The organism is Amycolatopsis sp. NPDC051102 (assembly GCF_040682815.1).
GTDB lineage: Bacteria > Actinomycetota > Actinomycetes > Mycobacteriales > Pseudonocardiaceae > Amycolatopsis.
This window is the reverse complement of record NZ_JBFBBT010000004.1, coordinates 365694-422166: the sequence shown is the minus strand read 5'-3', so window position 1 is coordinate 422166 and position 56473 is coordinate 365694. Positions and strand designations below refer to the sequence as shown.

General features: G+C 71.6%; 54 protein-coding genes and 1 tRNA gene (1 of these 55 running past the window's edge). 17 read left to right on the top strand and 38 right to left on the bottom strand.

From position 1 onward, the window contains the following. The 3 genes in view from kdpB to kdpF are tightly spaced (at most 37 nt apart) and all read right to left on the bottom strand, a layout consistent with a single transcriptional unit that may run on beyond the window. Nucleotides 1-1718: the 5' portion of a potassium-transporting ATPase subunit KdpB gene (gene kdpB, locus AB0M93_RS16365; RefSeq protein WP_364273917.1), read on the bottom strand. It extends 328 nt beyond the left edge of the window; only the first 1718 of its 2046 coding nucleotides appear in the window; it begins with the start codon at nucleotides 1716-1718; its stop codon lies off the left edge, out of view. Further along, nucleotides 1715-3376, bottom strand: a complete 1662-nt coding sequence (gene kdpA, locus AB0M93_RS16360; protein ID WP_364273914.1) for a potassium-transporting ATPase subunit KdpA — start codon at nucleotides 3374-3376, stop codon at nucleotides 1715-1717. Before kdpA ends, kdpB begins: the two co-directional genes overlap by 4 nt. A gap of 37 nt (nucleotides 3377-3413) precedes the next feature. After that, nucleotides 3414-3515 (bottom strand): K(+)-transporting ATPase subunit F, encoded by a 102-nt coding sequence (gene kdpF / locus AB0M93_RS16355; protein ID WP_014466724.1) that lies wholly within the window; start codon nucleotides 3513-3515, stop codon nucleotides 3414-3416. A 404-nt stretch (nucleotides 3516-3919) separates the two neighbouring features. On the opposite strand from kdpF, the gene asnB reads away from it, so the two are divergent. After that, entirely contained in the window at nucleotides 3920-5761 is a 1842-nt protein-coding gene (gene asnB / locus AB0M93_RS16350; protein ID WP_364273911.1) for an asparagine synthase (glutamine-hydrolyzing), read from the top strand. A gap of 72 nt (nucleotides 5762-5833) precedes the next feature. Here the strand turns inward: asnB and AB0M93_RS16345 are convergent, their stop codons facing one another. Together AB0M93_RS16345 and AB0M93_RS16340 are read right to left on the bottom strand one after the other, a co-directional pair. Then, a complete protein-coding gene (locus AB0M93_RS16345) occupies nucleotides 5834-6832 on the bottom strand; it encodes a Gfo/Idh/MocA family oxidoreductase (protein ID WP_364273908.1) in 999 nt (332 codons plus the stop codon). A gap of 2 nt (nucleotides 6833-6834) precedes the next feature. After that, on the bottom strand, nucleotides 6835-7842 hold the full coding sequence (locus tag AB0M93_RS16340; protein ID WP_364273905.1) for a LacI family DNA-binding transcriptional regulator: 1008 nt from the start codon (nucleotides 7840-7842) through the stop codon (nucleotides 6835-6837). A 113-nt stretch (nucleotides 7843-7955) separates the two neighbouring features. Between AB0M93_RS16340 and AB0M93_RS16335 the strand changes: the two genes are divergently transcribed. From AB0M93_RS16335 to iolD, 8 genes are read left to right on the top strand one after another with little or no spacing between them, the layout of a single operon-like run. After that, on the top strand, nucleotides 7956-8834 hold the full coding sequence (locus AB0M93_RS16335; RefSeq protein WP_364273902.1) for a TIM barrel protein: 879 nt from the start codon (nucleotides 7956-7958) through the stop codon (nucleotides 8832-8834). Between the two features lie 23 nt (nucleotides 8835-8857). After that, nucleotides 8858-9856 carry a sugar ABC transporter substrate-binding protein gene (locus AB0M93_RS16330; protein ID WP_364273899.1) on the top strand — a complete coding sequence of 333 codons (999 nt, stop codon included), beginning with the start codon at nucleotides 8858-8860 and terminating at the stop codon, nucleotides 9854-9856. Beyond that, the gene (locus AB0M93_RS16325; protein WP_364273896.1) at nucleotides 9853-10896 is read left to right on the top strand and encodes an ABC transporter permease; all 1044 of its coding nucleotides are present in this window, start codon (nucleotides 9853-9855) and stop codon (nucleotides 10894-10896) included. The genes AB0M93_RS16330 and AB0M93_RS16325 overlap by 4 nt, the downstream gene beginning before the upstream one ends. After that, nucleotides 10893-11672: an ATP-binding cassette domain-containing protein gene (locus tag AB0M93_RS16320; RefSeq protein ID WP_364273893.1), complete on the top strand. Its 780-nt coding sequence runs from the start codon at nucleotides 10893-10895 to the stop codon at nucleotides 11670-11672. Before AB0M93_RS16325 ends, AB0M93_RS16320 begins: the two co-directional genes overlap by 4 nt. Continuing rightward, on the top strand, nucleotides 11669-12598 hold the full coding sequence (iolC, locus tag AB0M93_RS16315; protein ID WP_364273890.1) for a 5-dehydro-2-deoxygluconokinase: 930 nt from the start codon (nucleotides 11669-11671) through the stop codon (nucleotides 12596-12598). Before AB0M93_RS16320 ends, iolC begins: the two co-directional genes overlap by 4 nt. After that, entirely contained in the window at nucleotides 12595-13485 is an 891-nt protein-coding gene (locus tag AB0M93_RS16310) for an aldolase (protein WP_364273887.1), read from the top strand. Before iolC ends, AB0M93_RS16310 begins: the two co-directional genes overlap by 4 nt. Next, nucleotides 13482-14372 carry a 5-deoxy-glucuronate isomerase gene (gene iolB, locus AB0M93_RS16305; RefSeq protein WP_364273884.1) on the top strand — a complete coding sequence of 297 codons (891 nt, stop codon included), beginning with the start codon at nucleotides 13482-13484 and terminating at the stop codon, nucleotides 14370-14372. The genes AB0M93_RS16310 and iolB overlap by 4 nt, the downstream gene beginning before the upstream one ends. Further along, the gene (gene iolD / locus AB0M93_RS16300; protein ID WP_364273881.1) at nucleotides 14369-16204 is read left to right on the top strand and encodes a 3D-(3,5/4)-trihydroxycyclohexane-1,2-dione acylhydrolase (decyclizing); all 1836 of its coding nucleotides are present in this window, start codon (nucleotides 14369-14371) and stop codon (nucleotides 16202-16204) included. The genes iolB and iolD overlap by 4 nt, the downstream gene beginning before the upstream one ends. Here iolD and AB0M93_RS16295 read toward each other — a convergent pair. The 28 genes from AB0M93_RS16295 to AB0M93_RS16160 all read right to left on the bottom strand — a co-directional run bounded on the left by AB0M93_RS16295 (nucleotide 16189) and on the right by AB0M93_RS16160 (nucleotide 45407). Further along, the gene (locus tag AB0M93_RS16295) at nucleotides 16189-17142 is read right to left on the bottom strand and encodes a hypothetical protein (RefSeq protein ID WP_364273878.1); all 954 of its coding nucleotides are present in this window, start codon (nucleotides 17140-17142) and stop codon (nucleotides 16189-16191) included. The genes iolD and AB0M93_RS16295 overlap by 16 nt on opposite strands. Further along, a complete protein-coding gene (locus tag AB0M93_RS16290) occupies nucleotides 17139-18371 on the bottom strand; it encodes an MFS transporter (protein ID WP_364273875.1) in 1233 nt (410 codons plus the stop codon). The genes AB0M93_RS16295 and AB0M93_RS16290 overlap by 4 nt, the downstream gene beginning before the upstream one ends. An 11-nt stretch (nucleotides 18372-18382) precedes the next feature. Continuing rightward, the gene (locus tag AB0M93_RS16285) at nucleotides 18383-19936 is read right to left on the bottom strand and encodes a discoidin domain-containing protein (protein WP_364274364.1); all 1554 of its coding nucleotides are present in this window, start codon (nucleotides 19934-19936) and stop codon (nucleotides 18383-18385) included. 580 nt (nucleotides 19937-20516) lie between these two features. Further along, entirely contained in the window at nucleotides 20517-21584 is a 1068-nt protein-coding gene (locus tag AB0M93_RS16280; RefSeq protein ID WP_364273873.1) for an NAD(P)-binding domain-containing protein, read from the bottom strand. A 67-nt stretch (nucleotides 21585-21651) separates the two neighbouring features. Beyond that, nucleotides 21652-22944, bottom strand: a complete 1293-nt coding sequence (locus AB0M93_RS16275; protein WP_364273870.1) for a GGDEF domain-containing protein — start codon at nucleotides 22942-22944, stop codon at nucleotides 21652-21654. Between the two features lie 432 nt (nucleotides 22945-23376). Then, the gene (locus AB0M93_RS16270) at nucleotides 23377-24369 is read right to left on the bottom strand and encodes an SRPBCC domain-containing protein (RefSeq protein ID WP_364273867.1); all 993 of its coding nucleotides are present in this window, start codon (nucleotides 24367-24369) and stop codon (nucleotides 23377-23379) included. A 100-nt stretch (nucleotides 24370-24469) separates the two neighbouring features. Continuing rightward, nucleotides 24470-25324 (bottom strand): xanthine dehydrogenase family protein subunit M, encoded by an 855-nt coding sequence (locus AB0M93_RS16265; RefSeq protein WP_364273864.1) that lies wholly within the window; start codon nucleotides 25322-25324, stop codon nucleotides 24470-24472. Continuing rightward, nucleotides 25321-27762 (bottom strand): molybdopterin cofactor-binding domain-containing protein, encoded by a 2442-nt coding sequence (locus AB0M93_RS16260; RefSeq protein WP_364273861.1) that lies wholly within the window; start codon nucleotides 27760-27762, stop codon nucleotides 25321-25323. Before AB0M93_RS16260 ends, AB0M93_RS16265 begins: the two co-directional genes overlap by 4 nt. Then, nucleotides 27762-28286 (bottom strand): (2Fe-2S)-binding protein, encoded by a 525-nt coding sequence (locus tag AB0M93_RS16255; protein WP_364273858.1) that lies wholly within the window; start codon nucleotides 28284-28286, stop codon nucleotides 27762-27764. The genes AB0M93_RS16260 and AB0M93_RS16255 overlap by 1 nt, the downstream gene beginning before the upstream one ends. Before the next feature lie 221 nt (nucleotides 28287-28507). Continuing rightward, a complete protein-coding gene (locus AB0M93_RS16250; RefSeq protein WP_364273856.1) occupies nucleotides 28508-29620 on the bottom strand; it encodes an XdhC/CoxI family protein in 1113 nt (370 codons plus the stop codon). Beyond that, nucleotides 29613-30725 carry a VWA domain-containing protein gene (locus tag AB0M93_RS16245; RefSeq protein WP_364273853.1) on the bottom strand — a complete coding sequence of 371 codons (1113 nt, stop codon included), beginning with the start codon at nucleotides 30723-30725 and terminating at the stop codon, nucleotides 29613-29615. Before AB0M93_RS16245 ends, AB0M93_RS16250 begins: the two co-directional genes overlap by 8 nt. A gap of 20 nt (nucleotides 30726-30745) precedes the next feature. Then, nucleotides 30746-30822: transfer RNA gene (locus tag AB0M93_RS16240), tRNA-Arg, on the bottom strand. A 311-nt stretch (nucleotides 30823-31133) separates the two neighbouring features. Further along, complete coding sequence (locus AB0M93_RS16235; protein ID WP_364273850.1) at nucleotides 31134-32936, bottom strand: hypothetical protein; 1803 nt, start codon at nucleotides 32934-32936, stop codon at nucleotides 31134-31136. Between the two features lie 10 nt (nucleotides 32937-32946). Continuing rightward, nucleotides 32947-33816 (bottom strand): MoxR family ATPase, encoded by an 870-nt coding sequence (locus AB0M93_RS16230; protein WP_364273847.1) that lies wholly within the window; start codon nucleotides 33814-33816, stop codon nucleotides 32947-32949. A gap of 28 nt (nucleotides 33817-33844) precedes the next feature. Next, nucleotides 33845-34447, bottom strand: a complete 603-nt coding sequence (locus AB0M93_RS16225; RefSeq protein ID WP_364273845.1) for a nucleotidyltransferase family protein — start codon at nucleotides 34445-34447, stop codon at nucleotides 33845-33847. Then, a complete protein-coding gene (locus AB0M93_RS16220; RefSeq protein ID WP_364273842.1) occupies nucleotides 34440-35270 on the bottom strand; it encodes an IclR family transcriptional regulator C-terminal domain-containing protein in 831 nt (276 codons plus the stop codon). The genes AB0M93_RS16225 and AB0M93_RS16220 overlap by 8 nt, the downstream gene beginning before the upstream one ends. Nucleotides 35271-35280: 10 nt before the next feature. Continuing rightward, the gene (pcaC, locus tag AB0M93_RS16215) at nucleotides 35281-35682 is read right to left on the bottom strand and encodes a 4-carboxymuconolactone decarboxylase (protein WP_364273839.1); all 402 of its coding nucleotides are present in this window, start codon (nucleotides 35680-35682) and stop codon (nucleotides 35281-35283) included. Further along, nucleotides 35679-36464 (bottom strand): 3-oxoadipate enol-lactonase, encoded by a 786-nt coding sequence (gene pcaD / locus AB0M93_RS16210; RefSeq protein ID WP_364274361.1) that lies wholly within the window; start codon nucleotides 36462-36464, stop codon nucleotides 35679-35681. The genes pcaC and pcaD overlap by 4 nt, the downstream gene beginning before the upstream one ends. A gap of 5 nt (nucleotides 36465-36469) precedes the next feature. Next, nucleotides 36470-37024 (bottom strand): protocatechuate 3,4-dioxygenase subunit alpha, encoded by a 555-nt coding sequence (gene pcaG / locus AB0M93_RS16205; RefSeq protein WP_364273837.1) that lies wholly within the window; start codon nucleotides 37022-37024, stop codon nucleotides 36470-36472. Further along, nucleotides 37021-37758: a protocatechuate 3,4-dioxygenase subunit beta gene (gene pcaH / locus AB0M93_RS16200; protein WP_364273834.1), complete on the bottom strand. Its 738-nt coding sequence runs from the start codon at nucleotides 37756-37758 to the stop codon at nucleotides 37021-37023. Before pcaH ends, pcaG begins: the two co-directional genes overlap by 4 nt. A 13-nt stretch (nucleotides 37759-37771) precedes the next feature. After that, entirely contained in the window at nucleotides 37772-38953 is a 1182-nt protein-coding gene (locus AB0M93_RS16195; protein WP_364273831.1) for a thiolase family protein, read from the bottom strand. After that, on the bottom strand, nucleotides 38950-39708 hold the full coding sequence (locus AB0M93_RS16190; RefSeq protein WP_364273828.1) for a CoA-transferase subunit beta: 759 nt from the start codon (nucleotides 39706-39708) through the stop codon (nucleotides 38950-38952). Before AB0M93_RS16190 ends, AB0M93_RS16195 begins: the two co-directional genes overlap by 4 nt. Continuing rightward, nucleotides 39705-40514, bottom strand: coding sequence for a CoA-transferase (locus tag AB0M93_RS16185; RefSeq protein WP_364273825.1), 810 nt, complete (start codon nucleotides 40512-40514; stop codon nucleotides 39705-39707). Before AB0M93_RS16185 ends, AB0M93_RS16190 begins: the two co-directional genes overlap by 4 nt. Before the next feature lie 165 nt (nucleotides 40515-40679). Then, nucleotides 40680-41135, bottom strand: a complete 456-nt coding sequence (locus AB0M93_RS16180; protein ID WP_364273822.1) for an SRPBCC family protein — start codon at nucleotides 41133-41135, stop codon at nucleotides 40680-40682. 20 nt (nucleotides 41136-41155) lie between these two features. Continuing rightward, nucleotides 41156-41989 (bottom strand): carbohydrate ABC transporter permease, encoded by an 834-nt coding sequence (locus AB0M93_RS16175; protein ID WP_364273820.1) that lies wholly within the window; start codon nucleotides 41987-41989, stop codon nucleotides 41156-41158. Next, a complete protein-coding gene (locus tag AB0M93_RS16170) occupies nucleotides 41989-42939 on the bottom strand; it encodes a sugar ABC transporter permease (protein WP_364273817.1) in 951 nt (316 codons plus the stop codon). Before AB0M93_RS16170 ends, AB0M93_RS16175 begins: the two co-directional genes overlap by 1 nt. Further along, nucleotides 42936-44198: an extracellular solute-binding protein gene (locus tag AB0M93_RS16165; RefSeq protein WP_364274358.1), complete on the bottom strand. Its 1263-nt coding sequence runs from the start codon at nucleotides 44196-44198 to the stop codon at nucleotides 42936-42938. Before AB0M93_RS16165 ends, AB0M93_RS16170 begins: the two co-directional genes overlap by 4 nt. A gap of 18 nt (nucleotides 44199-44216) precedes the next feature. Next, nucleotides 44217-45407, bottom strand: a complete 1191-nt coding sequence (locus tag AB0M93_RS16160; protein WP_364273815.1) for an ROK family protein — start codon at nucleotides 45405-45407, stop codon at nucleotides 44217-44219. 76 nt (nucleotides 45408-45483) lie between these two features. Between AB0M93_RS16160 and AB0M93_RS16155 the strand changes: the two genes are divergently transcribed. The 3 genes from AB0M93_RS16155 (at nucleotide 45484) to AB0M93_RS16145 (ending at nucleotide 49728) form a co-directional block, all read left to right on the top strand. Continuing rightward, nucleotides 45484-47580 carry an alpha-galactosidase gene (locus AB0M93_RS16155; RefSeq protein ID WP_364273812.1) on the top strand — a complete coding sequence of 699 codons (2097 nt, stop codon included), beginning with the start codon at nucleotides 45484-45486 and terminating at the stop codon, nucleotides 47578-47580. Between the two features lie 91 nt (nucleotides 47581-47671). Next, nucleotides 47672-48616, top strand: coding sequence for a D-glycerate dehydrogenase (locus AB0M93_RS16150; protein WP_364273809.1), 945 nt, complete (start codon nucleotides 47672-47674; stop codon nucleotides 48614-48616). Beyond that, a complete protein-coding gene (locus AB0M93_RS16145; protein ID WP_364273806.1) occupies nucleotides 48613-49728 on the top strand; it encodes a glycerate kinase in 1116 nt (371 codons plus the stop codon). The genes AB0M93_RS16150 and AB0M93_RS16145 overlap by 4 nt, the downstream gene beginning before the upstream one ends. A 209-nt stretch (nucleotides 49729-49937) precedes the next feature. Here AB0M93_RS16145 and AB0M93_RS16140 read toward each other — a convergent pair whose 3' ends face one another. After that, a complete protein-coding gene (locus AB0M93_RS16140; protein WP_020644357.1) occupies nucleotides 49938-50231 on the bottom strand; it encodes an iron-sulfur cluster biosynthesis family protein in 294 nt (97 codons plus the stop codon). An 81-nt stretch (nucleotides 50232-50312) separates the two neighbouring features. Beyond that, nucleotides 50313-50723: a hypothetical protein gene (locus AB0M93_RS16135; RefSeq protein WP_364273803.1), complete on the bottom strand. Its 411-nt coding sequence runs from the start codon at nucleotides 50721-50723 to the stop codon at nucleotides 50313-50315. A gap of 146 nt (nucleotides 50724-50869) precedes the next feature. Between AB0M93_RS16135 and AB0M93_RS16130 the strand changes: the two genes are divergently transcribed. The 4 genes from AB0M93_RS16130 (at nucleotide 50870) to shbA (ending at nucleotide 53332) form a co-directional block, all read left to right on the top strand. Next, nucleotides 50870-51349: a GtrA family protein gene (locus tag AB0M93_RS16130; RefSeq protein WP_364273800.1), complete on the top strand. Its 480-nt coding sequence runs from the start codon at nucleotides 50870-50872 to the stop codon at nucleotides 51347-51349. Between the two features lie 249 nt (nucleotides 51350-51598). Further along, nucleotides 51599-51952 (top strand): DUF202 domain-containing protein, encoded by a 354-nt coding sequence (locus AB0M93_RS16125; RefSeq protein WP_364273797.1) that lies wholly within the window; start codon nucleotides 51599-51601, stop codon nucleotides 51950-51952. A 172-nt stretch (nucleotides 51953-52124) separates the two neighbouring features. Beyond that, on the top strand, nucleotides 52125-52421 hold the full coding sequence (locus AB0M93_RS16120; protein WP_364273794.1) for a DUF202 domain-containing protein: 297 nt from the start codon (nucleotides 52125-52127) through the stop codon (nucleotides 52419-52421). A 254-nt stretch (nucleotides 52422-52675) separates the two neighbouring features. After that, on the top strand, nucleotides 52676-53332 hold the full coding sequence (gene shbA, locus AB0M93_RS16115) for an RNA polymerase sigma factor ShbA (protein ID WP_364273791.1): 657 nt from the start codon (nucleotides 52676-52678) through the stop codon (nucleotides 53330-53332). 34 nt (nucleotides 53333-53366) lie between these two features. Here shbA and AB0M93_RS16110 read toward each other — a convergent pair whose 3' ends face one another. Genes AB0M93_RS16110 through AB0M93_RS16100 form a run of 3 tightly spaced genes read right to left on the bottom strand, consistent with a single transcriptional unit; the run spans nucleotide 53367 to nucleotide 55533 of the window. Further along, nucleotides 53367-54224, bottom strand: coding sequence for an amidohydrolase family protein (locus tag AB0M93_RS16110; RefSeq protein ID WP_364273788.1), 858 nt, complete (start codon nucleotides 54222-54224; stop codon nucleotides 53367-53369). Further along, on the bottom strand, nucleotides 54221-55189 hold the full coding sequence (locus tag AB0M93_RS16105; protein ID WP_364273786.1) for an aldo/keto reductase: 969 nt from the start codon (nucleotides 55187-55189) through the stop codon (nucleotides 54221-54223). Before AB0M93_RS16105 ends, AB0M93_RS16110 begins: the two co-directional genes overlap by 4 nt. A gap of 5 nt (nucleotides 55190-55194) precedes the next feature. Then, complete coding sequence (locus AB0M93_RS16100) at nucleotides 55195-55533, bottom strand: L-rhamnose mutarotase (protein WP_364273783.1); 339 nt, start codon at nucleotides 55531-55533, stop codon at nucleotides 55195-55197. A gap of 80 nt (nucleotides 55534-55613) precedes the next feature. Between AB0M93_RS16100 and AB0M93_RS16095 the strand changes: the two genes are divergently transcribed. After that, entirely contained in the window at nucleotides 55614-56345 is a 732-nt protein-coding gene (locus tag AB0M93_RS16095) for a FadR/GntR family transcriptional regulator (protein WP_364273780.1), read from the top strand. Nucleotides 56346-56473: the final 128 nt, after the last annotated feature.

Here is a 56473-nt window from a genome sequence, read left to right as displayed (position 1 = left end):
AGCGCGCCGCGGGTGATCAGCAGCTGCTTGCCGATCTCGACGATCTCGATCAGCTTCGTCGGGTCGCTGTCGAGGTCGACCATGTTCCCGGCCTCCTTGGCGGCCGAGGTGCCGGTGTTCATCGCGACGCCGACGTCGGCCTGCGCGAGCGCGGGGGCGTCGTTGGTGCCGTCGCCGGTCATCGCGACCAGCCGGCCGCCTTCCTGCTCCTGCTTGATGAGCGCCATCTTGTCTTCGGGCTTGGCTTCGGCGAGGAAGTCGTCGACGCCGGCGTCCGCGGCGATGGCCTTGGCGGTGAGCGGGTTGTCGCCGGTGATCATCACCGTCTTGATGCCCATCGAGCGCAGCTCTTCGAAGCGCTCCTTCATGCCCGGCTTGACGACGTCGGACAGCCGGATCACGCCGCGCACGACGGTGTCCTCGGCGACGACCAGCGGCGTCCCACCTTGGGCGCTGATCTCGTCGACCACGCGCTCGGTCTCGGCGGGGAACTCGCCGCCGTTGTCGCGTACCCAGGCTCGGACGGCGCTCGCCGCGCCCTTGCGGATCCGGCGGGTCCCGATGTCGAGGCCGCTCATCCGCGTCTGCGCGGTGAAGGGGACGAACTCGCCGTGCTCGTCCTGCGCCGCGTGGTCCGCCGTCAGCTCGACGACGCTGCGGCCCTCGGGCGTCTCGTCGGCCAGGCTGGCGAGCCGGGCGGCGCGGGCCAGTTCGTCCGATGTGGACGTTCCGACCGGGATCAGCTCGGTGGCCCGGCGGTTGCCGAAGGTGATGGTGCCGGTCTTGTCGAGCAACAGCGTCGAGACGTCCCCCGCGGCTTCGACCGCGCGGCCGCTCGTCGCCAGGACGTTGCGCTGGACCAGGCGGTCCATGCCCGCGATGCCGATCGCGGACAGCAGCGCGCCGATCGTCGTCGGGATGAGGCACACCAGCAGCGCGGTCAGCACGATCACCGACTGCTCGGACCCGGAGTAGCGGGCCATCGGCTGCAGCGCGACGACGGCGAGCAGGAAGATGATCGTCAGCGTCGAGAGCAGGATCGTCAGCGCGATTTCGTTCGGCGTCTTCTGCCGGGAAGCGCCCTCCACCAAGGCGATCATGCGGTCCACAAAGGACTCGCCCGGCTTGGTGGTGATCTTCACGACGATCCGGTCGCTCAGCACGGTCGTGCCGCCGGTGACCGCGCTCCGGTCGCCGCCGGACTCGCGGATGACGGGCGCGGACTCGCCGGTGATGGCCGACTCGTCGACGGTCGCGATGCCCTCGACGACGTCGCCGTCGCCCGGGATCACCTGGCCCGCCTCGACGACGACCAGGTCGCCGACCTTCAGCTCGACGCCGGGCACCTGCTCCTCACCGCCGGAGGTGAGCCGGCGGGCGACGGTCTCCTTCTTCGACCGCCGCAGGCTCTCCGCCTGCGCCTTGCCCCGCCCTTCGGCGACGGCCTCGGCGAGGTTCGCGAACAGCACCGTGAACCACAGCCAGACGGCGATCAGGGTGGTGAACACGCTCGGGTCGAAGACCGCGAAGACGGTGGTGAGCGCGGAGCCCACCCACACCACGAACATCACCGGGTTGCCGAGCTGGTGCTTCGGGTTGAGCTTCCGGAACGCTTCCGGCAGCGACGTCCACAGCTGGCGCGGGCTGAAGACACCCACGCCGACGCGGCTCGGGGGTTCGGCGGGAGTCACCTGCGGTCGTTCTTCGGTGACGGTCATGCGAGTGCCTCCGCGATGGGCCCGAGCGCGAGCGCCGGGATGAACGTGAGGGCCGCGACGAGCACCACCGTGCCGGTGAGCAGGGTGGCGAACAGCGGCCCGGTGGTCGGCAGGGTGCCCGCGGTTTCGGGCACCTTCCGCTGGGCGGCCAGGGAACCGGCCAGGCAGAGCACGGCGAGGATCGGCACGAACCGGCCGAACGCCATGGCGACGCCGAACGACGACTGGAACCAGTCGCTCGTCGCGGTCAGGCCGCCGAAGGCGCTGCCGTTGTTGTTGCCGGTCGACGCGTAGCCGTAGAGGACCTCGGACAGCCCGTGGGCGCCGGAGTTGCCCAGCGCGCCCGCCGTGCCCGGCAGCAGCAGGGCGATCCCCGAGCCGAGGAGCACCACGGTCGGCATCGCGAGCATGGCGATCGCCGCGCAGGTGACCTCGCGCTTGCCGAGCTTCTTGCCCAGGTACTCCGGCGTGCGCCCGACCATCAGCCCGGCCAAGAACATCGCGATGATCGCCAGCACGAGGATGCCGTAGAGGCCGGTGCCGACGCCGCCGGGCGAGATCTCGCCGTAGAGCATGTTCAGCAGCGGGCCGCCGCCGCCGAGCCCGGACAGGCTGTCGTGGGCGCCGTTGACCGCGCCGGTCGACGTGCCGGTGGTCGTGTCGGCGAACAACGCCGTCAGCCCGATGCCGAAGCGCTGCTCCTTGCCTTCCATGCTCGCCCCGGCGGCCAGCGCCGCCGGGTTGTTCGCCTTGGCCTCGGAAAACCAGATGAGCGCCAGCGAAGCGGCCCACAGCAGCCCCATCACGCTCAGCAGGACGTACCCCTGGCGCTGGTTCCCGACGAGCTTGCCGAACGCGCGGGTCAGGCTCACCGGGATGACCAGGATCAGGAACAGCTGGACGAGATTGCTCCAGGCGTTCGGGTTCTCGAACGGGTGCGCGGAATTGGCGTTGAAGATGCCGCCGCCGTTGGTGCCCAGTTCCTTGATCGCCTCCTGGCTCGCGGCCGGGGCGAGCGCGATCGTGCCGTGGCTGCCGTCCGGGTTGGTGACGGCGACGCCGGCCTTCAGGCTCTGCACGACGCCCAGGGCGACCAGCACGAGCGCGAAGACGAACGCCATCGGCAGCAGCACGCGGACCGTGCCGCGGGTGAGGTCCACCCAGAAGTTGCCGAGCCGGTCGGTCTTCGCCCGGACGAACCCGCGCGTCACGGCGATCGCCACGGCCAGGCCGACCGCCGCCGACAGGAAGTTCTGCACGGTCAGCCCGGCCATCTGCACGAAGTGGCCCATCGTCGTCTCGGGGACGTAGGACTGCCAGTTCGTGTTGGTGACGAACGAGACCGCCGTGTTGAAGGCGACGCCGGGGCTCACCGAGCCGCGGCCCAGGCTCCACGGCAGCAGCGGCTGCAGGCGTTGCAGGAGGTAGAGCAGGACGACCGAGACGAACGAGAAGCCGAGCACGCCCGCGGCGTAGGTCGGCCACCGCTGCTCGGAACCGGGGTTGACGCGGAAGAGCCGGTAGAGGCCCTTCTCGAGCTTCAGGTGCTTCTCGGTGGAGAAGACACGCGCCAGGTAGTCGCCGAGCGGTTTGTGGACCGCGGCGAGGGCGGCGAGGAGCAGGCCGAGCTGGATGAGCCCGGCCGTCGTGTCTGTCATTTCGGCCCCTCCGCGGGGAGAAGTACGTCGGGGCGCATCAGAATTTCTCCGGCCGGATCAAAGCGACGAACAGGTACACCAGCAGGCCGAGCGCCAGCAGGCCGCCGACGACGTCGGCCGGGGTTCCGGCGCCGCTCACAGCTTCTCCAAACCGCGCAGAACAAGCGCCAGCACCACGAAGACACCGATCAGCAGAACGGCGTAGAGCAAGTCGGCCACAGGCACCTCTCAGGACAGGTCACCGGGTTCGGTGACCGCGACGACGTCACTGTGCGGTCCGGCGAGGCCGTTCCGAAGGCCGGCTGATGGCGCCTTGATGCGTTCCTGACACGCCTTTACGGCGTCTTGACGGCGAGTGGCGGCAGTCACGCAAACGTTTGCCCGTAGCTCACCGTATGCAGTTGGTTAGTGACTCGCGACACAACCCGTGACCGAACAGGTGCGGAACGTGCAATTCGGGCAGACAAGATCTTCAGGCCGTGTTACACCTGTGTTACCGATAGTTGTATCGGCTAAGCAAATCCTTGGGAGAGGGGATCACCTATGTGCGGTATCGCCGGCTGGGTTTCCTACGACGCCGACCTCACCCGCCGCCGGGACGTGATCGACGCGATGACCGCGACCATGTCCTGCCGCGGCCCGGACGACGAGGGCACCTGGGTGCGCACGCACGTCGCGCTCGGCCACCGCCGCCTGGCCATCATCGACCTGCCCGGCGGCCGTCAGCCGATGACGGTGTCGACGCCGAACGGCGAAATCGCGATGGTCTACAGCGGTGAGGCCTACAACTTCACCGAGCTGAAGGAAGAGCTGACGAAGCTCGGGCACAAGTGGGAGACCGACAGCGACACCGAAGTCGTGCTGCACGGCTACCTGCAGTGGGGCGACGCGGTCGTCGACCACCTCAACGGCATGTACGCCTTCGCGATCTGGGACGAGCGCGACGACCGGCTGGTCATGATCCGCGACCGGATGGGCATCAAGCCGTTCTACTACTACCCGACCCGCGACGGGGTCCTCTTCGGCTCGGAGCCGAAGGCCATCCTGGCCAACCCGCTCGCCAAGAAGGTCGTCGACCTCGACGGGTTCCGCGAGCTGGCCGGCTTCACCAAGCGGCCGGGCTGGTCGCTGTGGAAGGACATGGAGGAGGTGCAGCCGGGCACGATCGTCACCGTGTCCCGCGAGGGCATCAGGACCCGCACCTACTGGAAGCTGGACGCGAAGCAGCACACCGACGACCAGGAGACGACGGTCGCGCGCGTGCGCGAGCTGATGACCGACATCGTCAACCGCCAGCTGGTCGCCGACGTCCCCCGGTGCGTGCTGCTTTCCGGCGGCCTGGACTCCAGCGCCGTCACCGGGCTCGCGGCCGCGCGCCTGGCCGAGCAGGGCGAGCAGCTGCGGACGTTCTCCGTCGACTTCTTCGGCCAGGAGGAGAACTTCAAGCCCGACGAGATGCGCGACACGGCGGACTCGCCGTTCGTCCGCGACGTCGCTTCCTTGGTCAACTCGGCGCACGAAGACGTCATGCTCAACCCGGGCGACCTGACCGACCCCGAGGTCCGGCGCGCGGTGCTGCGGGCCCGCGACATCCCGGCCGGCCTCGGCGACATGGACACGTCGCTGTACCTGCTGTTCAAGGCAATCCGCGGCCAGTCGACGGTGGCCCTGTCGGGCGAGTCGGCCGACGAGGTGTTCGGCGGCTACCGCTGGTTCCACGACGAGAAGGCCGTCAACGCGGACACGTTCCCGTGGCTGGCGTTCCGGACGTCGATGATGGACGAGCGGGCGTCGCTGTACACGCCGGAGCTGGTGAAGAACCTCGACGTCGAGTCCTACATCGCCGACCAGTACGCATCGGCGGTTTCCGCGGTGGAGCACCTCGACGGCGAGTCCGAGCGCGAGGCGCGGATGCGGACGATCTGCAACCTGCACCTGACCCGGTTCGTCCGGATGCTGCTCGACCGCAAGGACCGCGCGTCGATGGCGGTGGGCCTGGAGGTCCGTGTCCCGTTCTGCGACCACCGGTTGGTGGAGTACGTGTACAACACGCCGTGGTCGCTGAAGACGTTCGACGGCCGGGAGAAGAGCCTCCTGCGCCACGCGACCAAGCACGTCCTGCCGGAGTCGGTCGCGCAGCGGGTGAAGAGCCCGTACCCGTCGACGCAGGACCCGGGCTACGCGGCAGCGCTGCAGCAGCAGGTCAAGGAGGTGCTGGCCGAGCCGAAGCACGACGTGTTCGGCCTGGTGGACCGCACCTGGGCACACCGGGCGTCCGAAGTGGACCCGGCAACGATGGACCCGGCCATGCGCATCGGCCTGGACCGGGTGCTCGACCTGTACCACTGGATCGAGATGTACTCCCCGGAGCTGCAGCTCGGCTGAGGCCAGGGAGCGCGTGGCCGCCCCGACGAAGGCGGCCACGCGCGGCGTGTGGGGACGTCGCCGGCCAGGCGGCTAGCGGCGGACCTCCGCCAGCTTCACCGGACGCCGTTCCCGGCGCGAGACTTCGCACGCCTCCGCGATGTAGAACGCTTCAAGCGCATCAGCCGCTCCGCACGGCGAAGGCGCCCGGCCCGCGACGACGTCCAGGAAGGCCCGCAGCTCCGTCGTGTACGCCGGGCGGAAGCGCTCCATGAACCCCGGGTACGCCGGCCCGGGCAGGGGCGGCACGCCCGGCTCCACCGAGCGCAGGGGCGCCCGGTCGTCGAGGCCGACCACCACGCCGGACACCGAGCCGAGCACGTCGAGCCGCACGTCGTAGCCTGCGCCGTTGTAGCGGGTCAGCGAGACCGTGGCCAGCGTTCCGTCGTCCAGGGTCAGCGTCGCCGCCGCCGTGTCGACGTCGCCCGCGTCGCGGAAGAACTGCTCGCCGCGGTTGGCGCCGATCGCGTACACCTCTTCGACCTCGCGGCTGCTCACCCAGCGGATGATGTCGAAGTCGTGGACGCCGCAGTCGCGGAACAGGCCGCCCGAGTGCGCCACGTACTCCGCCGGCGGGGGCGCCGGGTCGAACGTCGTCGCCCGCAGCGTGTGCAGCCAGCCCAGCTCGCCCGATGCGACCGCCGCCCGGGCCGCCGCGTAGCCCGCGTCGAACCGGCGCTGGAAGCCGATCTGGACCGGGACGTCGGCGGCACTGATGCGGTCGATCACCGCCAGCGTGCCCGGGATGTCCGCGGCCACCGGCTTCTCGCAGAACACCGGGAGGCCCGCGTCGACCGCGGCGATGATCAGGCCCGGGTGCGCGTCCGTCGCCGCCGTGACGACCAGGCCGTCCAGTCCGGCGGCGAACAGTTCGTCGAGGGGCGCCGATTCGACGCCGAGCTTCGCGGCGGCGGAAACGGCCCGCGCGGGGTCGACGTCGGCCACGACGACCGACTCGACCTCGTCGAAGCCCTTCAGCGTCTCCGCGTGCGCGGTGCCGATCCGGCCCGTGCCCGCCAGTCCCAACCTCATCGTCAAGCTCCTCCTGTCTCAGAAGTGGTCGCCCGGACCACCAGCGAGGGATGCAGCAGGTGCCGGACCGGCTCCGTGCGCTCCCCGCGGACGCGCTCGATCAGCGCTTCGAAGGCCAGCCGCGCCATGTCCTTGCGGGGCTGGTCCACCGTGGTCAGGGAAAGGTGCCGCAGCGCGGCGAGCGAGGTGTTGTCGTAGCCGACGACCGAGACGTCCTCGGGCACCCGCAGCCCGGCCTCTTCGAGGGCCGAGATCGCGCCGACCGCGTTGAAGTCGTTGCCGGCGACCAAACCCGTCGGCAGCTCCGCCCGCGAGTACGCCGCGAGCAGTTCCCGCACCGCCTTCTCGCCGCCGATGTCGGTGTGCTCGCTGCGCACGACGATCGGGTCCAGCCCGTGCCGCCGCATCGCCGCCTCGAAGCCGCGGCGGCGCTGGGCCGCTCCGGCCGCACCACCGCCGTCGAGGTGCGCGATGCGCCGGTGCCCGAGGCCGACCAGGTGGTCGACGGCCAGCGCGGAACCCGCTTCGCCGTCGTCGTTCACCGTGTCCACTGTGGACGAACGGACCGTCCGCGAAACCAGGACGACCGGGCACTGCCGGGCCGCGACCTGGATCGCCGAAGCCGGCACGACCGGGGAGAGCAGGATGATCCCCGCCGGGCGGAAGGAAAGCAGGTTGTGCAGGGCGTTCCACTCGCGCGTGGGACTGCGGCCGCCGGTGTTGAGGATCAGGTCGAACCCGGCCGCCTGCGCGGCGGTGTCCAGCTCTTCGACGATGTCGGCGAAGAAGGCGTTGCGCAGGTCGTTGACCATCACGCCGAGCACGGTGGACGTGCGGCTCGCCAGCGACCGCGCCATCACGTGCGGCTGGTAGCCGAGTTCTTCCGCCGCGCGCAGCACCGCCGCGCGCCGGGCGTCGGAGACCTTCGGTGAATTGTTCATCACCAGGGAGACCAGCGCGCGGGAAACTCCCGCCCGCGCGGCGACGTCCTCCATGGTCGGACGCACCATCCCGCACCTCCCCTGAGCACCGGAAACTCGGCCTTGACTTTGCTGTGACGGACGCTACAAGATTAGAGCGCTCTAATCAATAGAGCGCTCCAACGGACCAACGGAGGCCCCTTGTGACAGCGACGATCCGCGTGGCCGCCGCCCCGATCTCCTGGGGCGTCTGCGAAGTACCGGGGTGGGGCCGGGTACTGGACGCGGCGACCGTGCTCGGCGAGATGGCGGCCCTCGGCGTCCACGCCACCGAGCTGGGCCCGCCCGGCTACCTGCCCCGCGATCCGGCCGAACTGCGGCAGTTGCTGGGCCAGCACGACCTCACGCTCGTCGGCGGCTTCCTCGCCGTCGTCCTCCACGAGGACCAAGCGAACGCCCTCAAAGAAGCCGAGGAATCGGCCGCGCTCTTCGCCGCCTGCGGGGGTGACGTCCTCGTCCTCGCGGCCGCGACCGGCCTCGACGGCTACGACGACCGCCCGCGGCTCACCGACGCCGAATGGGCGACGCTCGTCGGCACCGCGGGCAAGATCCGCGACATCGCCGCCGCCCACGGCCTGCGCACGGTGCTGCACCCGCACGTCGGGACGCACGTGGAGCAGCAGGCCGAGGTCGAGCGCTTCCTCGCCGACTCCGATCTCGGGTTGTGCCTCGACACCGGGCACCTGATGATCGGCGGGACGGATCCGGTCGAGCTGGCGAAGCGGTATCCCGAACGGGTGGGGCACGTGCATCTCAAGGACGTCCGAGAAGACCTGGCGGCGGAGGTCCGCGCGGGCCGGCTCGGCTACACCGACGCGGTCGGGCGGGGCATCTACACCCCGCTCGGCGCGGGGGACGTGGACGTGGCGTCGATGGTGCGCTCCGTCCAGGCGGCCGGCTACGACGGCTGGTACGTCCTCGAACAGGACACCGCCCTCGGCGACTCGAGCCCCGACGACCTGCCCCGGCGGGACACCGAGCGCAGCCTGGCCCACCTCGCGAAGATCATCGGCTCCCTCTAACCCCTGGTCCCAAAGGAGTGACTATGTTGCGTCTGAAGAAGCTGGCCGGCGTGGCGGCGATCGCCGCCGCCGGACTGGCCCTCGCCGCCTGCAGCGGCCCCGCCGCCGACAACTCGAAGAACGACAACCCCAGCTCGGCGACCGTCGCGGCCCCCAACGCGGGCGGCCCGCTCAAGGTCGCCGTGGTCACCCACGGCAGCGCCGGTGACGCCTTCTGGAACGTCGTGAAGAACGGCGCCGAGCAGGCGGGCAAGGACCTGAACGTCGGCGTCGACTACTTCTCCGACGGCGACCCGGGCAACCAGGCCCGGCTGATCGACAACGCCGTCGCGCAGAAGGTCGGCGGCCTGGTCGTCTCGATGGCGAACCCGCAGGCCCTGCAGACGTCGATCCAGAACGCGGTGAAGGCCGGGATCCCGGTCATCACCATCAACTCCGGCGAGGACTTCAGCGCCCAGTTCGGCGCGATCGCGCACGTCGGGCAGAGCGAGGGCCTCGCGGGCCAGGGCGCCGGGCAGCGGCTCAAGGCGGCCGGCAAGACGAAGCTGCTGTGCGTCATCCACGAGGCCGGCAACATCGGCCAGAACCAGCGCTGCGACGGCGCGAAGCAGAGCTTCGGCAACGTCTCGACGCTGCAGGTCGACATCTCCAACCCGACCGACGCGCAGGCCCGGATCCGCGGCGCGCTGCAGTCCGACCCGTCGATCGACGCCGTGCTGGCGCTGAACTCGCAGGTCGCCGCCCGCGCCGTCGCCGCGGCGAAGGAAGCCAGCTCGAAGGCCCAGGTGGCCACGTTCGACCTGAACGCGGACGTCGTCGCGGCGATCAAGGACGGCAGCATTCTCTTCGCGGTCGACCAGCAGCAGTACGAGCAGGGCTACCTGCCGATCGTGTTCCTGAAGCTGTACAAGGAGAACGGCAACACCATCGGCGGCGGCCACCCGGTCCAGACCGGCCCGGGCTTCGTCGACAAGACCAACATCGACACCGTGGCCCCGTACGCGCAGCGCGGCACGCGATGACCGCAGCGATCCAAGCGCAGCCCGACGAGCGCGTCGCCAAAAAGGGACTGACGGACCGCCTGGTCGTCCGCCCCGAAATCGGCGCGCTCCTCGGTGCGGTGCTGGTGTTCGTCTTCTTCTCCGTCGTCACCAGTCAGTTCCTCAGCCCGCTGGGCGTGGCGACCTGGCTCGACGACTCCTCGACGCTGGGCATCATGGCCGTCGTGGTCGCGCTGCTCATGGTCGGTGGCGAGTTCGACCTGTCGGCCGGCGTGATGACGGCGTCGACGTCGCTGGTCACGGCGATCCTGGCGACGCAGGCGGGCTGGAACGTCTGGCTCGCGCTGGCCGCTTCGCTGGTCTTCGCGCTCGGCGTCGGCGCCTTCAACGGCTGGCTGGTGATGAAGACCGGGCTGCCGAGCTTCATCGTCACGCTGGGGTCGTTCCTGGCCCTGCAGGGGCTCAACCTCGGCGTGACGCGGCTGGTCACCAACACCGTCCAGGTCTCGGGCATGCGCTCGACCAGCGGCTACGAGTCGGCCGGCGGGCTGTTCGCGTCCACCTTCGACATCGGCGGCACGCAGTTCCAGTCGTCGATCATCTGGTGGATCCTCGTCACGGCGATCGCCGCGTGGCTGCTGGTGCGGACCCGGTTCGGCAACTGGATCTTCGCGGTCGGCGGGTCGCAGGTCTCGGCCCGCTCGGTCGGCGTGCCGGTGGTGCGCACGAAGATCCTGCTGTTCATGGGCACCGCGCTCGGCGCGTGGCTGGTCGGCTCGATCAACATCCTGCGCTTCGCCAGCGTCCAGGCGAACCAGGGCATCGGGCTGGAGTTCCAGTACATCATCGCCGCGGTGATCGGCGGCTGCCTGCTGACCGGCGGGTTCGGCTCGGCGGTGGGCGCGGCGATCGGCGCGCTGATCTTCGGCATGGCGCGCCAGGGCATCGTGTTCGCGCAGTGGAACAGCGACTGGTTCATGCTGTTCCTCGGCGTGATGCTGCTGGCCGCGGTCCTGGTCAACAACGCCTTCCGGCGCCGCGCGGAGAGGGTACGCCGATGAGCTTGCTGGAAGTGAAGGACATCGGGAAGACCTACGGCAGCGTGATCGCGCTCCGCGATGTGTCCACTGTGGTCAATGCGGGCGAGGTGACCTGCGTGCTCGGCGACAACGGCGCCGGGAAGTCCACGCTGATCAAGATCCTGGCCGGGGTGCACCAGCACGACCGCGGCGAGTTCCTCGTGGAGGGCGAGCCGGTGCGGTTCACCTCGCCGCGCGAGGCGCTGGACCGCGGCATCGCGACCGTCTACCAGGACCTCGCGGTGGTGCCGCTGATGAGCGTCTGGCGGAACTTCTTCCTCGGCTCCGAGCCGACGACCGGGTTCGGCCCGTTCCGGATGCTCGACCGGAAGAAGGGCCGGGAGACGACCAAGAAGGCGTTGTCCGACATGGGCATCGACCTGCGGGACGTCGAGCAGCCGGTCGGGACGCTCTCGGGCGGTGAGCGCCAGTGCGTCGCGATCGCGCGCGCAGTGTACTTCGGCGCGAAGGTGCTGATCCTGGACGAGCCGACGGCGGCGCTCGGTGTCAAGCAGGCCGGGGTCGTGCTGAAGTACGTCGCCCAGGCTCGCGACCGCGGGCTCGGCGTCGTGCTGATCACGCACAACCCGCACCACGCCTACCCCGTCGCCGACCGGTTCCTGCTGCTCAAGCGAGGGGCCGCGCTGGGGCACTACGAGAAGCCGGAGATCGACATCAACGAGCTGACCCGGCAGATGGCGGGCGGTGCGGAACTGGAGGCCCTGGAACACGAACTGCGGCAGGTGGAGAAGGCGTGACGCTCGAAGCGCTCACCATCGGCCGGGTCGGGGTCGACCTGTACCCCGAGCAGAGCGGCGTGCCGCTGGCCGGGGTCAGCACGTTCGCCAAGTCGCTCGGCGGGACCGCGACCAACGTCGCGGTCGCCGCCGCGCGGCTCGGCCGGCACACGGCGGTGCTGACCAAGGTCGGGCCGGACGGCTTCGGCGACTACGTGCGGCAGGCCCTCGACGGCTTCGGCGTCTCGCCGGCCTTCGTGGGCACCTCGCCGGACCTGCAGACACCGGTGGTGTTCTGCGAGCTGAACCCGCCCGCGGACCCGCCGCTGCTGTTCTACCGGTCGCCGATCGCGCCCGACCTCACGCTCACCGACGACGACGTGCCGTGGGACGTCGTCGAGTCGGTGCCGCTGCTGTGGGTCACCGGCACCGGCGTGTCCGCCGAGCCGGCCCGGACGACCCAGCGGAAGATCCTCGAGGCACGGGGGCGGCGTGACCACACCGTCCTGGACCTGGACTACCGGCCGATGTTCTGGCGGTCGGCGGAGCAGGCCCGCGCGGAGATCGGCGGCCTGCTGGACCACGTGACGGTCGCGGTCGGCAACCGCACCGAGGCCGAAGTCGCCGTCGGCACCGCGGACCCGGACACCGCCGCGGACCGCATGCTCGAGCGCGGGCTGCGGCTCGCCGTGATCAAGAAGGGCGCCGAAGGCGTCCTGGTGGCGACCCCGGACGGGCGTTCGACCGTGCCGCCGCAGCGTGTCGAGGTCGTCTGCGGGCTGGGTGCCGGCGACGGCTTCGGCGGGGCCCTGATCCACGGGCTCCTGGCGGGCTGGGCGCCGGAGCGCATCGCGGCGTACGCGAACGCGGCGGGCGCGCTCGTCGCGTCCCGGCTGGCCTGCGCCGACGCCATGCCGACCGCCGCCGAGATCGAGGAGCTGCTGTGATCCTCACCGACGAACGCTGGCAGGAACTGCTGCACACCCGCGCCACGAACCCGGGCGCGATCCGGCAGGCGTACGCCACCCGCCGGCGGCGGTCGAAGCTGCTGTCCGACCAGGGAACCCTGTTCCTGGTCGCGGCCGACCACCCGGCCCGGGGCGCGCTGGGCGTCGGCGAGGACCCCCTCGCCATGGCCGACCGGCGGACGCTGCTCGAACGGCTGCTCGTCGCGCTGGCCAACCCGGCGGTCGACGGCCTCCTCGGCACCCCCGACGTCGTCGAGGAGCTCCTGCTGCTCGGCGCCCTGCACGACAAGGTCGTCTTCGGCTCGATGAACCGCGGCGGCCTGGCCGGCGCCGACTGGGAGATCGACGACCGGTTCACCGGCTACGACGCCCGCACCCTGGTCGACTGCGGGCTCGACGGCGGCAAGATGCTGCTGCGCCTGGTCGACTCCGACCCCGGCACGGTCCCGACGCTGCAAGCTTGCGCCGACGCCGTCACCGAGCTGGCCGCCTACGGCCTGGTCGCCATGGTGGAGCCGCTCCCCTACCACCGTTCGGACGGAAAACTGGTGCTGCAGCAGGATCCCGTGTCCCTCGCGCGAGCGGTTACGGTGGCCTCGGGGCTCGGCGTGACGTCGGCGCACACCTGGCTGAAGCTGCCGTCCACCGACTCGGCGGCCGTCCTGGGCGCCACCACGCTGCCGGTCGTGGTGCTCGGCGGCGTCCCGTCGGGCGATCCGGCCGCCGATCTGGCCTCGTGGGGCCGGACGCTGCGCCACGACGTCGTGCGCGGCCTGGTCGTCGGCCGCACCCTGCTCTACCCGCCCGGCGGCGACGTCGGTGCGGCCGTGGAAGCCGCCGCGAAGGTTCTGGAGGCCGCGAAGTGAGCAAGCTGCACCGTCCGTTCGGGACACTGTCCGACGACGCCGACCCGGTCCGGCTGACCCCGGACACCGCCGGGTGGCGGTACTCCGGCCTGCGGGTGCTCTCGCTGGCCCCGGGCGAGGTACGCGTCCTGCACACCGGCGAATCCGAGGCGTTCGTGCTGCCCCTGGCGGGTTCGGCGACGGTCCGGGTCGACGGGGAAACGTTCGAGCTGGCCGGGCGCTCGTCGGTCTTCACCCGCGTGACGGACTTCGCGTACGTCCCCCGGGAGGCCGAAGTCGAGTTGTCGACAAAGGACGGCCTCGAGGTTGCACTACCGATGGCGCGCTGCACCCGGCGTCTCTCCCCGAAGTACGGACCGGCCGAGGACGTCCCGGTGGAGGTGCGCGGCGCCGGCCAGGCGACGCGGCAGGTGACCAACTTCGGCGTGCCCGGGGTCTGGGACCACGCGGACAAGCTCAACGCGTGCGAGCTGATCACCCCGGGCGGCAACTGGTCGTCGTACCCGCCGCACAAGCACGACGAGGCGAGCGAGTGCGAGGTCGTCAACGAGGAGATCTACTACTTCCGCATCGCCGGCCGGGACGGCGTCACGCCGTCCCGCGAAGGTTTCGGCCTGCACCGGACCTACACCGCCGACGGCGAGCTCGACGAGGACGTCGCCGTGCGCGACCACGACGTCTTCCTGATCCCGCGCGGCTACCACGGCCCGTGCGTCGCCGCGCCCGGCTACCCGATGTACTACCTGAACGTCCTGGCCGGGCCCGCCGACGAGCGGTCGATGGCGTTCTGCGACGACCCCGCGCACGGCTGGGTCCGCGACACGTGGGCGTCGCAGGAGCTCGACCCGCGTTGCCCGGTCACGAGTCACGAAGGACGTGTTCAGTGAAGCTGACGACGGCTCAGGCGCTGGTCCGCTGGATCCTCGCCCAGCGCTCGGAAACCCTGGACGGGCGCGAGGTCCCGCTGTTCCCCGGCGTGTTCGCGATCTTCGGGCACGGCAACGTCCTCGGCCTCGGCACCGCGCTGGAGGAACACCGCGGGGACATCCCGGTCTGGCGCGGGCACACCGAGCAGGGCATGGCCCTCGCCGCGGTCGGATACGCAAAAGCCACGCACCGGCGGCAGGTGGGCGTGGTGACGTCGTCGATCGGGCCGGGCGCGCTGAACATGGTCACCGCGGCCGGGGTCGCCCACGCGAACCGGCTGCCGGTGCTGCTGCTGCCGGGCGACACCTTCACCAACCGGGCGCCGGACCCGGTGCTGCAGCAGATCGAGCCGTTCGGCGACGCGACCGCGACGGTGAACGACGCCTTCCGCGCGGTCTCGCGCTACTTCGACCGGATCACCCGGCCCGAGCAGCTGCTCTCGACGTTGCCGCAGGTGGCGCGGGTGCTCACGGACCCGGCCGACGCCGGGCCGGTGACCCTCGCGCTGCCGCAGGACGTCCAGGCCGAGACGTACGACTTCCCGGAAGCGCTGTTCGAGCCGGTGACGCACCGGCCGCTGCGCCCGCGCCCGGACCGGCGTTCGATCACCGAGGCCGCCGCCGTCCTGCGTGCCGCCCACCGCCCGCTGCTCGTGCTCGGCGGCGGCGTCCGGTACTCCGGGGCCGGGCAGCGCGCGCTCGACTTCGCCGAGCGCCACGGAATCCCGATCGTGGAGACCACCGCGGGCCGGACGCTGGTGCCGCACGGGCACCCGCTGCACGCGGGGCCGCTGGGCATCACCGGCTCGACGTCGGCGAACGTCGTCGCGGCGGCGGCCGACGTGGTGCTGGCCGTCGGGACGCGGCTGCAGGACTTCACGACGGCGTCCTGGACGGTCTTCTCGCCCGACGTCCGGCTGGTGTCGCTCAACGCGGCCCGGTTCGACGCGGTGAAGCACGGGGCATTGTCGGTCGTCGGGGACGCCGACGCCGGCCTGACGGACCTCGCCGCCCAGCTCGAGAGCTGGCGGGTGGACCCGTCGTGGACATCGCGAGCCTCGGTCGAGCGGGTCTCGTGGGACACGCACGTCGACTCGCTGCGTTCGGCTTCAGGCGAGCTCCCGTCATACGCGCAGGTCGTCGGCGTGGTCAACGACCTGTCGGGGGCGGACGACTACATCATGACGGCGTCCGGCGGGCTGCCGGGCGAGCTGATCGGCGGCTGGCGCGGGTCCGGCTCGGTCTCGATGGACGTCGAGTACGGCTTCTCCTGCATGGGCTACGAGCTGTCCGGTGCGTGGGGTGCGGCGATCGCCCACCCGGGCCTGGTGACGACGCTGCTGGGTGACGGCTCGTACCTGATGCTGAACTCGGAGCTGTTCTCGGCCGCGTTCGCGGGTCACCCGTTCGTCGCGGTCGTCTGCGACAACGACGGGTACGCCGTGATCGCGCGGCTCCAGGAAGGCCAGGGCGGGAAGCCGTTCAACAACTTCTACGCCGACTGCACGACCTCGCACGCTTCGCCGCCGCGGGTGGACTTCGCCCGCCACGCCGAGTCGCTGGGGTGCGTCGTGTTCACGGCGTCCACTGTGGACTCACTTCGGGAGGCCTACGCCTCGGCTCGCGAAGCGGCCGTCTCGGAGCAGCGGCCGGCGGTGGTCGTGGTGAAGACGCAGCCGTCGGCGTGGACCGAAGCCGGAGCCTGGTGGGAGGTCGGCGTGCCCGAGCACCTGGCCGGGCGCGACGGTTACGAGCGCGGGAAGGGCGGCCAGGTCCGTTACCTCGGGTCCTGAGTGACGGCCGGCGACGCCGCGCCGGCGACCAGCTGCCGCGGCGCGCCGGAGCCGTCCGCCGGCACGGCCCAGACGGCGTTCTCCAGCCCGTACAGGATCGTGCGGTCGTCCTGCCAGAGCGCCTGGTCATCGACGCTGCGCGGCTCGGCGAGTTCGGTCTCCTTCAGCGTCCCGAGGTCCAGCACCGACAGCCGCCAGACGCCGTTGCCGACCTTCTTCTTGAAGGCGACCCGCTTGCCGTCCGGGGACAGCGACGGGCATTCGACGTTCTCGCGGAGGGTCTTGCCGCGGTAGCGCCCGTAGTCGGCTTCGACGAGGTAGGTCCGGCCTTTGCTGCCGAGGGTGGCGTAGAAGCGGTTGCCGTCGGCGGCGAAGGTGATGCCCCAGTAGTTGACGTCGGCCGCGAAGTAGCGGATGCCGTCCTTGAAGACCGGCAGCTCCTCGATCGTCTTGACGAGCCGTCCGGTGTCGACCTCGTAAAGCCCCGCACGCGTCGAGAAGCCGGTTTCCGCGTACGAATCGCCGGTGACGAACAGCGTCCAGTCGACGCGCTTGCCGTCCGGCGAGACGCGGGCGCGGCTCGGCGTGCCGGGCAGGGTTTCGGTGTGGCGGACGGCGAGGTGGTCGTCGAGGACGAGGACGTCGGTGATCGCCGGGAGCGTGCCCGGCCGGACCGCCAGGCACACGGCCGTCTGCTTCGCCACCGCGAACCGATCACACTTCAGGCCGCTGAGCTGCGGTTTCGCCGTGGTTTCGCCGAGCGGGACAGCGCCGACGCGGCCGGTGGCCGTGTCGCGGAACAGCAGCTGGCCGGGGGTCAGGATCACCGCGGCGGCGGGTTCGGCGGCCGCGGTGTCGTGCCGCGCGCTGACGGTGTAGGTGACGGCGGCGGCGACCAGGAGGGCCGTGCCGGTGAGGGCGAGAACGATTTTCTTCACGGGCGCACCGGTTTCGCGAAGGCGGCGGCGAGGGCGACGGCGGCCAGGCAGACCGCGGCGACGAGCACCGCGGGCCGCAGGTCCCACAGCGTCCACGCCAGTCCGAAGAGGACGGAGGAGAGCATCCGGGCCACGGCCTGGCCCGTCTGCACCACGGCCAGCCCGGTCGCGCGCAGGCCGGCCGGGATCAGCGGGCCGGCGGCGGCCATCAGGACGCCGTCGGTGGCCGCGTAGAACACGCCGTGCAGGCCGAGCGCGACCACGGCGAGCCACAGCCCCGCCTGCGGGCCGCAGAGCAGCACCAGGGCCAGGCACAGGGCCACGTGCCCGCCGAGGAACACCGGCCAGCGGCCGACGCGGTCGGCGAGCTTGCCGAGCGGCACGGCCAGCAGCAGGTAGACCCCGGCCGTGCCCAGCGGCAGCAGCGGGAAGTACGTCGCCGCGATCTCCCAGCGCCGCTGCAGGACGAGGTAGACGAACGAGTCGCCGACCGTCACCAGGCCGAGCAGTGCCGCCCAGAGCGTCACGCGCCGGAAGTCCTGCTGTCGCAGGAGACCGAGCGCGGCGCGTGCGGACACCGCGGCGCGGTCGACCGCACCGGGCCGGTCGCGGACGAACAGGGCCAGCAGCAGCACGGCGATGGCCGCGACGCAGAAGCTGGTGAAGAACACGCTGGTGTAGCTGCCGAGGCTCACGGCGAGGACCGCCATGGCCACCAGCGGGCCGAGGAACGCGCCGACGGTGTCCATCGCCCGGTGCACCCCGAACGAGCGGCCGAGGGCCGCCGGCTCGCTGCTGAGCGAGATGAGCGCGTCGCGCGGCCCGGTGCGCAGGCCCTTCCCGGTGCGGTCGGCGGCGAGGACCAGGCCGATGGCCGCGACCGAGGAACCGGCCGCGACCAGGCCGAGCTTGCACACCGCGGACAAGCCGTACCCGAACCCGGCGACGGCCTTGAGCCGCCGCCACCGGTCGGCGAGGTGCCCGCCGAGCACCCGCACGACCGCGGTGGCGCCCGCGTAGAGCCCGTCGAGCAGCCCGAACTGCAGCGGGTTCAGGCCGAGGCCGAGCACCAGGTAGAGCGGGAGGACGGCGGTCACCATCTCCGACGAGACGTCGGTGACCAGGCTGACCATGCCCAGCGCCACCACGTTGGCGGAGACCCGCTTCAGCGCCGGTTTGCGGTCGGTGCCGGACGCCAGGTCCGAGGTACGGCTTGCCGCGATGTACATGCCCGGGCCTCCTAGTGGCAGGTGTAGGTCGGGCTGGTGTCCAGGACCTTGCCGTCGACGCCGATGAGCTGCGTCTGGAACGTCGTGTCCGTCATCGAGAGCTTCAGGACGCCGAAGGTCTTCAGCAGCTTGGCGGTCGTGGCGTGCGCCGGGCTCAGGTCGTACAGGTTCGCGCCGCCGCTGCCGCCGACGATCTCGACCGGGCCGTTCGCGTCGGCCTTGCCGTCGGCGTTCTGCGGCACGAACCGCTCGTAGTCGTGGTCGTGGCCGTTCAGGACGAGGTCGACCTTGTTGGCGACCATCAGGTTCCACAGCTCGATGCTGTCCTTGTTGTCGCCGTGGTCACCCGAGCTCCACCGCGGGTGGTGGTAGTACGCGGCGACGCAGCCCTTCGTGTTGCGGGCCAGGTCCTGCTTCAGCCAGGTGATCTGGGGCGGCTCGGCGAAGTCGTCGTGGGTGACGAAGTCGTTCGAGTCGAGGGCGATGAAGTGCCAGTTGCCCATTTCCCAGCTGTAGTACCGCTGACCCTGCGGCTTGGCGATGGCGCCGAAGTACTGGTCGTAGCCGGTGAACCCGCTGTAGGACTCGTGGTTGCCCGGGACCGGGTGGGTGATGCTCTTGAACTTGCCCCACGTCTTGTCGTAGTAGTTCTTGAAGTCGGACAGGGTGGGCTCGTCGTACTGGTTGTCGCCCATGGTGATCACGGCCGCGGGGTTGATGTTCTCGACGAGCTTCGCGGTCTTGGGGTGGACGCAACCGGAACTGCTCGCGGTGCACTGTTCGGCGATGTCACCGGCGGCGGCGAGGACGAAGCCGGCACTCCCGGCCGCGGTCTTGACCGTGATCGGCGTGCTCGCGGGCGAGGCGTTGCCCGCGGCGTCACGCGCGCGGACCGCGTAGGTGTAGCTCGTGTCCGGGGCGAGCCCGGTGTCGGTGTACGACGTCGTCGCGCTGGTGGCGACGGCCGTGCCGTTGCGGAGGACGTCGTACCCGGTAACGCCGACGTTGTCGGTCGCGGCGCCCCAGGTCAGCGGGATGCTCGTGGCCGTCGCCGGGCCGGCGGTGAGACCGGCCGGAGTGGACGGGGCCTGGGTGTCGCCGGAGGAGTCCGTCGTGCCGTAGACCTGCATCTCCCAGAAGGAGTAGCCGTAGCTGGTGCCGCGGGTGAGGCCGACGAAGCGCACGAAGCGGCCGCGGGCGGTGAGGCCGCCGAGGTCGTCGATCTTGCCGTCGCCGGTGTCGACGGTGGTGGCCGTGGTGAACGACGTGCCGTCGTCGGAGACCTCGATGCGGTACTTCTTCGCGTAGGCGGCTTCCCAGTTGAGGACGACGCGGTGGATGGTCGCGGACTGGCCGAGGTCGATCCGCAGCCACTGCGGGTCGGCGCCCTCGGCGCTGGCCCAGCGGGTGGTGGTGCTGCCGTCGACGGCTTTGGCGCCGCTGTACGACGAGCTTTCGACGGTCGAGGTCGCGACCGGTTTCCCCTGCGACAGCAGGACATCGGCGGCCTGGGTGCCGGCGGCCGCGGCGACCGCGGACGGCAACAGCACCACGGCGGCGATCAGCGGGGTGAGTCGGGCTAAGGGACGTAGGCGGGTGGACGGCACGTCGCGCTCCTTACGGGCCTGGCGGTGGCTGGTGGGCTGCGGCGTCGGGTTAACGGGCGGGAAACTGTTAGGAAAGTTTCCTAACTAATCGAACAGCTCGGACTTTAACGAGGAGGTGTTCCGGCTGACAAGACTTGTCTTGTCCTTGAATCGGTCAAGAGGGTGAGACTTTCACGGTTTCCGCTGCTCAGCGCGTGTGCCGGTGAACGGGATACTGCTCCGGGGCGCGGGACCGCGACGGTGGCGGCAGTGCGAGCCGGGCATCAGGCGCTGGATAACCCGGGGCACCCGGTCCACAACGTCGTCGGGCTGCGCGACCCGGCCGCGGCTCGCCACCATCGCTGAGCGGCCTCACCCGCCCGCGCTCGCCGGATGCCTCCACTGTCCGATGTGGAGCGTCCATTTTCCTTGCTGTACAAGGCGAATCCGCCGAGCTGGAAGATCACCCGATTCAGTGATGGCGTTCGCACAGATGTTCGGTAGTTTCGGATGCATGGCCCCTGCATCCCGAACCCCGACCCGCCGGCGAAGACCCGGTTCAGCCGTCCGAACTCAGCAGTTTCCGGATTTCCGTCACCGCGGCGCGTCCCGCCCGGTTCGCCCCGACCGTGCTCGCCGACGGCCCGTACCCCACCAGGTGCAGCCGCGGTTCGCGGACCACCCGCGTGCCGTCCACACGGATCCCGCCACCCGGTTCACGCACGTGCAGCGGGGCGAGGTGGTCGATCGCCGCGCGGAAGCCGGTGGCCCAGAGGATCACGTCGGCGTCGAACCGCGAGCCGTCCGCCCAGACGACACCCTCCGGCGTGATGCGCTCGAACATCGGCCGCCGGTCGAGGATGCCCGCGGCCCGGGCGGCCCGCACCTCCGGTGTCACGGCGAGGTCGGTGACGCTGACGACGCTTTCGGGCGGCAGCCCGGCACGCACCCGTTCGTCGACCTTCGCGACGGCGTTGCGCCCCCAGTTCTCGCTGAAGGGCTCGTCCCGCCACACGGGCGGCCGGCGGGTCACCCAGGCCGTCGCGCGCGCGAGCGGCGCGAACTCCATGAGCAGCTGGACGGCCGACGCCCCACCCCCGACGACGACCAACCGCCGGCCCCGGAACGCCTCGGGCCCGGTGTAGTCGGCGGTGTGCAGCTGCCGGCCGGCGAACGTCTCCTGCCCGGGATAGCGCGGCCAGAAGGGCCGGTCCCAGGTCCCGGTGGCGCTGATGACCGCCTTGGCGGCCCAGGACTCCGCGGGGCTCGAAACGACCAGCCGCTCCCCCGCCCGCGTCACGGACTGGACGTCGACCGGCCGCAGCACCGGAAGGTCGTAGACGCTTTCGAAGCGCGCGAAGTATTCGGAGACCACTTCGGAGGCGGGGCGCGTCACGTCCGGCGTGCCGAAGGCCATGCCGGGCAGGTCGTGGATGCCGTGCACCTTCCCGAGCACCAGGGAGGGCCACCGGTACTGCCAGGCACCCCCGGCCCGCTTCCCGTGATCGAGCACGACGAACCCGCGCCCGTTGGCGAACCCGGCCCGCCGCAGGTGGTAGGCGGCGGACAGCCCCGCCTGCCCGGCCCCGATCACCACCACGTCCGTCTCGTGATCCGCGCCGCTCATAGAGAGTCCAACGACAGCCGCGGCGGCGTATTTCGCGCCGTACATCACAACGGCCCGGCCGCCGTCCTCACACGGCGACCCGGTTGCGGCCCGCCTCCTTGGCCCGGTACAGCGCCGCGTCGGCGGTGCGGAGGACGTCGTCGAGGGTGGGGCCGGCATCGGGATGACGAGCGACGCCGATCGAGACCGACAGGCCGCTCACCTGGACGGTTCCGGCGCGCGTGGAGATCACCACGGTCAGCTCGCCCACCGCCACCCGCACCCGTTCGGCGATGGCCAGCACGTCCGCGCGGCCGATGCCCGGCAGCAGCACGACGAACTCCTCGCCGCCGAACCGGCCGACTGTGTCGCCCTGGCGCACCGAGCCGGAGATCGCCACCGCGACGGCGGCCAGCACGTCGTCACCGGTCAGGTGGCCGTAGGTGTCGTTGATCCGCTTGAAGTGGTCGAGGTCGATCATCAGCACGGCGAAGTCGCCGGCCGCGCCGCGGCGCTGGGCGCGGGCGTGCTCCCGCACCGCGGATTCGTGCCAGCCCGCGGTGTTGAGCAGGCCGGTCTTCTCATCGGTGACCGCGGCGACCTGCAACTGCTGCTTCAGCAACAGGTACCGGTGCAGCAGCAGCAACGGCGCGACGACGAACACCACCAGCACCGGCTGCTCGACCAGCGCGAGCGCGGCGAGGCCACCGAGGCAGAGGGTCGCCAGCTCGAAAGCGTTGTCTTCCCAGGTCCCGATCAGGTCGGCGGCCGAGCGCTGGCTCGTGTACAGGTAGATCCCGGCGGCGACCACCCCGACGTTCACCAGCTCGAACACCGCGGCCGCCAGGCACAGCGCGAACAACCCGCGCGACGTCTGCAACGGCGTCCCGTGCAACCCCAAGACCGCGAGAACGGAGGAAGCAGCGAAACAGGAGAGCATCGCCCACGCCGTGCTCGCGACGAAGCGGTGGGCCGGGCGCGTACGCACCTGCCGCCACACTCGCACCCACAGGTGCGTGTAGAGCACCACGGCCAGCAGCGCGACCCAGGCCGGCGGGAGCAGGACGACACCGGCGAGGTACCAGACGGACGTGACGTTGATGTGCGTCTGCCCGCTCATCCACCGGCGCAGCCGTTCGATCCGGCGCGACGCCTCGGCCTGCGCCACGCCCAAGGCGACCAGCACGGCGAACCACACCGGACGCACGGGCCCACCGAACCCGGTGACCAGCGCGGTCACGGTCGCGACGACGGCGAGCAGTTCACAACCGAGCGCGTAGGCGATCCAGCGGGACTTGGCACCACCCCACATCGCCCACCGCGCGGGCCAGCCGGGCCAGGTGGAAACCGCTTCCCGGCGCACGGCGGCCTGGGCTCTCAAGAGCCGAGGCCACAGACGTGACGAACCGGCATCGTGACGTACCCCTTGCGCGAAGTTCGGCCGACAGGTAGCCCAGCGTAGCCGTTCCGACGAGCCGCGTCGCCAGTCCGGGGGATTTGCGGGCAACGCACCTGCTCGGAAACCCGCGCACGGTAGATCAGCCCAGCTGGGCACCGCCTAGAAGATCACCAACGGGGCACACAGGACGGACCGCTCGCCGAAGGGAGGACCAGTCTGGACCGTCGCCCGAGGACAGCTCACCTGGCCAACGCGCCAACAGCCCACGGGCCTCCGAAGGAGGACAGCCAAGACCGTCGACTCAGGTCAGCTCACCTGCGCAGCGCGGACAACGCCGAACCAGCCACCAAAGGCGCGCGAACAGCCCACCGGCCACCCAAGGAGGACCAGCCAAGACCGTCGACTCAGGTCAGCTCACTTGCGCAGGGCGCGGACGATCGCCACCAAACCCGCCACCGCGGCAATGCCGAGCAGGACCGGCGCCACCCGCTTGAGCACGGACTGCCCCGCGTAGTCGAGCAGGTCGATCGCCTCGGTCTCCGGCGGTGCCGGGACGCTGCGCAGCGGCGGCCGGTCCGCCGCCGGCTTGGCCTTCGGCTCCGTGTTGATCTCCGCGGTCGTCGGGGCCGGCTTCACCGCGGGCTGGGGCTTGGCCACCGGCTCGGACGTGGCCGTCGGCTCGCCCGCCGACGCCGCCTGATCCGGCACCGGCTTCAGCGCCGGTTCGGCCACCGGCTGCGCCTTGGCACCTGCCGCCGGGGCGTTCCCGGCCGCACCCTCGGCAGCCGGGGCGCTGCTGGCCGCACCCTCCGCAGCCGGGGCGCTGCCGGCCGCACCCTCGGCAGCCGGCGCACTGCCGGCCGCACCCTTGGCAGCCGCCGCGGCCGCTGCCGGGGCACTGCCGGGCGCCTCGGCACTCTCCGCCGGGGCGTTCGCCGTCGCGCCCTTGGCGGCCGCGCCCTCCGGGGAGGCCAGCTTGCCCGACAGGCAGCCCGCGAACGTGTCCAGGATCTTGCCGCCCACCTCGCTGATCAGCCCGCGGCCGAACTGGGCCGGCTTGCCCGTGATCGCCAGGTCCGTGGCCACCGCTCCGTGGGTTCCGCCGTCGGCCTCCGTCAGGGTCAACGTCACCGTTGCCGCCGCCGTGCCTGCTCCGCGGGAGTCCTTGCCCGAGGCCTTGATCGTCACCTTACGGGCGGCTTCGTCCTTCTCCAGGAACTCGCCGTTGCCCTTGTACAGCAGGGAAATCGGGCCCAGCTTGACCTTCACCGTGCCGCTGAACTTGTCCCCTTCGACCTTGGTCAGCGACGCGCCCGGCATGCACGGGGCGACGCGCTCCGGGTCGACTACCGCCTGCCAGACCTCGTCGATCGGAGCCGGGACGGTGAATTCGTGGTCGAGCCGCACGGGCCGACCTCCTTTCTGCCGAACCTGGGGTGTCCGCACCCCCACCCTAGCCGTCTCGGGGCCGCGGGCCGGTGGACCGGCCGCGGCCCCGAGCCGGACGTCAGGCTCCGGCCGCCGCCGCGATCGCGCGGCCCGTCAGCACCTCGGCCAGGTGACGGCGGTATTCGACGTCGGCGTTGCTGTCGACCGGCGGATTCGTGCCCTCCGCCGCGTGTGAAGCCGCCGCGCGGATCGCGTCCGCCGTGGCCTGGACGCCGACCAGGGCCGACTCGACGCCCGAGGCGCGGACCGGGGTCGACCCCATGTTCGTCAGCGCTACCCGGGCTTCCTCGATCACGCCCGCCTCGGTGCGGACGGTGACCGCGACCGCGACCATCGACCACGCCTGGGCGACCCGGTTGAACTTCTCGTAGTGCGCCCGCCACCCCGTGTGCTTGGGTACGCGGACCTCGACCAGCAGCTCGTCCGGAGCCAGCGCGGTGGTGAACAGGTCGCGGAAGAACTCCGTGGCCGGCACCGTGCGCCGCCCCGACGGGCCGGCCAGCACCAGCGACGCGTCCAGCGCGAGCACCGGGGCCAGCAGGTCCCCGGCCGGGTCGGCGTGGGCGATCGCGCCGCCGAGCGTGCCGCGGTGGCGGATCTGCGGGTCGGCCACCGTGTCCGTCGCCTCTTTGAGCAGGGCCGCGTGCGAAGCCACCAGGGCGTCCCGCTGGACGTCGTAGTGCGTCGTCATCGAGCCGATCACCAGCTCGTCGCCGTCTTCGCGCACGCCGCGCAGTTCCGCGACGCGCCCGAGGTCCACCAGCGTGGTCGGGGCCGCGAGGCGCATCCGCAGCACCGGCAGCAGGCTCTGGCCGCCGGCCAGCACCTTGGCGTCCTCACCCGCCGACGCCAGGGCCTGCACCGCTTCGTCCACTGTGGACGGACGGACGTAGTCGAAGGGAGCCGGGATCACTGCGCACCTCCGGTGGCGTCGATCGAACCGAGGCCGCCACCCGCTTCGCCGCGGCCGGGGCCGCCCGCGTCGGTGGTGCCGTGCTGGATGGCGTGCCAGACCCGCATCGGGGTCAGCGGCATCTCGATGTCGTTCACGCCGAAGTGGCGCACGGCGTCGATCACCGCGTTGACCACCGCCGGGGTGGACGCGATGGTGCCCGCCTCGCCGACGCCCTTGGCGCCGAGCGGGTTCGTCGTCGACGGGGTTTCCGTGCGGTCGGTGGTGAACGACGGCAGGTCGGCCGCCGACGGCAGCAGGTAGTCGGCGAACGTGCCGGTGGTGAGCGTGCCGCTCTCGTCGTGCTCGGTGCCCTCGAACAGCGCCTGCGCGATGCCCTGCGCGAGGCCGCCGTGCACCTGTCCTTCGACGATCAGCGGGTTCACCGCGACGCCGACGTCGTCGACGCAGACGTACGAACGCAGCTTGATCCGGCCGGTCTCGGTGTCCACCTCGGCCGCGCACAGGTGCGTGCCGTGCGGGAACGAGAAGTTCTCCGGGTCGAAGGTGGCGTCCGAGTCGAGCGACGGCTCGACCCCGTCGGGCAGGTTGTGCGCCGCGAACACCGCGAGCGCGACGTCGCCCATGGTCGTGGACGTGTCCGTGCCCTTCACGGTGAACTTGCCGCCGGCGAACTCCAGGTCGTCCTCGGCGCATTCGAGCAGGTGCGCCGCGATCGGCTTGGCCTTCGCGATCACCTTCTCGGCGGCCTTGATGACCGCGATGCCGCCGACCACCAGGGAGCGCGAGCCGTAGGTGTCCATGCCCTTGTGCGACGACTGGGTGTCGCCGTGCAGGATCTCGACGTCCTCGAACGCGACGCCCAGCTGGTCGGCGACGATCTGGCTCCACGCCGTCTCGTGCCCCTGGCCGTGCGCGGACGCGCCGGTGGTGACCTCGACCTTGCCCGTGGGCAGCATCCGGATCGACGCGTACTCCCAGCCGCCGGCGCCGTAGTCGAGCGAGCCGAGCACCCGCGACGGCGCGAGCCCGCACATCTCGGTGAACGTCGAGATGCCGATGCCGAGCTGGACCTTGTCGCCCGAGCTGCGGCGCTTCTCCTGCTCGGCGCGCAGGCCGTCGTAGTCGAAGAGCTGCTTGGCCTTCTCGGTGGCGGCCTCGTAGTTGCCGGAGTCGTAGGTCAGCCCGCACACGGTCGTGAACGGGAACTCCTCGTGCTTGATCCAGTTCTTCTCGCGCAGCTCCATCGGGTCCATGCCGAGCTCGACGGCGAGCTCGTCCATGATCCGCTCGATCGCGAACGTCGCCTCCGGCCGCCCGGCGCCGCGGTAGGCGTCGGTCAGCGTCGTCGTCGTGTACACGTTGGTGCACGCGAAGTGGTACGCCGGGATCTTGTAGATCGCGTTGAACATGAACGCGCCGAGGATCGGCACGCCGGGCCCGACCAGGCCGTTGTACGCGCCGAGGTTGGCCAGCAGCTCGACCTTCAGGCCGGTGACCTGGCCGTCACGGGTCGCGGAAATGGTGATGTCCTGGATCTGGTCGCGGCCGTGGTGCGCGGCGAGCATGGTCTCCGACCGCGTCTCGTTCCACTTGACCGGCTTGCCGAGCTTCCGCGCGACCAGCAGCGACATCATCTCTTCCGGCAGGACGCCGATCTTGCCGCCGAAGCCGCCGCCGACGTCCGGGGCGATCACGCGCAGCTTGTGCTCGGGGATGCCGAGCGTCAGCGCCGACATCACGCGCAGGATGTGCGGGACCTGCGTGGCCGACCACATGGTGATCTGCGTGCTGGTCGGGTCGACGACGCAGGCGCGCGGCTCCATGAACGCCGGGACCAGGCGCTGCTGCCGGAAGCGGCGCTTGAGCACGACCTCCGACGAGCTGATCGCGTCCTCGACGTTGCCGCCGGTGCCGGCCTCGGCGGAGTCGAACTTCCAGACCGCGCTCGTGTTGGTGCCCAGGTCCTCGTGGACCAGCGCGGCGCCGTCGGCGATGGCGGCTTCCATGTCGAGGACGACCGGCAGCTCGTCGTACTCGACGTCGATCTCCTCGAGCGCGTCGTGGGCTTCGGCCGACGACCGCGCGACGACGACCGCGACGCCTTCACCGGCGAAGTTGACCGTGCCGTCGGCGAGCACCGGGCGGCGTGGCGCCTTCATGTCCGGCGTGATCGGCCACGCGCACGGCATGCCGACCGAGCCGTCCGGGTCGAGGTCCTTCGCGGTGTAGACCGCGATGACACCCGGCGCGCTCTTCGCCGCCGAGGTGTCGATCGAGACGATCTTGGCGTGCGCGAACGGGCTGCGCAGGACGGCCATGTGCAGCATCCCGGGCAGCGTGATGTTGTCGGTCCAGCGGGTGCGGCCGGTGATCAGCCGCTCGTCCTCCTTGCGGCGGCGGGACTTGCCGACCTCGGGCTCGATCGTGGCGGTCATCAGTCACCACCCACGCCGACGTGCTTGTTCTCGGCGATCCGCTCGGCTTCGGGGCCGGCGCCGGGGCTCATGTGCTTCGCGGCGTCGCGGACCGCGCGGACGATGTTCTGGTAGCCGGTGCAGCGGCAGAGGTTGCCTTCGAGCCCTTCGCGGACGGCCTGTTCGTCCGGGTCCGGGTTGTCGGCCAGCAGGTCGATCGACTGCATGATCATCCCCGGCGTGCAGAACCCGCACTGCAGGGCGTGGTTGTCGTGGAAGGCCTGCTGCACCGGGTGCAGCTTGCCGTCGCGGGCGAGGCCTTCGACGGTGGTGACCTCGCAGCCGTCGGCCTGCACGGCCAGGACGGAGCAGGATTTGACGCTGTGCCCGTCCAGGTGGACGGTGCAGGCGCCGCAGTTGCTGGTGTCGCAGCCGACGACGGTGCCGACCTTGCCGAGCCGTTCGCGCAGGTAGTGCACGAGCAGGGTGCGAGGCTCCACTTCGTCGGTGTACTTCGTCCCGTCGACGGTGACGGTGATGCGCATCAGGCCTCCAAAAGCCGGTTCGGGAGCGGCCTGCCCGAGGAGTGATCGGGCTCACAGACCCCGAGCGTGCTACGCGACCTTCGCGCGGACAAGCCCTGATGTCACACGTTCAACTACCTGTTCCGCAGATACGCCGCTAACTTCGCCGGGACGCCGTACCTGCGGAACGCCGGACGGGTGAACTTTTGTGCGCCACCCGGACCAGCGGCGACCGGAAACCCTCAGCCGTGGATCCGGCCCGTCAGCTCCGCGAGCCGCTGGCCGCCGCCACCCCAGCGCAGCGCAATGATCTCGGCCGCGATGGAAACCGCGGTCTCCTCCGGGGTGCGGGCGCCCAGGTCGAGACCGATCGGCGAGGACAGCCGGTCCAGCTCCGCCTCGGAGATCCCGGCCTCGCGCAGGCGCGCGAACCGGTCGTCGTGGGTCTTGCGGGAGCCCATCGCGCCGACGTAACCGACGTCCAGACGCAGCGCGACCTCCAGCAGCGGCACGTCGAACTTCGGGTCGTGGGTCAGCACCGCGATCGCCGTGCGCTGGTCGATGCGGCCCGCGTCGGCCTCCGCCTGCAAATAGCGGTGCGGCCAGTCGACGACGACCTCGTGCGCGTCCGGGAAGCGGCTGGTGGTGGCGAACACCGGCCGCGCGTCGCACACCGTGACCTGGTAGCCGAGGTAGGCGCCCATGCGGGCCATCGCGGCGGCGAAGTCGATCGCGCCGAAGACCAGCAGGCGGGGCGGCGGCTCGAAGGAGTTGACGAACACCGCCATGCCCTCGCCGCGGCGCTGCCCGTCCGGGCCGTAGTGCAGGGTGCCGGTGCGGCCGCTGGCCAGCAGCCCGCGCGCGTCGTCGGCGACCGCGTCGTCCATCCGCGAGGAGCCCAGCGAGCCCGCGGTGCGGTCCGGCCACACGATCATGTGCTCGCCGACCAGGCCTTCACGCTCGTGCTCGATGATCGTGACGACCGCAACCGGCTCGCCGCCGCGCACGGACGCGACCACGTCGCCGAGCTCCGGCATCGACTCGCGGTCGACGTGCTCGACGTAGATGTCGATGATCCCGCCGCAGGTCAGGCCGACCGCGAAGGCGTCGTCGTCGGTGACGCCGTAGCGCTGCAGCACCGGCTTGCGCTCGGCGACGACCTCCCGCGCCAGCTCGTAGACCGCGCCCTCGACGCAGCCGCCGGACACGCTGCCGGCGACCGTGCCGTCGGGGGCGACGACCATCGCGGCGCCGGGCGCGCGCGGCGCCGACGAGAAGGTCGCGACCACAGTGCCCAGTCCGACGGTCTCGCCTTCGGACCAGCGGCGGAACACGTCGTCCAGTACGTCACGCATCGGAAATCTCCCCGAGCAGTCGTTCCAAAGTGGCCAGGGTGTGCCCGGCCAGGAGCCGGTCGATGTGGGGCAGCGCGGCCACGATGCCCGACTGGACCGGAGCGTAGCCCGCACGGCCGGCGTGCGGATTCACCCAGAATACGGCGTGCGCGAGCCGGCGCAGCCGCGCGAGCTGTTCGCCGAGCAGTCCGGTGTCGCCGCGTTCCCAGCCGTCGGAGAACACCGTGACGACCGCGCGGCGCGCCACGCCGCGCCGGCCCCAGCGGTCGAGGAACGCCTGGAGCGTCTCCCCGAGCCGGGTTCCGCCGGCGAAGTCCGGCACCGCCGAGCCCGCGGCGAGCATCGCGCGTTCCGGGTCGCGCTGGCGCAGCTGCCGCGACACCCGGGTCAGCCGCGTGCCGAGCGTGAACACCTCGACGGCCTGGGGCGCGGACCGCGTCAGGACGTGGGCGAACCGCAGCAGGGCGTCGGCGTACGGGCTCATCGACCCCGAGACGTCGATGAGCAGCACCACCCGCCGCGGCCGGCTGCCGCGCTTGGCGCGCACGAGGTTCAGGGGCTCGCCGCCGCTGGCGAGCATGGCGCGCAGCGTGCGCGAGGGGTCGAGTCGGCCACGCCGCGACGGCGTCCGGCGGGCGGCCGGGCGCCGCGGAGGCACGGGTTTCAGCGCGGCCAGCAGCTCGCGGAGGTGTTCCCGCTCGGCCGTGGTGAGCTCGGCGAGGTCGCGGTGGCGCAGCACCTCGTGGGCACTCGCGGCGACTTTCAGCTGGTCAGGACCGCCGCCACCCTCGGCGTTGCCGCCCTCGGCGTCGACGAGCGGGGCGATCCGCGCCTGCTTCGGGACGGCGGTCTTCGCGCGCTGCGGGGTCGTCGTCTCGATCGAAAACCACTGGCTGAACGCCTCTTCGTAGCACGGGAGGTCGTCGGGGCTCGAGCAGAGCGTCAGGCGCCCGGCCCAGTAGAGCTGCGTGGGTTCGGCGACGTCGATCTCGGCGACGGCGGTCAGGTACGCCTGGACGCGGTGGGCGTCGCAAGCGACACCGGCTTCGCGCAGCGCGGCGGCGAACCCGGCGTACCCGGCGACGGGATCGGCGGCGGCGGTCATGTCTCCATTGTGCGCCTGTCTGGCGTCCCGGCGAGGACTCGAACCTCGGACCTCGGCGTTCGTAGCGCCGCGCTCTCTCCTGCTGAGCTACCGGAACGGGGCGGTCTGCGCGCGCACCCCTCCCCGGGCAGGCGCGCAGACCGCGCTCTTCGCCGCGGCCGACCCAAGGTAGCGGGAGGGTGGGCGCGAAGAGCTTTTCGGAAGGTTAAGGAAGTCAGCGAACGGCACGGGAGATCGTGCCGCACGAGTTCCGGGCTTGCCGTCGGGTCACGATCTCCTCCTCTCGGCGGCGGTTTCTGCTGTGCTGGGAAAAGGATGCCCGAATGCCCCGCGGCGCAGCAACGCAATTAAAAACGCCCGCCTCGCCGGTCCTTTGTGGACCGGCGAGGCGGGCGGCGTGGTACCGGGTCAGGCGGCCTTCGTGCCGGGCTGGATGTTCGCGCAGCCGCGCAGGGCCGCCGTCTTGTTCAGCTCCAGCACCGGGGTCAGCGTCTTCTGGGCGTAGGCCTGGAGCTCGGCGAGCTTCGCGGGGTCGACCAGGTCACGCCGGACGTGGTAGCTGACCCAGTTGCGCGAGTCGACGGTCGTGTTGCCGATCGGCCGGTTGACGAAGATCGTCACGTAGTCGCGGTCGAACCGCGGGTCCTTGTCGAACTGCAGTGTGGTGATCCACGACCCGATGAACGTGATCAGCTCGGGCTTGGCCTGCGTGAAGACGTAGTCGCGCAGGCCCTGCAGGTCGGAGCCGTGCAGGAAGTCGGCGATCGGCTTGTCACCGAGGCCGGCCAGGTCCAGCACCCGGATGCGGCTGCCCAGCGACGTCCCGCCGAGGTCGATGAGGCCGACCTGGGCGGTGTCGGGCAGCTTGAGGATGTCCGCGAAGCCGTTGACGGTCTGCGCGTCGCGCTCGGCGACGATGCAGAACGCCGTCTTGACGTTGGCGCGGTAGGTCGTGCCCTGGGTGTAGAGCCCGCTCACCGAGCTGACCAGGGCCACCACGAGCAGGCAGGCGAGCACGATCCGGCCGCGCAGGCGGGCCGCGGCCAGTGCCTCGACGACCACGACCGCGCCGCCGAACGCGCCGAGCGTCCAGACCGGGGTGGCGAAGCGCAGCTGCCCCATCCAGTCGTACTCGAGCACGATGTAGGCGGCCACGGTGAGCCCGAACGGCACGAGCAGCGCGATCAGGCCGGTGCGCAGCCGCGACGGCCGGACCAGCAGCATGACCAGGCACGCGACGGCGACCGCGACGACCAGCCAGCCCACGTAGGAGACGATCTCGTCCGGCCGCGCGAGGTCCTCGAGGCTCGGCGCCTCCTGCCCCTTCGCGATGGCCGTGTTGGGCACCAGCCGGCCGAATTCGAACCAGCGGAAGACCACGTAGGCGCCGTACGGCACGGCGAACCCGGCGACCGACAGGACGACGGCGCGGACGCTGCGGCCGAGCAGGTCCCGCTTGAGGAACAGCAGGACGACGATCGGGTAGGCACCGGCGTAGATGATCCCGTCGGGCCGGGTCAGCGCGGCGAGCACGGCGATCAGCCCGGTGCCGACGGCGATCCGGGTGTCGAGCAGCCGGCCGCCCTGCACGGCGCGCAGGATCAGCACGGCGAGCGCGGCGATCGTCAGCGCGTAGAAGGAGTTTTCGAGGCCGGAGAAGCACCAGATCACGAAGGACGGGATCGCGGCGAGCGCGGCCCCGGCGGCGAACGTGACGAGCGCGGGCCGGCGGGTGAGCGTCTTCGCGCCGAAGTAGAACAGGACGAGGACGCCGGCGCAGCAGGCGAGCGCGAGCGCCTTCGGGAAGAGGATCTGGTCGTTGACGCCGAAGAGCGTGCCGTGGTCGAACAGGCCGACGAGCTTGCCGAGGGCGAGCAGGACCATCCAGGTCGGGTTGGAGTACCCCTCGACCGGCGCGGCGCCGGGCTGGAGGACCGGCCCGAAGCCGTCGGCGACGTTGCGCGAGTAGGCGAACGTGATGGCGGCGTCGTCGATCAGCCAGCGGCCGTAGAGCGAGGCGTGCGCGGCGATCAGCGCGGTGCCGCCGAGCACCGCGGCCACGGCGGCGAGCCGGGCCCGCCACCCCCGCCGCCCGGTGTTCGCGCCGACCGGGTCCGGCCGGTCCGGCCCCGCTTCGGCCGCCGGTCTCGTCTCGGTCGTCTCCGCCACGCTCATCCGCAGGTCCTCCCCCGTCTCGGCTTCATCCGTCATCCCACCGGGATCAGGCGAAGAGGGCGTCGAGCTTCGCCCGGACCCGGTCGAGGTCTTCGCTGTACTTCAGGACTGCGCCGAGCGTCCGCGCCGCCGTCGCCGCGTCCAGCTCGTCACGCTGCAGAGTCAGCAGGGCTCGCGCCCAGTCGAGTGACTCCGCCACTCCCGGTGGCTTCAGCAGGTCCATTTCGCGGAGCCGATGTACCGCTTCCGCGATCTGCCTGGCCAGCACTTCGCCTGTCTGCGGGATCCTACGGCGCAGGATGGCGACCTCACGCACCAGGTCCGGGTGTTCGAGCCAGTGGTAGAGGCACCGGCGCTTGAGCGCGTCGTGCACTTCCCGGGTCCGGTTCGAGGTCAGCACGACCAGCGGCGGCTGTTCGGCGCGGACTTCGCCGTATTCGGGAATGGTGACGGCGTGTTCGTCGAGCAGCTGCAGGAGAAAGGCTTCGAATTCGTCGTCGGCCCGGTCGATCTCGTCGATGAGCAGCACGCACGGCGCGTTGATCAGGGCCTGCAGCAGCGGCCGGGCGAGCAGGAACCGCTCGGTGTAGAGCGACCGCTCGGCGGTCTCGACGTCGAGGTGCCCGTCACCGGCGGCTTCCAGCGCGCGCAGGTGCAGCAGCTGCCGCGGGAAGTCCCATTCGTAGAGCGCCTGGGAGGCGTCGATGCCTTCGTGGCACTGAAGGCGGACGAGCGGCCACCCGAGCGCGGCGGCCAGCGCGAGGGCGAGCGAGGTCTTGCCGGTCCCGGGCTCGCCTTCGCAGAAGAGGGGGCGGCCCATCCGCAGCGCGAGGAAACCGGCGGTCGCCAGCCCGTCATCGGCGAGGTAACCGGTCGCGTCGAGCGCGGCGGCGAGTCCTTCGGGCGAGTCCGTCACGCTGACGATCGTAGGCGGCGCGGGGTGCTCACGCCGGTCCCGGGAGGTCGGCGGGCCGGTCGACGTCCCGCCCGCTGCCGAGGTCACCGCACTCGACGAGCGTCAGGTCGGCCCGGGTGGCCAGCCAGTCCCGCGCGCCCCGGTCGCCGCGGGCGGTTCCGGCGATCTCGGGCCACCACCGGCGGCCGAGGAGGACAGGGTGCCCGGGCGTCCCGTCATAGGCGGCACGGGCGACGGTGCCGAAGGCGGCGTGGGCGGCAACGCGGGTGAGGATTTCGGGCCCGACCCACGGCAGATCGACGAGGTGCACGAGCGCGGCGACGGGTTCTGGGCCGGCGGCCAGGGCGGCGAGGCCGGCGCGCAGGGAGGCGCCCATGCCGGTGGCCCAGTCTTCGGCGACGACGGCTTGGGAGGGATCCGGGAGAAGGGCCCGCACCTGGTCGGCGGCGGCGCCGACGACGACCCGCACGGGATCACAGCCGGCGGCGGTCAGGGTGCGGAGAGCGCGGAGGACGAGGGGTTCGCCGTCGATTTCGGCGAGGGCTTTGGGACCGCCGAACCGCCGCCCGGCCCCGGCGGCGAGCAGCAGCCCGGCGACTCGCCCCGCGGGACGAATCCCCTGCTCAGCCATGGGCTCGGTCCGAGGCGCCGATGGCCAGGTCCGCCTCGATCGCCTGGGCCGTCTCCAAGAGCGGGGGAACCAGGTCTCGCTCCACCGACTCGGCCGTGGTGCGGCTTGCGTGCGTCGACAGGTTGACCGCCGCCACCACGCGGCCCCGGCGGTTGCGGATCGGGGCCGCCACCGAGCGGAGGCCTTCCTCCAGCTCCTGGTCCACCATGGCCCAGCCCTGGTCCTTCACCTTGGCCAGCTCGGCGCGCAGGGGGTCGGCCGCCGTGACCGTGTGGTCGGTCAGGCGGTCCAGGCTGGCCACCAGGAAGTATGCCTCCAGCTCCACCTTGCTGAGGCCGGCCAGCAGGACGTGACCCATCGACGTCGCGTGGGCCGGGAAGCGGGTGCCCACGTTGATGCTCACCGTCATGATGCGGGACACCGCGACCCGCGACACGTAGACGATGTCCGTGCCGTCCAGGACCGAGACCGAGCTCGATTCGTGCACGCGCGCGGACAGCTGCTCCAGGTGCGGCTGCGCCACCTCGGACAACGTCATGCTCGACAAGTACGCGTAGCCCAGCTCCAGGACCCGGGCCGTCAGCGAAAAGTACTTGCCGTCGGTGCGGACGTAACCGAGGTCGGTCAGGGTCAGGAGGAACCGGCGGGCCGCCGCGCGGGTGAGGCCCGTCGCCCGGGCGACGTCGCTCAGGGTGAGCTCCGCCGCGCCCGTGTGGAACGCCTTGATCACCGCCAGCCCGCGCTCCAGCGACTGCACGTGGTGCGCCCCACGGTGCGCCGGCTCGCCGCCCGGCTCGGCTTCGATCGGCCTCCCCACGTCCATGCCCGGCACTTTATCCGGCGTCGGCGGGCAGGGCGCCCGGCTCGCCGAGCTCGGCCAGGGTGCGCTGGGCGATCGCGAACGCCGCGTTCGCCGCCGGAGCGCCCGCGTACACCGCCGTGTGCAGCAGGACCTCGCTGATCTCCGCCGCTGTCAAGCCGTTGCGAACCGCCGCCCGGACGTGCATCGCCAGCTCGTTGTGCGCCTGCAGCGCCGTCAGCGCCGCCAGCGTCACGCAGCTGCGCGTGCGGCGGTCCAGGCCGTCGCGGGCCCACACCGAGCCCCACGCGCCCTCGGTGATGTAGTCCTGGAACGGGCGGCTGAACTCCGTCGTGCCCGCGACCGCGCGGTCGACGTGCTCGTCGCCGAGCACCTCGCGCCGCACCTTCATGCCCTGCTCGTGGCGGTCCGTCACGTTCGCTCCCAGTGGTCCAGGTGGTCCAGGATCAGCCGGGTGAACTCCGCCGGCCGCTCGTAGCTGCCCAGGTGCGCGGCGCCGGCCACGACCTCCAGCCGCGCGCCGGGGATGCCCTCGGCGATCGGCCGCGCGTGCTCCTCCGGGGCCGTGGCCGGATCCTCGGCGCCCGCTATCACCAGCGTCGGGGCGCTGATCTTCGGCAGGCTGTCGAGCTGGTCCATCCGCTCGATCACTTCGCAGCACGCCGCGTAGCCGGCCGCCGGGACCGCCGCGATCATCGCCCGCAGGAACTCCGCCCGGTCCGGGTGACGCTCGATGTAGCCCGGGGTCAGCCAGCGGCTCACCCCGGCCGCGGCGATCGCCGCGGTGCCTTCGGCGCGGACCGTCCGCGCCCGCTCCGCCCACATCTCCGGCGGGCCGAGCTTCGCGGACGTGCAGCAGAGCACCAGGCTCGCGACCCGGTCCGGGGCGTGGACGCCGAGCCACATCCCGGTCATCCCGCCGAGCGACAGGCCCACCAGGTGCGCCCGCGCGACGCCGAGGTCGTCGAGCAGCGCGAGGACGTCGGCACCCAGGTCGTCGAGCTCGTAGGGGCCCGGGGGGACCGGCGAGGCGCCGTGCCCGCGCGTGTCGTACCGGACCGCCCGGAACCCGCGCTCGACCAGCGGGGCGACCTGGGGTTCCCACATCCGCAGGTCGCTGCCGAGCGACCCGCCGAGCACGACCACCGGCCCGTCCGCCGGGCCGTCCACGACCCGGTGCAGCTGCACGGCACCCACGGGCGTCACACCCGGAAGAAGACGGTCTCGCCGTCTCCCTGCAGCCGGACGTCGAAGCGGTAGCCGTCCTCGGTCTTCGCCGCGATCAGCGTGCCGCGCCGCTCCTCCGGGACCGTCGCCAGCACCGGGTCGCCGGTGTTGTCCTGGTCCGCGAAGTAGATGCGCGTGACGACCCGGTTGAGCAGGCCGCGCGCGAACACCGACACGTCGATGTGCCGGGCCTGCACGGTGCCGCCTTCGCCGGGGACGACGCCCGGCAGCACGGTGAGGATGCCGTACGTGCCGTCGGGGTTCGTCGGGCAGCGGCCGAAGCCGCGGAATTCGCCGGACGCCTCGCCGCGCGGGTCGTCGGGGTGGCGGAAGCCGCCGTCCGGGTCGGCCTGCCACGTCTCGATCATCGCGTCCGGGACCGGGTCGCCGTTGCCGTCCCGGACGGTGCCGCGGATCCAGAACGCGCCGGGCGTGCCCTCGGGCACCACCTGGGGGCCATCCGGCCAGGGCAGCCCGATCGAAAGGTACGGGCCGACGGTTTGTGAAGGGGTGGGCAGCAGCTGGGTCATTCGTCCTCGTCCTCTTCCTCTTCGAACACCGACGCGTCGCGCCCCCGCAGCACGATGTCGAACTGGAAGCCCAGCGCCCACTCGGCCTGGGTGATCTCGTGGTCGTAGCGCGAGACCATCCGCTGCCGGGCCCGCTCGTCCGGGATCGAGTTGAAGATCGGGTCCTGGGAGAACAGCGGGTCGTCCGGGAAGTACATCTGGGTGACCAGCCGCTGGGTGAACGCCGACCCGAACACCGAGAAGTGGATGTGCGCGGGACGCCAGGCGTTGTCGTGGTTCTTCCACGGGTACGCACCGGGCTTGATCGTGGTGAAGGTGTACCGGCCGTCGCTGTCGGTCAGGGTGCGCCCGACGCCGTCGAAGTTCGGGTCCAGCGGCGACGGCCAGCGGTCGCCGGTGTGCCGGTAGCGGCCGCCCGCGTTGGCCTGCCAGATCTCGACGAGCGAGTCGCGCACCGGGCGGCCGTCGCCGTCGAGGAGCCGTCCGGTGACGATGATCCGCTGGCCCTGCGGCTCGCCGGCGTGCTGCCGGGTGAGGTCGTTGTCGTGCTCGCCGAGCCGGCCGGGCCCGAGCAGCGGGCCGGTGACCTCGGTCAGCATCTGCGGCAGCAGGACGAGGTCCTGCTTCGGGTGCCGCAGCGCCGTCGAGCGGTAGCCGCTGGAGTCGAGGGGCGGGTGCGTGCCTTCGGGGTCTTCCCCGTAGCGCGGCAGCCTGAGTTCGGTCGGAGTGGCCACGTTTCTCTCCCTCTTACCGGCCTTCGAGGACGACGGCCAGGCCCTGGCCGACGCCGATGCAGATGGCGGCGAGTCCCCAGCCCCCGCCGCGGCGGTGCAGGTCGTGCGCCAGGGTGCCGAGGATCCGGCCGCCGGAGGCGCCGAGCGGGTGCCCGATGGCGATCGCGCCGCCGTGGGTGTTCACGATCGTCGGGTCCAGCTTCTTCCAGTCGCGCAGACAGGCCAGCGACTGCGCGGCGAAGGCTTCGTTGAGCTCGACCGCGGCCAGGTCGTCCCAGCCGATGCCGGCGCGTTCGAGGGCGATCTCCGCCGCGCGCACCGGGCCGATGCCGAACACGTCCGGGTCGACGCCCGCCGCGCCGCGGCCGGCGATCCGGGCGAGCGGCGCCTTGCCGAGGCGGCTCGCGGCCGTCTCGTCGCCGAGGAGGAGGGCGGAGGCACCGTCGTTGAGCGGAGAGGCGTTGCCCGCGGTGACAGTGCCGTTCTCCTTGCGGAAAACGGGCTTGAGCTTGGCCAGCTTCTCGGGGCTGGAGTCCGGGCGGATGCCTTCGTCTCGGGTCAGCTCCACCCCCTCGACCGGGACCACGAGGTCGTCGTAGAAGCCCTCGTCCCACGCTTTGGCGGCGTTGACGTGGCTGCGGGCGGCGAAGGCGTCCTGCTCGTCGCGGCCGATGCCGTAGCGCTCGGCGAGCTGCTCGGTGGACTCGCCGAGGGAGATCGTCCACTGCGACGGCATCGCCGGGTTCACCATGCGCCAGCCCAGCGCGGTGTTGTAGAGGGTCTGGTTGCCGGCCGGGAACGCCTTCTCGGGCTTGGGCATGACCAGCGGCGAGCGGGTCATCGACTCGACGCCGCCGGCGACGACGAGGGAGGCGTCGCCGGTCTGGATCGCCCGGCTGGCCTGGATCGCGGCGTCGAGCCCCGAGCCGCAGAGCCGGTTGACGGTGCTGCCGGGGACGCTCGTCGGCCAGCCCGCGAGGAGCGTGGCCATGCGGGCGACGTTGCGGTTGTCCTCGCCCGCGCCGTTGGCGTCACCGAGGGTGACTTCGTCCACTGTGGACGGATCGAGGTCGTTGCGCTGCTGCAGGGCACGCAGGACGCCGGCGGCCAGGTCGTCGGGGCGGACGCCGGCCAGCGCGCCGCCGTAACGGCCGAACGGGGTGCGGATCGCGTCGAGGATGTAGACGTCGGTCATGCGCTTGCCTTCTCCAGGTCTCGCAGGAGGGTCAGCTCCTGCTCCGTGGGGGCCGGGGTGGTCGCGAGGTCGTCGGACACCTTCAGTTTCCACCCCGTGGCCGCGACGGCGCGGTCGAGGTCCACGCCCGGGTGCAGTTCGGTCAGGGTCAGCTCCGCCGTCTCCGGGTCGGGACGCAGCAGACCCAGGTCCGTCACCACCAGCGTCGGGCCCCGGCCCGGGAGGCCGAGCTTCTCGCGGTCGCCCTTGCCCGTGCCGTGGCCGAAGGACGTCACGAAGTCGACCTTCTCCACGAAGGCCCGGGGGTTCTGGCGCAGGACGATGAACACCTCACCGCACGAGGCCGCGATCTCCGGGGCCCCACCCGCGCCCGGGAGGCGGACCTTCGGGTCGTGGTAGTCCGAGCCGATCACCGTGGTGTTGATGTTGCCGAACTTGTCCAGCTGGGCCGCGCCCAGGAAGCCCACGTCGATCCGGCCGGGCTGGAGCCAGTAGTTGAACACCTCCGGCACGCTGATCACCGCGTCCGCCGTGTCGGCCAGCTCGCCGTCGCCGATGGACAACGGCAGGCGGGACGGCTTGGCGCCCAGGCAGCCGGACTCGTAGATGAGCGTCAGATTCGGGGCGTGCGCGCGGCGGGCGAGGTTCGCCGCCTTGCTCGGCAGGCCGATCCCGACGAAGCAGGACGTGCCGTCGCCGAGCGCGCGGGCCGCCGCGACGCTCATCATCTCGTCGGCCGTGTACTCCGCGCTCATGCCGTCACCCCGGTCAGCTCGTTCAGCCACTTCGTGAACTCTTCGCGGTCGCGGCCCACCTCGTCCCACGCCTGGTACGCCGCGTTGTCCCGCTCGTAGTACCCGGCCGCGTACGACGGCTTCGCGCCGCCCGGGACCTCGGCCACCGCCGTGACCACCCAGGCCGGCAGCACGACCGCGCCCGGTCGGGGCTCGAGTTCGTCGACGATCTCCTCGACCGTCACCAGGGACCGCTTCGCCGCCAGCACCGCTTCCTTCTGGACGCCGGTGATGCCCCACATCTGGACGTTCCCGGCCCGGTCGGCGCGCTGGGCGTGGACGATCGAGACGTCCGGGTTCAGCGCCGGCACCGCGGTGAGCCGTTCGCCGGTGAACGGGCAGGTGATCGGCTTGATCGTGTCCGTCTGCGCCGGCAGGTCGGTGCCCGTGTAGCCGCGCAGCACCGCGAACGGCAGGCCGGACGCGCCGGCGACGTACCGGTTCGCCATGCCCGCGTGGCTGTGCTCCTCGATCTCCAGCGGCACCGGCCAGTCGTGCTGGACGGCGTCGCGGAAGCGGTGCAGCGAACCGACTCCCGGGTTGCCACCCCAGGAAAAGATCAGCTTGCGCGCGCACCCGGCACCGATGAGCTGGTCGTACACGATGTCGGGGGTCATGCGCACGAGCGCCAGATCCCGGCGGCGCTGCCGGATGATCTCCTGCCCGGCCGCGACCGGGATGAGGTGCGTGAACCCTTCGAGCGCGACGGTGTCGCCGTCGTGCACCAGCCGGCCCACGGCCTCCTCCAGCGACAGCAGCTCCGCCACCACACCCTCCGCTCTGTTCGCATCACGCACACTCGTTCTGCAACCGAACATAGCACGGTGACCCGCGGACCGACCAGACGTCTTCCACCCAATGGATGACGCGCGCACGTCGAAACCGGCTTTCTCGCTGGGCAGCGAGAAAGCAGTGAGAGAAGCAGAACGGGCTCAGGCCGTCTCGGCGGCGTTCCGGATGTGCTCGTTGCGGAGCCGGATGAGCCGGGGCATGTACCAGCCGAGCACGGTCCGCTCGGCGACCGTCCCCAGCGGGCCGAGCGGGGCGGCGAAGTCGATGACGTCGCACATGACGGTGCCGCCGGCGCCGTCCGGCTCGAAGTGGTGGGCGTGGTGCCACCGCTCGAACGGGCCCGCGACCTGCTCGTCGACGAAGTAGCCGGGCGGCTCGCAGGCGCTGATGCGGGAGGTCATCCGCCAGCGCAGGCCGAAGTGCCGGGCCTGCCAGGTGACGGTGTCCCCGAGCTGCATCCGCCCCGAGGTGACGCCGCCGATCGCCCGCTCCCCGGAGCCGGCCATCGAGGCGGTGTGCACCTCGACCTCCAGCGAGAGTTCGAAGACGCGCCTCGGCGGCGCCGCGATGCCGGTGGTCACCTCGAAACGCGTCATGGGGCGACCCTACGGCGTGCCTACTCCTTGAGCCCGCTCGCCGCGATCCCGCGGACGATGAACCGCTGGGCGACCAGGAACATCGCGACCAGCGGCGCGATGGTGACGAGCGCGCCGGCGAACAGCGCCGGCAGGTTGACCGACTGCGCGGTCAGGAACGTCGAGAGCGCGATCTGCGCGGTCCACGACGACGGGTCCTGCCCGATCACCAGCGGCCACAGGAACGCGTTCCAGCTTTCGATGAACATCAGCGCGCCGAGCGAGGCGATCATGCTGCCCGAGTTCGGCAGGACCAGCCGCCGGTAGACGCCCAGGTAGCCCAGCCCGTCGAGCCGGCCCGCTTCTTCGAGCTCCACGGGGAACCGCAGGTAGAAGTTCCGGAAGAGGATCACGGTGAACGCGCTGAACAGGTTCGGCGCGATGATGCCCCATTCGGTGTTCACCCCGCCCAGGGAGCCGACGACGACGAACGTGGGCACGAACGTCACCGACTGCGGGATCATCAGCGTGACCAGCACGTAGGTGAACACCGCACGACGGCCCGGCACGTCGATCCGGGCCAGCGCGTACCCGGCCATCGAGCCGAACAGCGTGCCGACCGGGGCCGTCACCACCGCGACCAGGAACGAGTTCCACAGCGAGTGCGCCATCGGCACCGACGCGTCGGCGAACAGGTCGCCGAAGTTCACCCACGAGAGCGGGTCCGGCAGCCAGGACCAGTCCGGCGAGCTGACCTGCTGCCGCGTCATCAGCGCGTTGCGCAGCATGATGTAGAACGGCAGCAGGAAGATCACCGAAAGGACGGACGCGAGAACGTACTTCGGCGCCTTCCGGGAGACGGGGAGAACGGCCATCAGTCCTTCTTCCCGAAGCCGACGAACCGGCCCTGCAGCAGCGTGATCACGATGATGATCACCGTCAGCAGGAACGCGCCCGCCGAGCCGACGCCGTAGTTCTGGTCGCCGAGCGCGGAGTCGTAGAGGTAGACCAGCGGCGGCTTCACCGGCGCGGTCGCGGTGCCGGAAAGCCCGGTGCCGAACAGGTTGTAGAACTCGTCGAACGCCTGGAACGCCGCGATCAGGATGAGCAGCAGCACCGCCACCGACGTGTTCCGCAGCTGGGGCAGCGTGATGTAGCGGAACGCCTGCCACTTCGTCGTGCCGTCGAGCTCGCCGGCTTCGTACAGCGACGGCGGAATCGCCTGCAGTCCGGCCAGGAACAGGATCATGTACAGCCCGACCTGCAGCCACAGCCGCAGCGTCACCACCGCGACCCAGTACACCGGCGGGCTCGTCGTCGACAGCCACGGCACCGGGTCGGCGCCGAACAGCCCGCCGACGACGTTGGCGACGCCGGACGGGAGGCCGTTGAACAGCGCCATCTTCCACACCAGCGCCGCGACGACGTACGACACCGCGGCCGGGACGAGGAACACCGTCCGGAAGAACGCCTTGCCGCGCCGGATGCTGTTGATGAGCACCGCGAGACCGAGCGAAGCGACGAAGGTGATCGGGACGATGAAGACCGTGAAGATCGCGATCGTCGACAACGACGTCAGGAAGGCGTCGTCGCCGAGCAGGAACGCGTAGTTGCCGAAGCCGATCCAGTTCCCGAGCGTGATGGTGCCGCGGGCGTCGTTGAAGCTGAGCAGGAAGCTCCACGCGATGGCGACGTACTTGAACAGCCCGAGCCCGAGCACGACCGGCCCGGTGAGCACCGCGAACGCGCCGATCGCCCGCCAGTCGCGACGCCGCCTCTTCGCCGGCGCCACCGTGACCGCCGGAGCTTCCATCAGGGCCGTCATGCCAGCTGCTTGTCGACTTCGGCCTGTGCCTTCTTCGCCGCGTCGCCGAGCTCGGCGGCCGGATCGGCCTGACCGTTGGCGATCTTCGTCGCGGCCTGCAGGAACAGCGTCGCCGACGCCTTGTTCCACAGGCCCGAGTACGACTTGCCGTACTGCTGCGAGATCGTCACGGCGTCCTTCGCGGGACCGCTGGAGAACTCGGTCGTCCGCGCCGCGACCTCCTTGCGGGCCGGGATGTGGAAGCCGTACTTGACGCACCAGTCCTTCTGCAGGTCGGCGTTCTTGATCCACAGCCAGTCGATGTACTTCTTGACGGCGTCCAAGTTGGCCGACTTGGCGTTGGCCAGCTGGTACCAGCCGCCGACGCGCGCGACCTGCTTGCCGGCGTCCCCGAACTTCGGCCACGCGACGACGCCGAAGTCGTCGCCCAGCGCCTTCTTGATGTCCGGCAGCGACCACAGGCCGCCCCACTGCATGGCCGTGGCGCCTCCGGTGAACGCGCCGGGGTCGGACCAGTCGGTCGGGTAGCCCTGGAGCAGGCCGCCGGTGTCGTGCAGCTGCTTGAGGCCGCCGATCGCGGCGATCGCCTCGGGCGAAGCGAAGGCGACCTTCTTGCCGCTGCTGTCGAAGAAGTCGCCGCCGGACGACCAGAGCAGCAGCGTCGCCGCTTCGCCGACGCCGTCGGTGCCGACGTACAGGCCCTTCTGCTTGCCGTTGTTCAGCTTCCGCGTCGCTTCGAGGAGTTCGGCGAACGTCTGCGGCGGCTGGACGCCCGCGGCCTGCAGCGCGCTCTTGCGGTAGTACAGCATCATGACGTCGTCGATCATCTTGACGCCGTAGACCTTGCCCTCGACGGTGACGGTGTCCAGCGCGGCTGGACTGAAGTCGCCCTTGACCGGGCCGACAACGTCGTCGAGCGGCGCGAGCAGGCCGTTCTTGACGTTCTGGTACCGGAAGTCGCCCAGCTCGAACAGGTCCGGTGCCTGGGCGGTCAGCATCGCGGAGTTCAGCTTGGTCTCGTAGTCGCCGGCGATCCAGCTGACGTTGATCGCGATGTCCGGGTTGGCCTTGGTGAACTCCTGCGCGTACCGCTGGACGGCCTGCTGCGTCCCGGATTCGCCGTACGCGTGGTACCACTGCTGCAGCGTGACTTTCGCGCCGGAGGAGGCGTTCTTGTTCAACGGGTCCGAAGTGCAGCCCGCGAGGGCCGCTCCCCCGGCGAAGAGGACGGAACCGACCAGGAAGCTTCGGCGATTCATGGGGCTCACGGGGTCTCCTTAGACGCTGTCGGACACGAAAAGGCTCTGGACGGCGACGGCGGCGGCGCCCCGGGCCCACTCCTCGAACGGCAGTGGCCGGATGACCAGGCCGCACCGCGCGGCACTGCCGAACGCCTGGACCGCGAAGGTCCGGCGGATCTGCTCCTCGAACAGGTCGTAGGTGGCGACGCCCTCGCCGGACACCACCACCCGTTCCGGGCCGAACAGGTTGACCAGCGCGGCCAGCCCCAGCCCGATCGCGTGGCCCGCCCCGGCGAACACCTCCCGCAGCGGTTCGTCGCCGCCGCGGGCGCGCGTCACGGCGTCGTCCATCGACAACGTCGCTTCGCCGGTGACCTGCCGGGCGCGCGTCAGGATCGCTTCGGTGGACGCGATCGCCTCGACGCAGCCCTGGCCGCCGCAGTGGCAGGACGGTCCGCCGTCGGCGACCGGGACGTGCCCGATCTCGCCCGCGACGCCGTGCGCGCCGCGGACCAGGTCACCGTGCACGACGAGCGCGCTGCCGATCCCCGTCCCCACCGTGACCAGCGCGAACGACGACGCGCCGACGCCTTCGCCGAACCACTGCTCGGCGACCGCGAGGGCCTTGACGTCGTTCTCCAGCGTCGTCGTCAGGCCGGTGGCTTCGTCGAGCAGCTCGGCCAGCGGGACGTCCCGCCAGCCGAGGAACGGCGAATACCGGACGACGCCGGACGCGCGGTCGACGTCACCGGAGACCGCGACGCCGAGGCAGTAGGCGCGGTCGCGCAGATTGCCGGTGCCGTCGGGGGTGGTGCCGGACAGGAGCTCGCCGACGAGATCGGCCAGCGCGCGGACGACGTGGCCGGTGTCGTGGCTGCTCAACGCGTGGTGGGCGCTGGCCCGGACGTCGGCGCGCAGGTCGGTGACCACGCCGATCAGGTCGTCACCGGTGATCTTGACGCCGACGAAGTACTCGCGGTCGGGACGGATGGCCAGCGGGTTCGCGGGCCGGCCCGCGCCGGGCGCGGTGCGGCCTTCCGAGGCGAGCTCTTCGAGGTAGCCGGCTTCGATGAAGGGCCGGGCGGCCTTGGTGACCGCGGCGGAGGAGAGCCCGGTGCGGCGGGCGACGTCGACGCGGGAAACCGGCCCTTCGGTGAGGACCGTGGTGAACACGGTCGCGGCCGCGGGGCTGGTGATCGGCGCCCTTGCCGGTGCACTGCGAGGCATGGCCGGAAGGGTAGAGAGATTTAATTAACTTCGTCAAGAATTTATTTTTGCCCTGGTCAGCTCTACGCTGTCGGCCATGTCGCTCGTCGAACACGACCCCGCGCACCGGCTCTGGCTGCTGCGCACCCCCGACAGCTCGTACGCCTTCCGGCTGGACGAGGACGACCGGCCGCGGCACGTCCACTGGGGCTCGCCGCTGACGCTGGCCCAGGCCACGCAGGTCGCCGCGCGCCGCAACCCGGCCGACAGCAGCTTCGACGAGCCCGGCGACGACCGGCAGGAACTCCCGGCCGAGGGCGGTGCGTTCTTCGGCGTCGCGGCCCTCGCCGTGCGGTACGCGGACGGGACGTCGGCGCTCGAGTGGCGTTACGACGGCTTCGCACTCGAAGACGACGTGCTCGTCGTGCGGCTCGCCGACCGCCACTACCCGCTGGTGCTCGCCCTGCACTACCGCGTGCGCGGCGACGTCGTCGAACGCTGGACGTCGCTGCGGCACACCGGATCCGGCGAGCCGATCGCGTTGCTGCGCACCGATTCCGCGTCGTGGACGCTCCCCCGGCGCGACGGCGCACGGCTGACCCGGACGTCGGGGGCGTGGAGCGCCGAGTACGGCGTGCGGCGCGAACCGGTGCCGGTCGGCGAAACCACGCTCACCAGCCGCCGCGGCGCCTCCGGCCACCAGGTCAACCCGTGGGTGATGCTCGACGCGGGCGACGCGACGGAGACCGCCGGCGAGGTGTGGTCCTCGGCGCTGGCGTGGAGCGGGAGCTGGCGGATCACGGTGGAGCGCACGCACACCGGCCGCGTCACGTGGACCGGCGGGTTCGGGCACGAGCACGTCGCCTGGCGGCTGCAGCCGGGCGAAACGTGGGAGACGCCGGTGTTCGCCGGGCTCTACGCGGCCGACGGCTTCGGCGGGACCAGCCGGCGGTGGCACGCGTACGTCCGCGAGTTCGTCCAGCCGCACCCGGACGAGCTGCGGCCGATCGTCTACAACTCCTGGGAGGCCACGGGCTGGGACGTCGACGAGCGGACCGAAACTTCGCTCGCCGAGGCCGCCGCGAAGCTGGGCGCGGAACTGTTCGTCATGGACGACGGCTGGTTCGGCGCCCGCACCGGCGACACCGCCGGGCTGGGCGACTGGATCGCCAACGAACAGCGCTTCCCGCAGGGGCTGCGGCCGCTGGCCGACGCCGTGCACGCGCACGGGATGCAGTTCGGGCTGTGGGTCGAGCCGGAGATGGTCAACCCGGACAGCGACCTCTACCGCGCGCACCCGGACTGGGTGCTGCACATGGCGAACCGGTCACGCACGACGTTGCGCAACCAGCTCGTGCTGAACTTCGCGCGGCCGGACGTCGCGGACTGGGCGCACAAGTGGCTCGACCGGCTGGTCGGCGAGCACGGCATCGACTACCTCAAGTGGGACATGAACCGCGCGTTCACCGAGGCGGGCTGGCCCGAAGCGGGCCCGGACGCGCAGCGGCTGTGGGTCGGTCACGTGCGCGCGGTGTACGCGATATTGGACCGGCTGCGCGCCGACCACCCGGACCTGCGGATCCAGGGCTGCGCGGGCGGCGGCGGGCGCACCGACCTGGGCATCCTCGCGCGCACCGACGAGATCTGGGCGTCGGACAACACCGACGCCGCCGACCGGATCACCATCCAGCACGGCTACGGCCAGATCTACCCGGCCGGCACGATGTCCGCGTGGGTCACCGACAGCCCGAACCCGGCCACGCGCCGGGAAGCGCCGCTGAGCTTCCGGTTCCACGTGGCGATGGCGGGCGTGCTCGGCCTGGGCGGCGACCTGCCGCGCTGGACTCCGGCCGAACTCGCCGAAGCGGCGTCGCTCGTGGCGCTGTACAAGGAGATCCGGCCCGTGGTGCAGCACGGGGTGCTGTACCGGCTGGCGGATCCGGCGGTCTCGGCGCTGACGGCCGTGCAGTACGTGCTGGGTGACGACGTGGTCGTGCTCTTCTGGCGGCGGCCGACGGAGTTCGCGCGGCCGTTCACCCCGCCGCGGCTCGCAGGACTGGATCCGGCCGGGCTGTACCGCGATCAGGACGGCGTCGTGCACCACGGGGCCGTGCTGCTGAGCCACGGCCTCGACGTGCCGATGCCCGGCAGCGGGTACGCGAGTGCGGTGGTGCGGCTGACGCGCGTGGGCTGAATTGTCGGTGACATCCGGGGCTTCGCCCCAGGTCGGGGGCTCCGCCACCCGAACCCCCGAAAACGTCGGTGGCGTGGCCTAGTCTGTCGTCGTGGCCAAGATCGCGGTGACCCGATGGATTCCCGACGACGCGGTGAAGCTCCTCGCCGAGGCAGGCGATGTGGAGGTCTCCCCCGCCGATCGTCCGCTGACGCCTGCCGAACTGCACGAGTTCGTGGCCGGGGCGTCGGCCGTCGTCGGCATGCTGCACGACCGGCTCGACGGTGCGCTGGCCGACGCCGCCGGCCCCGGGCTGAAGGTGGTCGCGAACGTGGCCGTGGGGTACGATAACGTCGACGTCCCGGCGCTGGCCCGGCGCGGGATCGTCGTCACCAACACCCCGGGCGTGCTCACCGACGCCACCGCCGACCTCGCCTTCGGCCTGCTGCTGGCCGTCACGCGGCGGATCGGCGAGGGCGAACGGCTGCTGCGCTCGCGCACGCCGTGGTCGTTCCACCTCGGGTTCCTGCTCGGTTCCGGGCTGCAGGGCAAGACGCTCGGCATCGTCGGGTTCGGGCAGATCGGGCGGGCGATGGCGAACCGGGCGTCGGCGTTCGGGATGCCGATCGTCTACTCAGGACGGTCGAAGCAGGACACGGACGCCGAATACGTGTCGTTCGAGGAACTCCTGGCGCGCTCGGACGTCGTTTCACTGCACTGCCCGCTGACGCCCGAGACGCGGCACCTCATCGACGCCGCCGCGTTGCGCGCCATGAAGCCCGGCGCGTACCTGGTGAACACGACCCGCGGCCCGGTGGTCGACGAAGCCGCGCTGGCCGACGCGCTGGAAGCCGGGGAGATCGCCGGCGCGGCGCTCGACGTGTTCGAGAAGGAGCCCGACGTCGAACCGCGGCTGCTCGGCCGGGACGACGTGGTGCTGAGCCCGCACCTGGGGTCGGCCACGGTCGAGACGCGCACCGCGATGGCCGTGCTGGCCGCGCGCAACGTCGCGGCGGTGCTTGCCGGGCGTCCCCCGCTGACGGAGGTGAAGCCGTGACCAGGGTCGTCATCGCGCCGGACAAGTTCAAGGGCAGCCTCACGGCGGTCGAGGCCGCGGAGGCGATCGCGCTCGGGGTGCGGGATGCGTTGCCGGACGCGGACATCGTCACCTGCCCGGTGGCCGACGGCGGCGAAGGCACGCTGGACGTCCTGGAAGCGGCGGGCGCGCGGATCGTGCGGCTGACGGTCCGCGGGCCGCTCGAGGAATCCGTGCACGCGCGGTACGCCGTGCTGGACGGCACGGCGTACGTCGAATCGGCGCGGGCGTGCGGCATCGAATTCGTCGACCCTTCGCCGGCCACGGCACTGGCCGCGCACACGTGGGGCGTCGGCGAACTGCTGGCGGACGCGCTGATCCACGGCGCGAAGCGGCTGGTGCTGACGGTCGGCGGCACGGCCAGCACGGACGGCGGCGCCGGGATGCTCGGCGCGCTCGGCGCGGGGGTACTGGACGCGTTCGGCGCACCGGTCGGCCTGGGCGGCGGGACGTTGGGGCGGGTGGCCTCGGCCGAGCTCGCCCCGGTGCGGGAACGCCTGGACGGCGTGCGGGTGGCGGTGGCGACCGACGTGACGAACCCGTTGCTGGGCCCGGAAGGCGCGGCAGCGGTGTTCGGGCCGCAGAAGGGCGCGGGGCCGGCGGAAGTGGCGGCGCTCGACGAAGCGCTGGGGCGATGGGCGCACGCGTTGCAGGTGGGTGGCGCACCGGACGTGACACGGGTGCCGGGGGCCGGAGCGGGCGGCGGGGTCGCGGCCGCGGCGATCGCTCTCGGCGCTCGGGTGGAGTCCGGGTTCGATCTCATCGCCGGGTTGACGGGGGTCGATCGGGCACTGGCGGGCGCGGACCTGGTGATCACCGGCGAGGGGTCGCTGGACGAGCAGAGCCTCAACGGCAAGGCACCGGCGGGGATCGCCGAGCGGGCTCGCGGGATTCCGTTGCTGGTGCTGGCCGGGCGGATCCAGCTCGATGCGGCGGGATTGGCGCGGCTGGGGGTGGTGGGGAGCAGCGCGTTGATCGACCACGCGCCTTCGCTGGACTACGCGCGCGCTCATGCGGCGGAACTGCTGCGGGAACGGGCGGCGGCATTGGTGCGCGCCTGGCGGGAGGGGTGAAGACGGCACACGATTCGTTCAGGGCCGAGTTGAGGCGATAAGGCGCCGGTCGTGGCGCGCGGCGGCGACCAAGCGGGGCGCTGCCGGGTCGAGCAGCCCAAGCCGGGCGGCGCAAGCCGTGGCGCGCAGCGGATTCACCGCGGGCTGGCCCGCCGGCCGCCGGCGGACGGGCCTGCCGCACCCGATGGCGAAAGGCCCGTCCGCTGGGGTCAGCTGGTGTGCTGGGGCAGCACGGCGAACGCCACACCGCCCGCTTCGTCCTCCTGGACGTCCAGCACCTTGTCGTCGAGCAGGGCCGCCGCCTGGGGCTCGAGGAAGACCTTCGGGCCCTCCTCCGCTCCCAGCACGCTGTCGCCCTCTGCCGGTTCGGGGGCCACCGACAGGGCCAGCTGGGCGCTTTCCCCGTCGGCGTTCTGGACCGCCAGGCGCAGCCCGGCGTCACCCTCTCCCTGGCTCGTCAGTGCGGTGATCGCCTCGGCGGCGGCTTCGGTCACGGTCAGCATCTTCGGCCTTCCCTTCGTCGCGGTCCGATGCACTGGTGCCCCACGCTAGGGGCGCCCGAACGGGTGTGCAGGCTGAGCGGATCAGCCCTCCCGGGACGCGCGGATGGCGTCGGCCACCGACTCGCCCGCGTAGATCGCCTGTTCGCCCCGGTCCGGGCCGGTGTGCCGCTGCGGCACCGTGTCCTCCGGGACCACCGGCTCGAAGTCCGCCGGGGCGTCCTCGATCGTCTCGTCGAGCTCCGCCGCCGGCGTCGCCGCGAGCGGGCGGTCCGGGATCGGCTCCGGCTCGGTGTCCGGCACCTCTTCGGACAGGCGCAGCGCCATCGGCTCGCCTTCGCGGATCTCCCGCGGCGTCGTGCCGAAGCGGTTCGCCGCACTCCAGTGCTCGGGCGGCTCGATGCCCTTTTCGAGCGGGTCCACGCGCAGCTCGTCCTCGTCCAGCGCCTCGCTGGGGCTCAGGCTTTGCGGTTCGGCCGAGTCACGGTCACTCACAGGTGTCTCCTGGCGTCGGAAGTGTCGTCGCCGGTGACCTACCCCGCCGGTCGGGGCCGCGAAACCCCCACGGTGTCATGGGGATCACATTTCTTCAACGGGTTTAACACATTCACAAGATTGTGAACGCAGGGTACGTTGGGATCATGGCCACCACCAGGTGCGCACCGGATCGCCGGCTGCTCGCCACCGACCCGGACCGCCACCACGAGCTCGGCACGCACGCCGCGTGGTACGTGGTGGCCGGCGTGGTCACGACCGGCGTCCAGGCCGCCCTGTTCCTCCTGCTGCGTGACGAGCTCGGTGCCCAGATCGCGAACCTGGTCGCGATCGCGCTCACCACGGTCGGCAACACCGAGTTCCACCGCCGGGTCACCTTCGCCGGCCGGCGCAGCAACGCCGGGAAGCGGCACCTGCAGGACCTGCTCACGTTCGCCTTCTACGCCGGGTACGGCTCGGCCGTGCTCGCGGTCCTCGACGCCGTCGTCGACCGGCCGACGTCGTGGGAGGAGACCGGCACGCTCCTGCTGGCCAGCCTGGTCGGCGGCTTCGTGCGGTTCGCCGTGCTGCGCTGGTGGGTCTTCGCGCACCAGACCGAACCCGCCGCGGCCACGCCCGCCGCCTGACACCGGCGGCCGCACCGGCCACGCCGGCCGACGCCGACGAACTCCTCCGCCGCGCCGACCCCGCCGCAAACCGGACGACGCGCCCCGAGACTCGCCCGCCGCGCCGGGCCGCACGAACCCCCTACGCCGCGCCCGCAAACCAGCCGCCGCGCCCACGGGACTCGCCCGCCGCGCCGGACGCCCCCCTCCGCCGACCCGCCCGTCCTGCATCGAACGGCCGCCGCCGCGGACACCGGCTAGCGTGCGGGCGTGGCCCCGGACGACATCAAGCCCCATGCGGGCGGCACCGAACCGGACTACCGGTTCACGCTGGCCAACGAACGTACCTTCCTCGCCTGGCTCCGCACCGCCCTCGGGCTGCTCGCGGGCGGCGTGGCCGTGCACCAGCTGGTGCCGTCGCCTGCCGGTGCCAGCGCCGTGCTCGCCGGGCTGTGCGTCCTGCTCGCCGGGGTGCTCGCCGCGACCGCCTACCCGCGGTGGCGGCGCGTTCAGATCGCCATGCGGGCCGGGGAACCGCTGCCGCCGAGCCGGCTGATCCTGGTGCTGACCGGCGGGCTGCTGGTGCTCATCGTCGCCGCGGCCGTGTTGCTGGTGGTCTCGTGAGGGACACGAACTCGCAGCGGACGGTGACGACCGGGGACGGCCGCTCCGGCGCGCGGTATACCTGGCAGGACCGCCCGGCCGCCGCGGCCGGCCCGGGACGTCAGCCGCGAATACCGCTGGTTCGCGATTATCGCGACGTCATAAGTACCGTCACGACCCCGCGGAATCGCCCGTGACCACCCCCGCAGGGGCCCAGGCCGAACGCACCGGGCTCGCCTGGCGACGGACCGCACTGGCCTCCGCCGCCTGCACCGTGCTGCTCCTTCACTCGGCCGCGCAGCACCACTGGGGCCTCGGTCTCATCCCCGTGCTGCTCTCCGCCGTTACATCTGCCCTGCTCGCGGCCGTCGGAGCGCGGCGGGAACGCGCCCTGCGCGCCCCCGAACCCGGCCCGCCGAGCCCCGCACTGCCCGCGATCGCGTCGCTCGCCGTGACCGCGACTGCCGCCTCCGTGCTCATCCTCCACTGACGAGTGAAGTCGGCACATCCTGAAACCGATTAATCGCAATGTGCGGCGCCTGGTCGCGGGAACATCACGGTCGCTCCTGCTAACGGGGTATTGGTCGTTGAAATCTGGACTGACTCGGGTGGAGGTGCTTACGATTACCCAGCGTCGCACGGAGCGCAGATCGGCCCGGATCTCTCGGAGCATCTGCGATGGAACAGTTACGGAGTGTTGAACCCCCGGCAAGCGACGGTCGAGGGTCGGCCGGGGAGACGACCATGACAGCACCGCCGAGGACCACCGAGGAATCCGCTTCCGCGCTTCGCGATTATCGGACTCCCGAGCATCTGCCCCGCCCGAGCGGGCGGCTCACCAAGGAGGATCTCGATCCCCTGGTGAAGGACGCGGGCGGGGGCAACCCGGCCGCCATCCACTCCCTGCTCCAGATGATCGAGCCGGTGGTGGTCCGCTACTGCCGCGCGCGGATGGGCGGGCGCGACCTGTCCTACCTCTCGGCCGACGACGTCGCCCAGGAAGTCTGCCTCGCCGTCCTCAAGGCCCTGCCCGACTACCAGGACCGCGGCGGCTCCTTCCTCTACCTCGTCCACGCGATCGCCGCGAACAAGGTCGCCGACGCCTACCGCGCCGTCGCCCGCGACCGCTCCGAGCCCGTTCCCGAGCTCCCCGAGCGCCCGCTGGTCGCCGGCAACGAGCCCGAAAGCCACGCCCTGCACCTGGACCTCGGCGCCCGGCTGGGCAAGCTGCTCGCCTCGCTGCCGCGCGTGCAGCAGGAGATCCTGACCCTGCGCATCGCCGTCGGCTTCTCGGCCACCGAAACCGCCGAAGCGCTCGGGATCTCCCCGGGCAACGTCCGCGTGACGCAGCACCGGGCCCTCACCCGGCTGCGCGGCATGATCCACGACGACGAGTTCTGACAGACCACCTCAAGCGGCGGGCGGGGACACCCTTTCACCCCCTGGACGGGGTGTCCCCGCTCGCATCCAAGCCGTAGGCCGTGCGGGCGTTGTGTTCGAACACCGCCAGGCGTTCCGCGTCCGACAGCGAGCCCGTCAGGGCGATCGCCGCGTCCAGGACCACCTCGTAGGACGCCGCCAGTTCGCAGACCGGCCAGTCGGAGCCGTACATCAGCCGGTCCGGGCCGAACACGTCCAGCACGTGGTCGACGTACCGGCGCAGGTGGCCGACCTCCCACGCCGACCAGTCGGCCTCGGTGACCAGCCCGGACAGCTTGCACACCACGTTCTCGCGCGCGGCCAGCGCGGCCACGCCGGACGCCCACGGCTCCCACTCCCCCGTCGCGATCGGGGGCTTCGCCGCGTGGTCGAGGACCAGGCGCAGCTCCGGCAGGCGCAACGCGACTTCGGTCGCCGCGGGCAGCTGGGGCGACCGGACCAGCAGGTCGAACGCCAGGCCCGCCGCCGCCACCGTGCTGAGCCCGGCCAGCACCGCGGGACGCAGCAGCCAGTCCTCGTCCGGTTCGGTCTCCACCTGGTGCCGGAGCCCCACCAGCGGCCCCAGCCCGGCCAGCTCGGCCAGCCGGTCGGCGATGTCCGGGGCCGCCAGGTCCACCCAGCCGACCACGCCCGCGATCACCGGTTCGGCCGCTGCCGTCGCGAGGAACTCTTCGGTTTCCGTCGCCGACGACACCGTCTGGACCAGGATCGTCGCGTGCACCCCGGCCGCCTTGGTCACCGCGCGCAGGTCGTCGACGGTGTACGGGCGGCGGATCGGGTCGAGCGCGTCCCCCGCCATCCACGGGTACTCGCGCCGCGACGGGTCCCACAGGTGGTGGTGCGCGTCGATCATGAGACTCCTTCGGTGATGACGACGTCGGCGCGCAGCAGGCCCGCGTCGACGAGCTCGGTCCACAGTTGCGGCGGCACGGCGGCCCGCGCGCGCCGCGCGTTGACCCCGACCTGCTCCGGATCATGCGCGCCGACGACCACCGACGCCACCGCGGGATGCGCCATCGGCAGGGCCAGCGCCGCTTCCGGCAGCTCGACGCCGTGCCGCGCGCAGACTTCGGCGATGCGCCGCGCCCGCTCGACCAGCTCCGGCGGCGCCTCGGCGTAGTCGTAGACGTGCCCCGGCTCGGCCGTCGCCAGGATGCCGCCGTTGAACGCGCCGCCGACGACCACCGTGACGCCGCGGTCGGCGCACAGCGGGAACAGCTCGTCCAGCGCCGGCTGGCCGAGCAGCGTGTAGCGGCCGGCCACGAGCAGGATGTCGAGGTCGGTGCGGCGGACGAACTCGGCGGGCATCCGCGTCTGGTTCATGCCGGCGCCGAACGCGCCGATCACGCCCTGCTCCCGCAGTTCGCGCAGCGCCGGGAAGGCGCCGCGCAGGGCTTCGTCGAAGTGGTCGTCGGGGTCGTGGACGTAGACGATGTCGACGCGGTCGAGCCCGAGCCGGGTCAGGCTCTCCTCGAACGACCGCAGGACGCCGTCGCGGCTGAAGTCCCACCGGCGCTTGTACGCGGCCGGGACGACGAAGCCTTCGTCGTCCCGCTCGCCGGCGCCGTCCGGGTTCGGCTCGAGCACGCGCCCGACCTTCGTGGAGAGCACGTACTCCGCACGCGGGAACGCGCGCAGTGCCGCACCGAGCCGGATCTCGGACAGGCCGAGGCCGTAGTGCGGTGCGGTGTCGAAGTACCGGATGCCCTCGTCCCACGCGCGGCGCACGGTCGCGGCCGCCGTCTCGTCGCTGATCGCGTGGTAGAGGTTGCCCAGCTGCGCGCAGCCGAGACCGAGCGGGGAGAGGGGGAGTTCCAACGCCGTCACTCCTTTTCCGGCAGTTCCCAGACCAGCCCGATGCCGCTGTCGCCGCCGGAGTAGTCGTCTTCGACGGCCAGCAGCTCGGCCATCCTGGCCTGCCACGGGACGTTCGCGGGGTGGTCCCGCAACGCTGCCCGCATCGCCGCGTAGTCGTCCACTTCGACGACGTGGAAGAGGTCGAGACCGTTACGCCAGATCCGCCACGTCCGCACGCCGGCTTCGCGCAACGCCGTGTCGAGCTCGGGCGGGATGACCGCGTGGACGGACTCGTACTCGGCCTCCTTGCCCGGTTTGAGCCGGGTGTGCAGGGCCACTCTTTGAGGTGCGGGCTGGTGGGTCATCACCACTCCTTCGCCGGAACATGGCACGCTGGGGTGGAACACGAAACATCCGAGGTCTGTTGCAGGGAAGGGCGGACACGATGCCCGTCACCGATGTCGCGATCGACAAGATCAAGGACATGATCATCTCCGGGGAGCTCGCCCCGGGCGACCGGCTGCCCAAGGAGGCCGAGCTGGCCCAGCGGCTCGGGCTGTCGCGCAGTTCCCTGCGGGAGGCCGTGAAGGCGTTGTGCCTGATCCGCGTGCTGGACGTCCGGCAGGGCGACGGCACGTACGTCACCAGCCTCGAGCCCAACCTGCTGCTCGACGCCATGACGTTCGTGGTCGACTTCCACCGCGACGACACCGTCCTCGACTTCCTGGCCGTGCGCCGCATCCTGGAGCCCGCCGCGACCGCGCTGGCCGCGCTGCACATGAGCGACGACGACATCACCGAGCTGGGCACGCTGCTCAGCGAGCTGGAGGACTCGCCGACCGTGGAGGCGCTGGTCGCCAACGACCTGCAGTTCCACCGCAAGATCGCCGACGGGTCCGGCAACCCCGTGCTCTGCTCGCTGCTCGACAGCCTGTCCGGGCCGACCGCCCGCGCCCGGATCTGGCGCGGCCTCACGCAGGAGGGCGCGGTCGCGAAGACCCGCGAACAGCACACGGCGATCTACGAGGCCATCGCCGCGCGCGAGCCGGAACTGGCCCGCTCGTGGGCGACCGTGCACGTCGCGGGCGTGGAGCAGTGGCTGCGCAACGCGCTCGGCACCGCGGACGACCCGACGGTGCCCGACTCGGACGCCGAGCCGGCCGCGGAAGCCTCGTAGCACCACACCCACCTCCCCGCGGTCGTGGGGGGGGTTGGGGGGTGTGGACCCCCGGGGCCCCCACGAACAGACCCCCGCGCCACGCGACCTAGGGGCAGTACACGGGGGGGGGGCGGGGGTGGGGGTGT

Bases quoted from the DNA above. Each gene is read 5' to 3' on its own strand.
- kdpA (WP_364273914.1), bottom strand. From the start codon at position 3,376: ATGACAGACACGACGGCCGGGCTCATCCAGCTCGGCCTGCTCCTCGCC.
- asnB (WP_364273911.1), top strand. From the start codon at position 3,920: ATGTGCGGTATCGCCGGCTGGGTTTCCTACGACGCCGACCTCACCCGC.
- AB0M93_RS16345 (WP_364273908.1), bottom strand. From the start codon at position 6,832: ATGAGGTTGGGACTGGCGGGCACGGGCCGGATCGGCACCGCGCACGCG.
- AB0M93_RS16340 (WP_364273905.1), bottom strand. From the start codon at position 7,842: ATGGTGCGTCCGACCATGGAGGACGTCGCCGCGCGGGCGGGAGTTTCC.
- AB0M93_RS16330 (WP_364273899.1), top strand. From the start codon at position 8,858: ATGTTGCGTCTGAAGAAGCTGGCCGGCGTGGCGGCGATCGCCGCCGCC.
- AB0M93_RS16325 (WP_364273896.1), top strand. From the start codon at position 9,853: ATGACCGCAGCGATCCAAGCGCAGCCCGACGAGCGCGTCGCCAAAAAG.
- AB0M93_RS16320 (WP_364273893.1), top strand. From the start codon at position 10,893: ATGAGCTTGCTGGAAGTGAAGGACATCGGGAAGACCTACGGCAGCGTG.
- AB0M93_RS16290 (WP_364273875.1), bottom strand. From the start codon at position 18,371: ATGTACATCGCGGCAAGCCGTACCTCGGACCTGGCGTCCGGCACCGAC.
- AB0M93_RS16280 (WP_364273873.1), bottom strand. From the start codon at position 21,584: ATGAGCGGCGCGGATCACGAGACGGACGTGGTGGTGATCGGGGCCGGG.
- AB0M93_RS16260 (WP_364273861.1), bottom strand. From the start codon at position 27,762: ATGACCGCCACGATCGAGCCCGAGGTCGGCAAGTCCCGCCGCCGCAAG.
- AB0M93_RS16255 (WP_364273858.1), bottom strand. From the start codon at position 28,286: ATGCGCATCACCGTCACCGTCGACGGGACGAAGTACACCGACGAAGTG.
- AB0M93_RS16250 (WP_364273856.1), bottom strand. From the start codon at position 29,620: ATGCGTGACGTACTGGACGACGTGTTCCGCCGCTGGTCCGAAGGCGAG.
- AB0M93_RS16245 (WP_364273853.1), bottom strand. From the start codon at position 30,725: ATGACCGCCGCCGCCGATCCCGTCGCCGGGTACGCCGGGTTCGCCGCC.
- AB0M93_RS16235 (WP_364273850.1), bottom strand. From the start codon at position 32,936: ATGACGGATGAAGCCGAGACGGGGGAGGACCTGCGGATGAGCGTGGCG.
- AB0M93_RS16225 (WP_364273845.1), bottom strand. From the start codon at position 34,447: ATGGCTGAGCAGGGGATTCGTCCCGCGGGGCGAGTCGCCGGGCTGCTG.
- AB0M93_RS16220 (WP_364273842.1), bottom strand. From the start codon at position 35,270: ATGGACGTGGGGAGGCCGATCGAAGCCGAGCCGGGCGGCGAGCCGGCG.
- pcaG (WP_364273837.1), bottom strand. From the start codon at position 37,024: ATGACCCAGCTGCTGCCCACCCCTTCACAAACCGTCGGCCCGTACCTT.
- AB0M93_RS16195 (WP_364273831.1), bottom strand. From the start codon at position 38,953: ATGACCGACGTCTACATCCTCGACGCGATCCGCACCCCGTTCGGCCGT.
- AB0M93_RS16190 (WP_364273828.1), bottom strand. From the start codon at position 39,708: ATGAGCGCGGAGTACACGGCCGACGAGATGATGAGCGTCGCGGCGGCC.
- AB0M93_RS16180 (WP_364273822.1), bottom strand. From the start codon at position 41,135: ATGACGCGTTTCGAGGTGACCACCGGCATCGCGGCGCCGCCGAGGCGC.
- AB0M93_RS16175 (WP_364273820.1), bottom strand. From the start codon at position 41,989: ATGGCCGTTCTCCCCGTCTCCCGGAAGGCGCCGAAGTACGTTCTCGCG.
- AB0M93_RS16170 (WP_364273817.1), bottom strand. From the start codon at position 42,939: ATGACGGCCCTGATGGAAGCTCCGGCGGTCACGGTGGCGCCGGCGAAG.
- AB0M93_RS16165 (WP_364274358.1), bottom strand. From the start codon at position 44,198: ATGAATCGCCGAAGCTTCCTGGTCGGTTCCGTCCTCTTCGCCGGGGGA.
- AB0M93_RS16160 (WP_364273815.1), bottom strand. From the start codon at position 45,407: ATGCCTCGCAGTGCACCGGCAAGGGCGCCGATCACCAGCCCCGCGGCC.
- AB0M93_RS16155 (WP_364273812.1), top strand. From the start codon at position 45,484: ATGTCGCTCGTCGAACACGACCCCGCGCACCGGCTCTGGCTGCTGCGC.
- AB0M93_RS16140 (WP_020644357.1), bottom strand. From the start codon at position 50,231: ATGCTGACCGTGACCGAAGCCGCCGCCGAGGCGATCACCGCACTGACG.
- AB0M93_RS16130 (WP_364273800.1), top strand. From the start codon at position 50,870: ATGGCCACCACCAGGTGCGCACCGGATCGCCGGCTGCTCGCCACCGAC.
- shbA (WP_364273791.1), top strand. From the start codon at position 52,676: ATGACAGCACCGCCGAGGACCACCGAGGAATCCGCTTCCGCGCTTCGC.
- AB0M93_RS16110 (WP_364273788.1), bottom strand. From the start codon at position 54,224: ATGATCGACGCGCACCACCACCTGTGGGACCCGTCGCGGCGCGAGTAC.
- AB0M93_RS16100 (WP_364273783.1), bottom strand. From the start codon at position 55,533: ATGACCCACCAGCCCGCACCTCAAAGAGTGGCCCTGCACACCCGGCTC.
- AB0M93_RS16095 (WP_364273780.1), top strand. From the start codon at position 55,614: ATGCCCGTCACCGATGTCGCGATCGACAAGATCAAGGACATGATCATC.